Below are 57,671 nucleotides of genomic sequence, written 5' to 3' on the forward strand. Positions count from 1 at the left end.
TTATCTAACCATCTTTTCAGGGTTTATAGTGACAGGTCAGATCAATCCGGTATTGTAGATCTGCAGGGTAATACAGTTATTCCTCAGGAGTATGACTTTATTAAAAATTTTACAGTCTCCGGAAAGGATTTTATTTATCTTAAAAAAGGGAATGAGGAAAAGCTTTTGGATAAGGAGCTCAAAAATATCCTGAATGAAGGCGATGAGATTGTAGGTTTTTATCCTGAGAATATGATAATTAAAAGACAAGATCAGTATTATCGATTTTCGGTAACGAACAGGTCTGCAGTTGTAATTAAGGATATAAAGCAGATAAAGAATCAGGATGTTGAATACTTTAATATTCTGAATGAGTATTCAAAACCATTGGTTTGTATGAATAATAGTAATCTTTATGGTATTCTGGATGCGAAGGGTACGGAAATTGTTCCTTTTGCTTACGAAGATATTATTGCCTTTGACAATTTTGAAAATGAAATCGTTGTTAGGAAACAAGGGAAGTATGGAGTTTTAAATTTTCAGAATGAGCCTTTAACGGAGGTTATTTATGATAAATATACCTGGATGAAAGAAGTCTTGAAACTGAATAGGGATAAGAAAACTGACTTAATTTATTTCACCAGATTTAGAAATGATATGGCGGAACTATAGCAAAATCAGAGAAATTTAACAAAAAAGTTCAGTATTTTGATGTTTTCAATGTGTTGAATAACAATTTATAATATCTTTGCAAACCGTTTAATTCTGAAAAAGAATTATTCTACTAAATGAGTCAGCTTTCACTGGCTGAATGAGTTATAAAAAAATAATCGTCAAGAGATATGAAATTATTAGAAGGAAAGGTAGCACTAATTACCGGAGCTACAAGAGGAATCGGGAAAGGGATTGCTGAAATGTTTGCTCAACAGGGAGCAAAAGTAGCATTTACTTATGCCGGTTCTGTAGACAAAGCTAAAGAATTAGAAGCAGCTTTAAGTTCTGTAACCCAAATTAAAGGATATCAGTCTGACGCATCAGATTATGATGCCGCTCAAACATTGGTAGAGGAAGTAATGGCAGAGTTTGGACAGATTGATATTTTGGTAAACAATGCAGGGATTACAAAAGATAACCTGTTATTGAGAATGTCTAAAGAAGATTGGGATCAGGTAATCAAAGTAAACTTAGATTCAGTTTTCAACCTTACAAAAGCAGTTATCAAGCCGATGATGAAGGCAAGATCAGGATCTATCATTAATATGACTTCTGTAGTAGGAATTCAGGGACATGCAGGACAGGCGAACTATGCAGCTTCTAAAGCTGGTGTTATTGGGTTTACAAAATCTGTGGCATTAGAATTAGGATCAAGAAATATCAGATGTAACGCTATTGCTCCAGGATTCATCGAAACAGAAATGACTGCTATTCTGGATGAAAAAATAGTTCAGGAATGGAGAGACGGAATTCCAATGAAAAAAGGAGGGCAGCCTGCTGATGTAGCCAATGCCTGTGTTTTCTTAGGAAGCGAAATGGCATCATACATTACCGGACAGACACTGAACGTTGACGGTGGAATGTTAACTTAAAATATAAAGAGGCTATACAAAATGTGTAGCCTCTTTTTTTATTTGGTGCAGACTTTTTAAATCTGCATTATCTGTGAGAGAAAATTAATTATCAGTTAAAAACCTGATTTTCCTGTTCCTGAACTCTGATAAACGTAGTTCTTTTAGAAAGTTCCTTAAGTTTGGATGCACCCACATAAGTACAGGTAGAACGCACTCCTCCTAAAATATCCTTCACGGTTTCAGAAACTGGACCTTTATAGGCTACTTTTACAGTTTTCCCTTCTGAAGCACGGTATTCAGCAACCCCTCCTGAGTGTTTATCCATAGCTGTTTTTGAACTCATTCCGTAGAATAAACGGTATTTTTTACCATTTTCTTCCACCATTTCACCCCCACTTTCATCGTGGCCGGCAAACATTCCGCCCAGCATCACAAAATCGGCACCACCACCAAAAGCCTTGGCAACATCTCCCGGGACTTTACAGCCTCCGTCTGCAATGATGTGGCCTCCTAATCCATGAGCTGCATCAGCACATTCAATAATAGCAGACAATTGTGGATAGCCAACTCCTGTCTTTACACGGGTGGTACATACAGAACCAGGTCCGATACCCACTTTAATGATATCTGCTCCTACCAAAAGAAGCTCTTCAACCATTTCTCCGGTTACTACATTCCCGGCAATAATAACCTTGTCAGGAAAATTAGCCCTTGCCGTCTTCACAAACTGAACGAAATGCTCAGAATAACCATTGGCAACATCTATACAGAGAAACTCGATTTTTGGGTGCTTTTCAAGAATGAGCCTGATTTTCTCTTCATCTGCTTTTCCTGTTCCTGTGCTTAAAGCAATATATTGATGAATGCTTTCAGGCTGGCTTTCCAGGAACTGATCCCATTCTTCAGGAGTATAATGTTTATGTATTGCCGTGATGATCTTGTCTTTAGCGAGTTCTACAGCCATTTCAAAAGTCCCTACAGTATCCATATTAGCAGCGATAACAGGAACTCCACTCCATTTTTTTTTGGTATGTTTAAAAATAAATTCCCTTTCCAGCTCTACTTCTGAACGGGACTTCAAGGTGGAACGCTTAGGGCGGAACATTACATCCTTAAACCCTAGTTTTATGTCATATTCTATACGCATTTTGTAATTATTTCTCAGAATAAAGGTAGTAAATAATCTGAAATGGATTATTTTTGAAGCCATGGATTTTCCTGTAACTTTTCATATTTTCGGTCATACAATTCTTGCGCATCCTCTTTTTGAAGCCGTTGGTATGTTTCTGGGGATGAGATATTATTTTTATCTTAAAAGAAAATCAACCGAGAAGCTCTCGTTCAATACTTCTGCTGCAGTTCTGATAGGCGCAACAGCAGGAGCGCTATTGGGATCCAAACTCATCGGAAATCTGGAAAATCCTTACACCATGTTTGAGGACTTTAGTTTTCAGAAGTTCTGGTCCAGCAATACCATTGTGGGAGGGTTAGCCTTTGGTTTACTGGGAGTAGAGCTGGCCAAAAAAATAGTCAGACACAAACAAAGCACGGGAGATCTCATTGTTTTTCCCTTAATGTTGGCGATCATTATTGGAAGGATTGGTTGTTTTCTTACAGGAGTTCACGAGGAAACCTATGGTATTCCTACAGATTCTATTTTTGGAATGAACCTGGGAGATCAGTATCTCAGACATCCTGTTGCCTTATACGAAATAGGGTTTCTTATCAGCCTTTGGATCATTCTTAAATATATTCAGAAACAGAAGACATATCCGTCAGGGTTCCTTTTTCAGATCTTTATGCTGAGCTATTTTATCTTTAGACTTTTATTAGATTTCATTAAGCCAAGAGTTGAAATTGCAGGAAATCTTGGAACTATTCAACTTGTATGTATTTGTGTAATTATTTACTACATTTATACTATTAAAAATATTCAAACCACTTATTTAAAACATTCAATATGAAACTCTTAACATTTTTAGATGGCGGGAGCCTTGCAGGTGTTTTTTTTATGATCGTTGGGATGATGATTATAGGCGCTCTGTTTTTTTCTATTATTGTTACTTTTATTGTGAAACTAATCTATGAAAGTAAGGATAACAGAAAATTCAGCAGAAAACAGTTTATAATGACTTTTATTATCTGTTTATTGGTCTGTGGTCTGATCAGCGGATATATCTGTGGATAAATATTTTAGAAATTAATTATGCCAGTAAGAAACTATACCTATTACGATTATACCATTAGTCTTTGCCCGGAATGCCTGAAAAGGGTAGGGGCGAAGATCATCATAGAAGATGAAGCTGTTTTCATGACCAAAAGATGTCCTGATCATGGCTTTTTCAAAACAAAGATAGCCTCAGATGTTCAGTATTATAAAAATATAAGGAACTATAACAAAGCTTCAGAAATGCCGGTTCATTTCGGAACAGATGTAGAATACGGATGTCCTTATGACTGTGGGCTTTGTGTGGATCATGAGCAGCATAGCTGTCTTTCGATTGTAGAAGTTACGGATCGCTGTAATCTGACCTGCCCAACCTGTTATGCCATGTCTTCCCCACATTATGGAAGCCACAGAAGCCTTGAGGAAATTGAGGCCATGTTTGATATCATTGTTAAAAATGAGGGCGAACCGGATGTTGTTCAGATCAGTGGCGGAGAGCCTACTATTCATCCGGAGTTTTTCAAAATTATGGATATTGCCAAGTCAAAACCCATTAAACATTTAATGTTGAATACCAATGGGATAAGAATTGCCAATGATCCTGGTTTTGCTGAAAAGCTGGCCACCTATGCTCCTGAATTTGAAGTGTATCTTCAGTTTGATTCTTTTAAACCTGAAGTGTTGGAAGATTTCAGAGGAAAAGATCTTACTTCCGTAAGGATGAAAGCTTTGGAGAAACTGAATGAGCTAAACCTTTCCACCACCTTGGTTATTGTCCTTCAGAAAGATAAAAATATTGATGAGATCGGAAAGATCATTGAATTTGCTTTAAAACAGAAGTGTGTAAGAGGAATTACCTTCCAGCCGGTAGAAATTGCAGGGAGAAACAGGGAAGATTCTGCACATGAGAAAATTACCTTAACAGAGGTGAGGCAGGAGATTCTTAACCAGTTTCCACTGTTAAATTCTGATGACATTATTCCTGTTCCTTGTAATCCTGACGCCTTAGCCATGGGATATATTTTAAAACTTCAGGGAGAAATCATTCCCCTAACCCGATATATCAATCCTGCTGATCTTCTGAACAACGAATCCAAAAATACCATCGTTTATGAACAGGATGCTGGGCTTCATATGCAGTTGCTGGATATCTTCAGTACCGGTATTTCTGTCGATAAAGTAAAGCCTAAGGTTAATCAGCTGCTTTGTTGCCTTCCTGAAGTATGTGCTCCGGATCTGGATTATGATAATCTGTTCAGAATTATCATTATGAACTTTATGGATGCTCATGATTTTGATGTAAGAGCAGTGAAGAAGTCCTGTGTTCACATTGTGAATAAAGATCTGAAATTAATTCCGTTTGAAACCATGAACCTTTTCTATAGAGATGATAAGAAAAGTTATCTTGAGGAATTGAGAAAAGAAGACAAAGTATTATTTTAAGCATAATCATCTGTTCCCGATCTGTGGCTAATAGATTCTACCACAGATGGATACGGATTTTCACAGATGATTGCGTATAATTGATAATTTGTAACAAAAATCTGCGGTATCTACTCAATCAGCGAGAGTAAAAATAAAAAGCGTGAAGATCAAATTTCACGCTTTTTCTATATCTTAATAACAGTATTATTTAACTTCCTTTGCGGTATCAAAAACCATTACTTCTTCTAGGGTTTTCATATACTCATACGCAGTAAGGTCAAACTTCACAGGTACGATAGAAATGTATCCGTTAGCCAAAGCTGTTTCATCAGCATCTTCAGAATCATCCATATTGTTGAAGTAACCTGTTAACCAGTAATACTTTTTCCCGTGTGGATTTACCCTTTCATCAAAGCTTTCTTCCCATTTAGCATGAGCCTGCTTACAAACTTTCACTCCCTTTATTTCTGATGCAGGAAGTTTAGGGATGTTCACATTCAGAACAATTCCTTTTGGCATCGGGTTTTCAAGAGTTTTTCTTACAATATTCTGAATAAACTCTTTAGCCTGAGTAAAATCTGCTTCCCAGCTGAAATCCAGTAATGAGAATCCGATGGCAGGAATTCCTTCCACACCTGCTTCCACAGCAGCAGACATTGTTCCTGAATAGATTACATTAATAGATGAATTGGCCCCATGATTAATCCCTGAAACTACAATATCAGGTCTTCTTGTCATAATTTTATCAAGAGCCATTTTTACGCAGTCTACAGGAGTTCCGCTGCAGGAATAATCTGTTTGCGGGCCATCAAGGGTAACCTCTTCGTAGCTTAGTGTAGAGTTAATGGTAATAGCGTGGCCTTTTCCACTTTGGGGAGAGTTGGGGGCTACTACCACTACTTCTCCGATTTCGTTCATAAAACTGATCAAATTTCTGATACCAGGAGCTGTAATTCCATCATCATTAGTCACCAGAATAAGCGGTCTTTCCATATATTATCTTAATTTTTTATACAAATGCAGTACAATCTGTTCATTTTGAGAATTGAACAAAAAGAGTTTCAACACATCAAATGTAGTTAAAAATAAGACGTGATAAAACAGCAGGTTAGCCATTCACTGATTTAATCTCAGTAATAAATACCCTGTATTTTGATAGAGAAAAGGCCCTGAATGCCAAAATAGAGAAATCCTCCAGCTTAAGTTACCGTTGAATTTTAGCGTAAATTTATCATCCTCCCAATACGAATTAACATTGAATGGAGAAGACAGAATACGGTTTTATTTATAATCAATCCAACGGTTTTCTCCCCGTAATAATATTATAAAGAACAACAATTATAGCTATAACCAGCAAAATATGAATCAAATATCCTGTACTGATTCCGGGCACAATTCCCAGTATTCCTAATAGCCATACAACAATGCAGATCACTGCAATTAACCATAATAAACTTCTCATGACATTACATTTTAAAGTTATCTGTTTAAATATCAGCATATTTTATGCCTTTATAGGTTAAATTTTATTTTTGTGGTATCGGATGGTGTATTTTTCTCCTTTGATAATTTTCAATATAGGGACCATCCTAATTTGGCGAGAAAATAATTCTTTTACCTTTTGGATCTAAAATTCACTTAACATTTTATTTAATTCTTATAAAAAAATAAGACACTTACGAAATTATAAATGTCTTATTTACCAAAATTAATTTATGAGAAAAGGTGTTTGTTATTGATTAATAAAAGGATTTGACCATTTTTTGTCTACATATACATTTTTTCCAGAAAGAGTTTTAAGAAATGCTACAATTGCTTTTTTCTCCTTTTCTGTAACTCGTAAGCTTTTGACTCCAGCTAAACGGGTATCCAGGTTAGTATTTTGACTGTTCTTGGGTACATTATTATAGTGATCTACAACTCCTTCCAGGGTGGTAATAACTGCTGAGTGCATCATTGGTCCATTAGATCTTCCATTACTATTGACAAGGTCTCTTAAGGAAGGAGCTCTTGTAACGCTAATATCAATACCATTCCCGTTGATCTTATTGATTATTCCATTATTCCCGGAATTAGGTTCCATGCTGAGTTCAGGAATTTGATGACAAGCAGCACAACCAAGCCCACCAGATATACGGTTACCGGTAACTAAAAAACTTAACACAGGTATTTTCATAAAAAGATTTTTACCCAGGTTTTCTTCTTCTGTAAAATTATCTAATGGTGAAAAATCTGAAAGAGCCTGAGCTCTACCCTGATCGTATTTAGAGTCAAAAGATGTAATACTTAATACAAATTGGGACAATGCGCTTTGAATTTTATCTTCATTAATTTCAGAATTACCATAAGCTTTGGTGAATAATTCTTGATAATAGGGTAAAGCGGTCAATTTAATAATGAGATCATTAAATGAAGGATCTCCATTTGTACCACTGAAGCCCATTTCTATGTGGTCTTTAATAGGGATAGAGGTTTGCTCTTTCAAAGAAGATGCTCTTTTATCCCAGAAAAAGCGAGGCTCATCAGAAAACCTTGTATTGATCAATCTCATTGAATGTCTCTCTGTTTTTCCGTTTACTCCCTGGCTTGCAATATTATCATCACCAAAAGCTAATTCTTGTTTATGGCAACTTGCACATGAAACAGTGTTGTTTGAAGAAAGGTTCTTATCATAAAACAAAACTCTTCCTAGCGTTGCTCCTGCATCTGTTACAGGGTTCATATAAGTGGAATTGCCTCTAATAATGTGGGATGGAATCTCCTGATTTGAGTAATTGGCGAGATTATTCAAATCAATATTATTTCCAAAAAAGGCAGCCAAAGTATTAGACAGTCTAGCCTTGGATAAAGCTGAAACTTCAGGATTCTCCCCGGAGATTGGCTCTAACATATTATCATTTTGACAGGAGACGATACCCAACATAATTAAGGGTAAAAGAAATAATTTTTTATTTTTCATTTTTTAAAGTATTTTAAATTGTGTAGTTTGTTGAGGGTTAAAAACAGGTAAGTAAACATAATGGGCTTTACAGATATGGGTATCACTTGGAAAAGGGCATCCTGTTTTCTATTTTAGAATAACTGTGCTCTTTCTGCATAATCCCTCTATTACTTCAATGGCAATATAGGGAACTCGTGGGTGGATAAAAGTAAAGAGACTCCATAATATTCATTTGATGATTCTTGGGGTTTTAAAATTTCAGCCAATTTTGTACAATCTTTTTCCCCTTTGGAGTAAGAAAGCTCTCAGGATGATATTGCAGTCCCGTAATATCATATTTTTCATGCCTCAGAGACATGATTGTCTCTTGATCATCAGTAGATGTTATGACCAGGTTTTGAGGCAGATTACGATTTTCCACCACCCAGCTGTGATATCTTGCGACTTCTATATGGTCAGGCAATTCTGTATAGATTTTTTCATTTTTGTTAAGTGAAATTATGGAACTGACTCCGTGATAAACTTGAGAAGTATTGATAAGGTGAGCTCCAAAAGCGATTCCTATGGCCTGATGCCCTAAACAGATACCCAATATTTTTTTTGAATGCTTATAAGTCTTTATCAAAGGAATACATAGCCCGGCATCCTGTGGTATTCCGGGGCCCGGAGAGAGAACAATAGCATCATAATCCTGTGCTAGTTCCAGCTGAAAGGTATCATTCCTATAAACATCAATCTTATAGTCACCACATTCGGAAATGAGCTGTTTTAGATTGTAGGTAAATGAATCGTAATTGTCTACAAGCAGTATTTTTTTCATAATGTATACGATCTAAATTCTTTTAACGTGTTTAGAATTAAGGTGATCTTATTGTTTACTTCTTCCAGCTCTTTTTGAGGATCAGAAGATATGACAACGCCGGCTCCGGCACGGTAAGTCATCATTCCGTTTTCGAATAAGGTACTTCTTATAAGAATGCAGGTATTGATATCATTATTAAATCCTATCCAGCCAAGTAGTCCTCCATAATATGAACGACTGCTGCTTTCTATATCATCAATAAGCTGTACTGCCTTGTATTTAGGCGCTCCACTTAATGTTCCTGCGGGTAAAAATTCTTTGATCAGACGGACCGTATTAAGCTCTGTATTTAGTTGGCCTTGTACCTGGCTTACCATATGGATAACATTATTATAATGTTCTATGGTCTTCAGTTTACTGATGTATACATCTTTTGCATATCTGCTGAGATCATTCCTTGCCAAATCAACAAGCATATTGTGCTCTGCATTTTCTTTAGGGTCTGCCAGCAGTTCTTTTTCCAGCAATGCATCCTTTTCTTTATGCATTGTTTTTTTGTAGGTTCCTGCGATGGGTTTTACTATTGCCAAACCATCTGACGAACTGAAATGTGTCTCTGGTGATGCTCCTGCTATTGTATAGTTTTCTTCTTCCAGAAAGAAATAATACTGGGCACTGTTGTTTTTCAGCTTCACAAAAAATGTCCACGGATCGCCTGTATAGTTTCTGGAAAATCTTCGGGAAACGACCAGCTGGAATACATTCCCTATCTGGCAGTGATGTTTTGCTTTGTTCACTTTTTCTAAAAATTCTTCCTCCGTGCAATCTTTTTCTTCTGCGTCAGATACTAGAAATCCTTTTAGTCCTGTATTTAAGGTGTTTTTCAGCTGTTCTTTCATTTCCGTCATCTCCTCAATTTCTCCATCATAATAGTTATTGATGCAGACAACTTGTGAGAGGGTGATATTGAAAACATAAATATATCGGTATAGAGAAAATTTAAAGAGTGGCAACTGGCTGCTTTCTCTTTCTTCAGCGTATTTTTTCAGAGAAATATTTTCTATAAGCTGTATAGAATCATAGCTGCTGAAACCTAAAAGACCATTATATGGATGAGAATTATTTTCAGGGATGTTTTTTTTCTGCCATTCAGCTGTTTTATCCCAAAAATTAAGTTCGTCAGTTTCTATTGTTTCTGTCTTTTCACCTGATCTGTATTGAAGCTTATTCACATTATTTGACTGTAATGAGGCAATAGATTCTGTCGCAATAAAAACCAGCCTGTGGTTGTCATTGTTTACGGTTTCAGAAACTTCAAACCAAATAGAACTTGTGGCTGTCTGCCTCAGGGAGTTATAAAAACTCTTCATATCAAAGTTTTCGGGGTAATCTGAACTTATATGAGAAGAAAAGATCTTAGTTTCTTTCATAGATTTAGTGTGTTAAATCATTTATTATTTTACTTAGTAGGGCAGAGGTCTGCTTCGGATACTGGAACATAAAAAAATGTCCTCCCTCTACAGGAAAATAGCTTGTAGTATTGGACGTATGACGGTTCCAATCTTTATAGCAGTCTTTATTATTATACAGCTCATCATTTTCTGCTATGATTACTGCCAAAGGAGTTTCGATAATAATGGACGGCCAGTCTTCAACAGGATTTTCTTCTAAAAGTGCTGTATCTTTTTCCATAATCTCTATCCGTTTCTGCTGTACTCTCTGAAAAATCGGGGCATTTTTGCTTCTTTCATATTTCGTTGGAAGAATATCAAGCAGCAGGGCATTTCGCTTTTTTCTCGGCATTGGCAGTTCTGCAGACTGAAACAGGGGTGCCTGCATCCCTGAAACAATCAATCCTTTTGGCATATAATCGTTCTGTAGATTAAATAAAACAAGAAGGCCCAAAACAGCTCCCATACTGTGTCCCCACAATATAAAAGGCTGGTCTTTACTTAGCAGTCTGCTTCTGATTTTATCAGAAATATCTTCTATAGTTTCTTCTAATGTTGAATGAAAAGGTTCCGTACTTCTCATTCCCCTTCCCGGCAGTTCTACATAATGTACCTCCACATCTTCCGTATTCAGTACATTGGATACATTAGACATTGAGGAAGATGAGCCACCCGCATAAGGAATACAGAACAATAGTGTTTTGTATTCCATCTAAACAGATAATTTACTTTTATCTATAAACATTACGGTTACTTTTCCTTTTGCACAGACAGAACCTTCTGCCGAGGCTTTTACATGAATAGAGCAGGCAGGCCCTTTTCTCCAGTCTATACTTACCTCCAGCTGCAGCAAGCATCCTGGTAATACCGACTTTAGAAAATTAATCTGGACATTTCCTAAAACGCCTATTATGGGTCTTTCTGTCGGAGGAAGAGGCCCTCCTTTTTCCCATTCCAGATCATCTAAAGCCAGCATGAGCGATGAAGCCTGTGCTAAAGCTTCTGTAATAAGAACTCCGGGCATAATGGGGAAATCGGGAAAATGACCTGCGAAATAGGGCTCACCCATAGAGACAGCTTTTACAGCAGTAAGTTCTTTTCCAGGAATATAACCTGTCACTTTATCTATCAGAAGAAACGGATGTCTGTATTTTAAAATTTGAGTGATCTGATAGGATTCTAACAATGCTTCCATTTATTTTGTTTTTTCTATTATGGTGAGAATTACAGTTCCTGCCTTGTCTGCTGAAAGAACCAGAATGTTTTCCTGATCTGTTTTGTGAATGCTTTTTCCTTCGAATACTGAAACAGCATAGGCTATTCCCAGCATACCTCCGGCGTTGTCATTATCTCCAAAAAGGTTTTCAGGATAAATGACAGATGTGCTCAGCCCATTTTTTCTTAACACTTCTTCAAAAATAGTTTCATCAATTACCGAAATGCCTCCGGAAAAAATAATGGTATCAAAACTGAATAGTGCTGCCATATCTGAAATATTCTGATACAGAAATGCTTCTGTCGGCAGATCCTCTGTATGGGTTTCAGAATGTATCTTTTTTATTGTGGCTAAAGGTTTTCTGCCTGCTTCAGATAAAGTTTCCCTGCGTTCTAAAACCATGGCTATTCCCAGTTCGGTGGAGGCTGGTCTGTGCAGGGCTTCATTTCCCCTGCGGATAGACCCCTGATATTCATTTCGGACTTCTGTAGAGGCAATGACTCCGTAATCTGTGATTCCCTGTTTTAGATGGAGGGAAGCAATATCTAAAGCCTGAAGGCTTCCTGCCATCCCTGCACATACACTGAAATTGGGCCCTTTTATTCCTGCCTGAATGGCCATCTGACTGGCTGCTGCATTGGCAATGGTGCTTGGAGCTTTCATTGGGCTTACACGGTCCGGACCTTGATTTTTTGCAGTTAAATCAAAGATAAAACAGTCTTCAAGGTTGGAAAGTTCAGTGCCGTCATAAAGCCCGATTCTTTCAGGAGCTTCATTGATTATCGAACTTAAACTTCTGTTATGTATGGCATGAAATGCTGCATTACAGTACAACAATGTTGCTTTGTTAAGAAATCTCTGTCCTTTTGGTTTTAAAAAATTCTGGGGATCATGATCTTCAATGATTAAAGCTTTCGTTTCCGATTCTTTTCGGAAGAAATAATTGTCAATCTCCGTTCCGTATGGACTATTGAAGCCTATTACGGAAATTACTATATCTTTATTTGAAGTGTTATTTGCTGTCATATTTACTGAATATTACGCTGCATATATTCCCGCCAAAAGCGAAAGAATTACTAAGAACATGATCTACTTTATTTTCGATTTCTGAGGATGGCTGGATATGAAAATGAGTATTAAAGGCTTCATCAATTTTTTCTGTATTGCGGTTTCTGGGAACTTTTTGATGATGTAGAGAAAGAGTAGCAGTTACTGCTTCCAATGCACTGGCTGCTCCCATACAGTGTCCTAACATGGATTTGATTCCATTGACATATAAAGAATCTATTTCTTCTCCGAAAACATTGCGCATCGCATTTACCTCATGGGAATCATTGGCTTTTGTTCCTGTTCCGTGGGCGCTTACATAAGTGATGTTCTTTCTATCAATATTGCTTGATTTTATTGCATTGTTCATAGACAGGGTAGCACCGGAACCTTCCGGATCAGGGGCTGTAGGATCATAGGCATCACAGGCTAAGCCGTACCCTTTGATTTCGCCATATATTTTAGCTCCTCTTGCCAGTGCATGTTCCAGTTCTTCCAATACTAAAACAGCTGCTCCTTCCCCTACAATCATCCCGTTCCTGTTCTGATCAAAAGGTTTACAGTTGTCTTTTGACATGGCTCCCAATCTGTAAAAAACGGTGTAGCAGGACCGTGTAAAAGGGTCAGCTCCTCCTGCAATAATTAGGGAAGATCTGCCTTCGCGAATCATAGAGTAGGCTGTGCCAATAGCATAATTTCCTGCTGCACAGGCTGTAGGAATTACCATATTGGTTCCGCCGAGATTGTAATATTTTGCTATACTGGCACTTAATTCAACTGGTCTGAAATAAGTAAGTGTCTTTGCTGCTTCAGAGGAAAGGTCTTCATGTTTCATTTCCAGATTCCACTGATCTACAACTCTTTCTACAATATCCTGGTTGCCGTTTGTAGTACCCAGAATAACTCCGTAATTATTTTTTTTGGTGAATTTTTCAAAACCGGCATCTTTCAGACCCATGTCTATCGCGGCGGCGGCATAAGTAACGGCTTTGCCATAAGGCTTAAAATGCTCCAGCAATTCAGTATTCTTATAATCTTTTTCCAAGTCTACTTCAGCAGCGCGGGTAACTCCTTTATAGTTGGAGGGCTCCAGTTTTGTAAGGTCTCCGACTCCTGATTCTCCATTCAGGATTTTTTCCCAAAATGCTTCTTTTTCACAGGCTAAAGGGCTTACTACACCCATTCCTGTAATTACAATTCTTTTCATATGTGTTGTGTTTTTTATAAAGTTAATCCTCCATCGATAATGAATGTCTGCCCGGTGATATAGCTGCTTTTGTCCGAGCACAGAAAGGTTACCAGCTCAGCAACTTCTTCCGTTTTTCCCATCCTTTTCATGGGGATCATCTGATCTATTTTCTTTTTATCCTGTTCATTCATTTTGGCTACCATTTCGGTATCAATAAATCCCGGGGCAACAGCATTTACCTGTAAGTTAAATTTTGCAAATTCCAGAGCCAGTGTTTTGGTTAAAGAGATAACAGCTGCTTTAGTTGCTCCGTAATTGGCCTGTCCCACTGCTCCTCTTACTCCTGAAACAGATGATATATTGATGATTTTTGAATTTTTCTTTCGGATGAAAGATCTTATCACTGCTTTTGTGAGGTAATAAGTCCCATTCAGGTTGGTTTCCAATACATTGGTCCACATATCGGTGGTCATGCTGAAAAAAGGGGCGTCCATTGTGATTCCTGCATTGTTTACCAAGCCGTATAGCGGACCTAATGCAGATTTTTCAATTTCGGCGATTAGAGATTTTGATTGTTCTTCATCTTTTATGTCAGCCTGATAAAGCATCGTCTTACCCGGAAATTCAGCTGAAAGTTTGTCCAAAAAAGCTTCTGCTGTTTCTTTCCCATGATTATAGGTAAATGATACGGATGCTCCCGATGAAAGCAGCTGCTGAACAATGGCTCTGCCGATTCCTCTTCCGCCTCCTGTCACTAAAAAATGTTTGTCTGATAAATCTATTTGCATAATTATTTTTAAATCTTATTGAGTATGGAAAGGTCTCTGCTGCTGGTCTGTATTTTGGAATTAAGGCTGTTCATAAAGTCTTCTGCGCTTCCGAAACTGCCTGCCAGACGGTGACCATAAGCAAGAACTTTACTGTTAAGTTCAAAACGCTGCTCCTGATAGCCTGCCAGTGCTTCTTCCAAAGAAATTTCACTGTTAAAATATTTTGAAAGCCAGATGAACAGTTCTCCTGTATCTTCAATAGCCAGGTTCATTCCCTGTCCCGTAATGGGATGGATGGAATGGGCCGCATTTCCCAAAAGAAGTATCCTTCCTTTAAAGTATTGTTCAGAATGCATTCTGCATAAGGGAAAGGTGAGGAAATTGTCCAGTGAATTGAGCTGGTTTAACATGTCATCACTTTGGGTAACAAATGTTTTCAGTCGGTTGATCAAAGTTTCTTTGTTTCCGGATTCTTTCAGGTTTTTCCCTTCTTCCATATTAAACCCTAAAATACATCGGGCTTCTGTATTGTTGATCGGGTAGAAATAGGCGAGCCCTCCGTTTTTGTCTACATACAATCGGTTGAGCTCTTCTACACTTGATGTAATAGGGTATTTGTTGAAATACATCACATGATCGTAATAGTCGAAATGGGCTTTTATTCCTGCATATTCTCTTACAATGGATTTGGTTCCGTCCGCTCCGATAAGGATATTGCTGAAAATCTCCTCTCCTGAATTAAGGGTTACATAGACCCCATTTTCCACTTCATTAATTTTTGAAACGGATTGATTGACCAATAGTTCTACGGTTTCGATGGCCTGAATTTTATCATAAATCGTTTCCAGTAAAACACTGTATGGACAAACCATAAAATATCCTCTTTCGTTTTCTGCTTTATAATTGATGTGATCGACCTGAATGCCGTTATGAAAAACGCTGAGCTGATCTCTCACTCTGCATTCCTTATTCATAAGTTCCTGTAGCAGTCCGTGTTTTTCAAGGACATTGATTCCGGAAGGCTTCAAAATATCGGCACCATTCATATTGACTTTAGCGTTTTTTTCTAAAATCAGGATTTTTTTGCCTTGTGAACCCAGCAGCCAGGCCAGGAAAATACCGGCAATTCCTGCTCCTACAATGCAAGCGTGATATTCTTTATATTTTGGATTTTGATTCATACGAATGATTCTGTTTTTAAATGAGAGATTAATAGTTCTATACTTTTTCTGTATACTTTATCCGGAATGAAGGAATGATCCATCACTTTATATTTTTTACATACGTGATCCACCAATTCTTCTTCTGATAAATAGTCTTTACGAACGGCTACAAACTCTATCAAGTCGTTACACCCAAGAAGGCTGCAGGCTGGTGCAGATAGGGCCTCCACACTTGTAAGGATACCATTGTGTCCTAAAGCAATGGTCTCAGCACGCAGATCTCCCAATCTATTGATGCTGTTTATAAATTGTTTTACATGATCAAAAGCCAACGGAAACCATTTTTTTGTATTGATAATTTCACCTAAAGCATCCGATACAAACAAAATATCTTTTTCTTTATAATGAATACTCACAGAGCATAGACTATGGCCCGGAGTATAGATTACTTCCCAGATTCCAGATTCCGTTTTTATTTGTTCCTTATCTTTCAGAATGATGAAAGGAATCTGTTGTAAGTCTGCAGGAAATTTTTTAATCTCTTTATCTGATATCAGGGCATTCAGCTGACGAATCCTTTTTACATATTTTTCATTACGAAAGTTTTTCACCGCATGTTCCGAGGCATATAGTTTTATATGCTTCAGATAAGGATAAAGAGATTCTATAGCTCCGCAATGATCATAATGGGAGTGTGTAATAAACCAATGTCTGACTAATGAGAGATCAGAAACATGTTCTTTCAATTGTGCCAGCAGCGCTTTGGCATCCCGGGTTAATCCTCCTTCTATCAGGATGTATTCCTGATCTTCTTTTACCAGATAAACCGGGTTGGAGATTGTTCCCAAGATGGCCAAAGAGCTGTTTATATTTCCTGTTTTATTGATCCACATGGTGTTATTAGAATTTATATAAAACACTTCCCCATGTTGCTCCGGAGCCGTATCCAACTATAAGTCCCAGCTTTCCTTCTCTTTCTTCCGGAGGAGTATTCTCCATATATTCACTCAGAGTGATGGGTAAAGAACCGGAAGCAATATTTCCATATTTATGTACATTGATCTGTACCTTATTTCTTGGAATTCCCAGAGTATTTATCACCGCATCCAAAATTCTCATATTGGGCTGGTGGGGAATAATAACATCTATATCTTCCATGGAAAGATTGTGCTTTTTCAATGTCTGTACTGTTATTTCTGTGAATTTTTCTACCGCATGTTTAAACATGTCTTTGCCATTCATTCGGAAATAGGAACATTTGCTTTCATCTCCGCTGAAGGTTTTGCCTGATGTACCCGGACTTTCTGTCCAAAGCAGTTCAAAATAACTTCCATCAGCGTGTATTGCAGCATCCAGAATTCCTTTGTTCTGATCCTCTGAAGCACTTAGCACAACAGCTCCGGCGCCGTCACCAAGTAATATGGAGAGGTTTCTGCCGTCATCAGAATAATCCATTCTTTTTGATAAAGCTTCTCCGCAGCAGACTAATATATTCTGATGTGTTCCGGTGGCTATAAATTGTTTTGCGATGTCCATCCCATAAATAAGCCCGCTGCACTGTGCTCGGATATCAAATACGGGAATTGTATTTTTCAGAGAAAGCATTGGCTGAATAAGGCAGGCCTGAGATGGATCATGGTAATCCGGACTCAAAGTATTTACAATCAGCATATCGATATCTTCCGGTAAGAGATTGGCTTTTTCAATTGCTTTTTTGGAGGCTTCTACCATTAATACGCCTGTGCTTTCATTTTCAGAAATATGTTGTCTGGTAAGCACGCCTGTACGGGTTTCTATGAATTCTTCCGTGGTATTCATCCATTTAACAATTGTTTTGTTGTCTATAGTTGAAGAGGGGAGAGCATGGCCAAATCCGGATATGACAGTATTCATTAGTCGTAGTTTTTGTTCATTACATTATCTATATCCTCTGTTCCGGCAGATTTTTTTCTGAAATATTCTACAGCATCTTTCACATCTTTTTCAAATCTGTTGTCTCTCCATACTTTCATGTTTTCATCATCATTAGGATCACAGATTCCAAGTTCCAGAAAGTATCTCATCAGAGGAGCCATAATTCTGGAATTGATTTTTTGACGGTTTTCACTTTCCAACACGGCAGGAATCAGTTTTTTATAATCTCTGAATGCGGGATTATGAAAACCGACACGGGAATACACTACAATACTGCAGACCGACATATCAAGCATGCTTCTGAGCATTGGTGCTGTGCTTTCCTGTGCTTCTTTCAAAAATTCAGGAACCATATCTATAAACTCACGGATCATATTTTTGCCCCATTCTATATGTCTTGCTTCTTCTTTATGATGTTCTACGGCTACTGCTCTTGATAAGGGGGAAATTTCCTTGCTGTTGCAGTCTTCCATTGCATTGTTTTCTGCCAGCCATTCGATAAGAATGGTAAGGTAGATGGCCTTTAGGGGAAATTCGGACATTGCCGCATTGTGGCTGTATATTTCTCTAAGGTTTAAAGGGCTGGGGAAAGGGGTAATCTGAAAATGGGCCATTGCCTTTTTGAAGACCATTGCATGCACTATTTCTTCTTTGCAGAAATGGTGTATGTATTTTACGACTTCGGGGAATTTTTTAAGGGAGCCATGATTGACGATTTTCATATAGTATTCTGACACGAGGTTTTCGAATACAATGAAAGTATACCACCATGAACCTGTTTCATAGACGGATAAAAGTCTTCTTTCTTCTTCTGTAGCAAGATCATAATAAGGTGTTCCGTAGATCGCAATATTTTCTCTTTTTTTCAGCCAGGCGTTTTCTATAGGTTCGTCCCAAGGATGATCCAGAAGGAGGCTCATCTGTTTTTTTTCGGAAGCTTTATTCAGCTTTTCTAATAAGAGGGTAAACTTCGGGCTTAGTGTTTTTTTCTTTAGATTGCTCATGTATTCTGTGTTTTTTTCATATTTAATAATTTTCCTTGTGTAAATCCGAAACACATTGCAGTTTCATAACCGGGACCTCCGGACCATGTGCTTACCAGTTTTACTTTGTCATTTGGGAAGTTGCTCAATAGTCCTAAATTGGTTTTTGGAAGCATTTTGTAGGCGAAAGCCGAACCTTTAGTAGCCAGTGTAAATTTGTAATTAGTCTTTGGAGTTGAAGATTCTGTATAAACCAATTTATCTTCTATCTGAGGAAAAGTGTTAAGGACTCTTTTGATCAGTTTTCCCTGAATTTTTTCTTTTCTTTGATTGTATTCGTCTTCGGAAAGGGAGAACCAACGGTCTCCATGATCCAAAATAATGAATTGAAGAATATAGCCTCCTTCTGGGTCTACACGATGATAGTTACTGACACTCAATGTAAAAAGGTCATAATATCTATCCTTTTCAAAATCATCTTCTGTAAAGTTGTCCCCTGTATCGGATACTAAAAGATATTCAGGAGAAGTTATTCCCAATTCTTCAGGTGGTACAGAAAGCACAACGAATACACAAAAATGACCCCATCCTACGGTGAAGTTGTTAAGGACTTGCTTAAATTTCTGTGACTTTTCATCTGATTTCAGCATTTTTACTACATCTTCAGGAGGACAGGTTGCAATGACTCTTTTTGTTTTTACTATATTTTTTCGAGTGGTTACAAGCATATGATCTCCTATATCTTCCATTTCATATACCTTATTTTTCTTTAGCAGTATTCCGCCACGATCTACAAATTCTTTTAATAATAAGTCCGAAATACGTTGTCCGGTTCCTTTCATAAATGCAGGACCACCATAAAACATAGCATAAAGGCAATGAAGAAAATAAAAAGCATTCACTTCATTGGAAATGGAACCTGAATAAATAGCAATAGGGCTGAGTACTTCTATGATATCCTGTCCTTTGAAAAGGGTATTGAAATATTCACGGGCAGTTATTTTGGACAGGCTTCTGCTTTCTTTCAAGATATCCCTGTTGATGGTGTATTCATTCATTAGCTTTCTGAAAAACATATAATGCTGATACCCATGGGATTCTATATCATGGAAAAGCTTTTCTATCCCTATTATTTCTTCAGGAAAGTAATTAATAAGGGTTTCTTTAATGTCTTCCGGTTCAGATGGGAGTTTGATGAATTGGTTTTTATAAACTACGGTTCCTATTTCTTCATGCAGCTCAAATTCATCCAGCAATGATTGCAGGCCTAATCTTTTAAGGGAAATCCAAAGGTTTCCAACATTTTCTTTGAGCCCGCTCACTTTATGCTGGCTACAATCAAAAACAAATTTTCTTTTATTCCGGTAAAAATTGGTAGCATAACCTCCTACTTTATGATGGGCTTCGCTGATGGCAACTGAGCTTCCTTCAGAAACTGCTGAAAGTCCATACATAAGCCCACAAAGTCCTGCTCCTATTACTAATTCGTCGACTTCTAAATTTTCAATCATTACTGGATTATTTTATTTGTTTTTTAAAAAAAGAGATCACCCTCACTTTTTTGAAAGCAAGTATTTTTAATTACGGATGTCTGTTATAAACCAATATTAACAGGCTTTGTTAATATCGGTGGAAAGTCAAAATCTATTAAAGTCTTGGGTTCCCAAACTCTTTTGTAACCTCCAAAGACTTTGCTTTTAGACTTTAAATGGCCAGTTCTTCTTCCAGAACTTCTACGATGTCTTTTGGTGTTTTCATTTTGATAAGAATTCCTTCGTCTAAACTGATATTGAATTCTCTTTCCAATTCCACTAAAACTTCTAATCCCATAAGAGAAGTGACTCCTATTTCATTTAATAAGTCTGTGTCAGGCTTAATAATATTAATTTCGCATTCTGCAATATCTGCTAAAACTGCGTATACTTTGTTAAATAATTCTTGATTTTCCATTCTGTTGTATTTTTTAATAGTTAATATTTTCTGTATTCCATACCTGTGCTCCAAACCCCCATCCGATTCCTGCACCGGCGAATACAATTTTATTATTGGGTTTTATTTTTTCATCTTTTAATGCAAAGTATAGGGTTACCGGAATTGAGGCAGAGCTGAGACAACTGTATTTTTCTACGGTAGTTGTATATTTGTCTTTCTTTATTCCTATTCCCATTGCCCACATTCTGATGAGCATTTTTGAGGGCTGATGAAAGACAAAGTGGTGGATGTCCTCAAGCGTAGCATTTGCTTTTTCTAAGGCTTTAAAGGTAACCTCAGGGACATTGTGAGGGACGAATGTCTGCATTTGAGTGGGTGCATCTTGTCCTAATGTAAAATAAGGACGGGTAAATTCTTTCCCGGGCTTATCTGGAGGAGATTTCCATTGCAATGTTGCAATATCATTATAGATGGGAATGCTTTTATAATGAGAAGAAACTAATTTTCCTTCTTTTTCTGATCTTCCTACGACTACCGCTGCAGCGCCGTCTCCAAAAAGGGTAGAAGAGGGTAAGGAAAAATCAGCAATTTGTGTAAAAGTTTCTGCAGAGCAGATCAATACGTTTTTGTACTTTCCTGTTTTTATGTAATCAGAGGCCATTTGTAGTGCTACGAGAAAAGAGATGCATGCCTGATTGACTTCTATAGTCATCGCTGAATGTTTACATTGCAACTCGGTTTTTAAATATTCTGAAATTCCGGGAAAGATCCTGTCATTTTCTTTATCAGACCAGCCTGTAATGGTGCATGTTGTTCCTATGATAAGGTCTATGTCATGCGCTAAAAGACCGGCTTTTTTTATTGCTCCCAAAGACGCTTTCTTAGCAAGCTGGGAACAAGATTCGCCTTTCTCTTTGTCTACCATATATCTCCCTTCCATTCCCCAGTTTCTCCACCAGTTTTTAGGAAGATTGGGGATGCTGGAAAATGGAGGCATATCATTGGTGTAATATTTCTCTGGAAATCCTACTGCCACGCTTTTTATAGAGGAATTATATCTCATTTGTAATTTTTAAAACCGAATAATGTGAAAGGAATGGGTTATACGCTATCATTGTTAACGGCAGTTTCTTCATTTCTGTGTTTTCTTGTAAATGCCAAGGAATACTGTTCATTGCCAATGTATCTTCTGTTTCTTGGGGTGACAGATGTTCTGAAAACCATTTTTCTGTAATAATCGGAGTCTGTTGGCCTTCCAGCTTTAATAATATATTTTCAAATTCAGAATTTATAGTTTTTACAAAAGAGGGACTATAATTCCAGTTGAGTCTAAAAATGTTTTCTTCTATCAGAGCTTCTTCATTTCCTTCATTGAAACTTAGGCTTGCTTTTGGTGCTTCAGGAGAAGAAATATGGATGTTTTCTAATTCTATTTTGTTGTTGCTGGCCTTAAGTAATAATGCATTAACTCCATCAGGAATACAAAACCCATTCTCATTATCCTTAAGAAAGGCAGAAAATTTATTTGACTGAATCACCAATGCATATTTGGACTCTGAAGTCAATAAAAAAGAAGATGCAATTTTGATCATATTTCCTAGGTCGCTATGAAACATTTCAAATACGAATGCGTTTTTTGCTTCTAAATGTTTTTGTACTTCGTGGCCTACTCCGGGAGCTGAAGTATTTCTCAGAGAGGTTGTATCATATAATGAAATAGAAGCATTGATAATTATACCTAATTCATGAGGCATAATACCATTTTGATCTAATAATTGCCTGCATGTATCCACAGACCAAGTGGATAAAGATTTTTCTTTTTCAACTTCGTATATCTGACATTGAAAACCTTTCTCCATTTTCCCGCGATTACCAGAGATATTTAACCCCGGGATCTGGCTAATTGCATCTATTATCTGCATAATGTATTCATAATTATTTTTTTTAACAGTGATTTACCAACCCCTTCCTGTATATTTTTCCATTACTGTTTCTTGGTAATTCTTTTATAAAATGAATTTTGGAAGGACGCTTATAGGAGGGAAAAATTTCTGATAACTTCTTTTGAATTTCATCAGAAAGAAAAACCATATTGCAGCCCTCTTTTCCCACGACATACAGTACTGGCTTGGTAAGGGCGTCATCATCTAAATAATAGGTTACTGCACATTCATCTACTTCATGGAAACTCCGTAATATGATATTTTCTATTTCCAAAGGGTTTACCCAGCGTCCGTTTACTTTAAATAAATCATCTTTTCTTCCATGATAAGTATAAGTGCCATCTTCTGCTTGGGAACATAGATCCCCTGAAAAGTACCAGCCCTCTTTATACTTTACTTTATTGGCTTCTTCTTTTTCCCAATATGAGCTGAGTGTACTTTCAGGAGGGGAGACACATAATTCTCCTATTTCGTTATGGTTTTTTATGCTTACGTCAGGGTTATCTATTTTGCATATTTTTATCTGATAGCCGGAAACAGGAATTCCCAAAGATGAATTCTTATTTTGTTTTTTTAAATGACGGTTACACATGAAAATATGACCTATTTCTGTTGAGCCTATCCCATTAATAATTGTTTTCTCAAATTTTGAGTCCCATTCTCTGGCAATAGATTCAGGAAGTGAAGAGCCTGCTGATACAAATAATCTTATACTGTTGAAATCGTTTTGCGAAAAACTTTTGTAGTGATGCAGTATATCTAAGTATACTTTTGGAGTACCAAAGAAAACAGAAGGTTTGTAGAGCCGGATATTTTTTTTCAATTGATCAATAGAAAACCATTTTTCATCAATTACTACGGATGAACCTATAATTAATGGAAAAAATAAGCTGTTTCCCAATCCGTATCCAAAGAACATTTTAGAGACAGACATAATAATATCTTCTTTACGAATTCCCAATGTCTTTTGTGCAAACAGATTCGTATTTAAAAGCATGGTGGCATGAGTGTGCTGAACCGCTTTGGGTTTTCCTGTGGTTCCTGAAGTATATTGCCAAAAGGCAATCGGGTTATTTTGTTCATATGCAAAATCCATATCAGAAAAGCTATTATCAGTCTTTAGTACCATATACTTATGCAGATAATTATCCGAATGATATTCGTCTTTTAAAGGAGAGTTCACGATAATACATTCATTTACAATGTAAATTGAATTATGTACAGCCTTATGTAAACGGAGGTATTGTTGACTGTCTATAATGATCCCCTGTGCTTTAGAATCTTGTAGAATATATTCTAATTCAGAATCCTGAATCATCGGATTTACAGGAACTGGAATGCATCCTATAGATATTAAAGATAAGAATGAATAAATAAATTCTGGGGAATCCTTCATGCTCAGGATGACTCTATCTCCACAGCTGAGTTTTCCTGTGGATTTTAAATTAACGGCTAGGGTTAATGTTTTTTCAGCTATTTCTTTTCCAGATAAGCTATTCAGATTATAAAGTATTTGGTTTCCATTGTCTGATAACAATAGATTTTTAATGATATTTTCTGATAAATTCATAAGGTATATATTTTAGCGCTTCTGACACTTACTAATAATGTCAGATGATATCGAAAAGGCTAATTTCTATTAATCTATCAGAAAAGATTATTATATGAATACAGAAATAGGAGAGCGGGTTTATACAAAAGTTTTTTCATATTCGTGTGTTTTTTCAAAATTTGTGTGTTTTTCAAAAGTAATATTATTTTTTTATATTATCACATGTTTGTGATATATTTTATAAGTGTAATGGACGTTGATTTTTTTTTATTAGTAAAAATAAAATATTATGAATTTGAATAAAGTTTATATGCATGATTATTTGTTCATAAATATTAAACATATAATGGATATTAAAAAGACAGTTTTTTTTAACATTTATTATGTTTCGAATAATATACATGCGCTATAACAGCTCAAATATTACCTAAAATAATGGCACTGACTGTTATACAATGGATTAATAAATTAAACAATAGAAATATTAACAACTTAAAAACTCAAATTGCTTAAATGCACCACAGGTTTCTTTTAATAAAAATCTTCAAAACTATACGATATTTGTAAATAAGGTATTAAATTTGATCGTTTGTAACAGTCCGCAAATTATTGCTACTTATTACAATACTTATTTTTCAAAAATTAATAAATAAAGACAGTTTATGTGGAAAAATTTCAAACTGAATAAATTTTTACTACTGATTCCATTAACCAGTCTAATGTTTTGCTTCAATTCGCCGAAAAACGATGATGAAAAGATGCAGACAATAATGGTGAGCGTAAAAAACACTCTTTCTTACCTGCATTATAGTCCGAAGCCTATCAATGATGCTTATTCAAAGGATGTTTATAAGCATTATTTCGAATTGGTGGATCCTGCCAAAAGATATTTCCTGCAGTCTGACATGGATGAATTCAGCAAGCATGAAACAAAGCTTGATGATTATATCAACCAGGGAGATTTGAGTTTCTATAAACTTACAATCGACAGATTGTACCAAAGAGTAGATGAGATCGATAAGATTACTCAGGATATTTTTAGTAAGCCCATTAACCTTCAGGAAGATGAAACACTTACCCTGGAGCCAAAGCTTAAAAAAGTACCGGCCAATAAGCAGGAACAGTACAACGAATGGAAAAAATTCATCAAGTATAATATTCTTCAGGAAATTGAATCGATGAACAGTAAAGAAGAAGCTCAGAAAGAGAAGAAAGATTCTGTTCAGAAGTATAAATTAAATGATACGATCAAGTTTAAGGTTCTTACTCAGGATGAAAAGATCAAAAAAGCAACGGATGAAGTAAAAGACCTTGTAAAAGATACCTTCACAAGATTCAAAAAGAGAAAGAAAATGGATTGGTTTACGGTATATATGAATGCTTATACTGAAGTATTCGATCCGCATACCAACTACTATTCTCCAAAAGATAAAGAAGATTTTGATACTCAGTTTACCGGTAAAGTAATCGGTATCGGAGCATTGATCCAGGAGAAAAAAGGAAATCTTTATCTGGGTGCTCTTACCATTGGTGCTCCGGCATGGAAATCCAAGCAGCTTTCAGAAGGAGATAAGATCCTGAAAGTAAAATCAAAACCAAAAGATGATGCTGTAAATGTGGTAGGAATGCTTTCCGACGAAGCTGTAAGGCTGATCAGAGGAGAAAAGGGAACACCTGTTACCTTAACCGTTCAGAAAAAAGACGGGACTATTAAAGATGTAACAATGATCCGTGAAGAGGTAGCTATTGAAGATACTTTCGCAAGAAGTATTGTAGTGAATACTCCTAACGGTAAGAAATATGGGTTTATCAACCTTCCGAGCTTTAACGCAGATTTTGAAAATTCAAAAGGAAGAAATGCTTCTGATGATATCAAAAATGAGATTGTTAAGCTTAAATCTCAGAATATTGAAGGAATTATCCTTGACCTTAGAAACAACGGTGGTGGATCACTGACGGAAGTAGGCGATATTATGGGGCTTTTCATGGATGCTGGACCATATGTTCAGGTGAAAGATGGAAACGGGAAAATACAGACTCTAAAGAATAAAAATGAAACTCCGATCTGGACCGGTCCGCTTGTTATTATGCAAAACGAACTTTCGGCTTCAGCTTCTGAGATTTTAGCAGGCGTAATGCAGGATTACGGAAGAGCTATGGTTGTTGGATCTCCGCAATCTTTTGGAAAAGGAACCGTTCAGACTTTTGTTGATCTGAACAGATTCCTGAATACAGAAGATGATTTCGGATCTTTAAAACTGACGATCCAGAAATTCTACAGAATTACAGGAGAGTCTACACAGAGAAAAGGAATTGTTTCTGATATTCAGATGAAAGATTTCTTTACCTATGCAGAAGTAGGAGAGCGTTATGATGACTTTGCTTTGGCTTGGGATAAAATTCCGGCTACAAAGTTCCAGAAACTGAACTTTTTCAATATCCAGGCTCTTGAAAAAGCAAGTGCAGACAGAATGGCTAAGAATAAAAACTATCAGCTACTGTTAGAATCCGCACAATGGAGAGAAAAACTGGATAAAGAGGAAAACATTACATTGAACATCAATAAATTCAATGAAGTGATGAAGCACAGAAAATCTCAGATTGAAAAATTCAAAGTACTTACTAAATTTGAGAACGGCCTACAGTTCATCATGTATCCTAGTGAGATTGAAAGAGAGAAAAAAGACGAAGCTTTCAAAAAGAAATCTGAAATGTGGATCAAGAATCTGAAAAAAGATCTTTACCTGCAGGAAGCAATGAATATTGTATCCGATATGGGAGTAAAATCATAAACATAAAAAGCCCGATAATGAAAATTATCGGGCTTTTTATTGTGTAAAATAAATGATTACTTAATCTCTACACATCCTACTCTTCCGCCGGCATTTCCGGTAGGCTGAGTATGGAAATCATCTGCTGCAGCGTGTACAATAAGACCTTTTCCAATGATGTTTTTAGATTCATCTGTACATCCAAGACACCATTTATCTGTCTTGAAGGTTAAAACTGCAATTCCGCTCTGATCAGCTACCAGATTTCCAATATCTCCCATGTGGAAATGCTCAGCACCCCATTTTCCGTGATCGTTCTTGGAAGGATTCCAGTGTCCGCCTGTAGAAGTTCCGTCCGCCGCAGAACAGTCTCCTTTTTCATGAATATGTACTGCATGAATTCCGGGAGTAAGGTTCGTTACATTCAGGTTCATAATGACTTCATTCCCCTGTTGGGTAAACTTAGCCGTTCCGCCGGTCTGCGTTCCGCTTTTGGCATTTACAGCGTACGTTTTTGTAGTTCCGCATGAAACAGCCAACAATGCACACCCTGCCAATAATGATAGTGTTTGTACTTTCATTTTTAAATGATTTAAAGTGATTTTATGCTAAATTTAAAAAAGATTTTCCAAAGCGCTTTATGATTCCAGTCTTTTTTTCTGAAAGAATATCTGATACGAGGCTTTAATCTATGTTGTTTTAGTCTCAGAATGTGTAAGTTTAACCTTGGGTATCATTGCGTAAGAAAATACAGATAAAAATGTTATTTTTAACTTTTTGATGGCTAACCCTTTTATATTTAAAAATCATTATAACACATTTGAAGCGCATCAGCAATGGTTATTCTATATACATTTATCAGTGAAGAAAAGCATCGGTATTTTTTAGACCGGTATTTAAACTCTTTTCCGGAAGATTTTAAGCAGGATATTCTGAAATACAGAAGATGGCAGGATGCTCAGCTTTCCCTGTTAGGGAGAGTGCTTTTGTTCCAGGGATTAAAGTCCCGGTATCATATTGATGAGGTATATATTGAGCGTACTCCAGATAATAAACCTTACCTGAAAGGGCAGCCTCTTCATTTCAATATTTCTCATTCCAAAGAACTTGTTGTTTGCGCAATTGCAGAATTTCCTATTGGAATTGATGTTGAATTTATAGACCCTAAAATCAATTATCTGGACTTTCAGTTTCAAATGACAGAACAGGAATTTCTTAAAATTGATCGTTCTGAAGATCAAATTGGGGATTTCTTTTCATACTGGACCCGAAAAGAATCAGTAATGAAAGCGCATGGAGGAGGAATGATGATTCCTTTGGATTCTTTTGAAATTGTAAATGATGAATGCGTAATTGAGAGTAAAAAATTCTTTACCAAGAATATTTTTATTGATGAAAGTTATCAGAGTTGCATAGCTTCAGACAATAAAAATCTTAAAAATGTGGTACCTTTTTTTATAGCCTCTGAAATTTGAGTTAATCATTTTTTACATCCTTTCAACCCTTATATTTTGGTGAATTTCAATTATTTAAATTGAAATAGGAAATCATTAATTAGTGATAAACTTTCCAAATTTTAATGTTTTTTTTTTGCAAATTCATTTTTAACATATATCTTTACTGAGAGAAAAAAATTATTTAAACACTAAGACCCTATACAAATGAAAAAAAATGTATTACTGCTGATTACCTTCAGTTTCAGTGTGCTTTCCTTCGCACAGGTAGGTATCAAGCAAGAAAATCCCAATCTCAGCTCAGATCTTGAACTGGGGTCTAACAACAAAACGTTACTTCTAAACAGAGTTCCCAACACTGCTGCAGTCGCAAATCCAGTTAATGGCATGATGATCTATGACATATCCGAAGAATGCGTAAAAGCATTTCAGGCAGATAAATGGTCTAAATGTCTTGGAAAAGGATTGATTGGAAAAAAAGCATTGATGAATCCCGTTTCCTTGTCATGTACTTCAGCTACCGTTTCTCCCAGTCCTATTGCAGGACAGGCTTATAAAGGTGTGTTGACAGTTCCCTATACAGGAGGAAATGGTGGTGTTTATGATGCAGTATCCATTCAAACAAATGGATTAACTGCTGCTTTACCTGCCGGACAATTTGCTATTGGGAATGGACGTTTACAGTATTCTATCACAGGAACTCCGGATCGGACCGGCAATATTACATTGAATGTAAATGTTGCAGGAAATACCTGCTCCGTTGCTTTAAAATAATGTAATTGTATTTCAGTAAACAGTTCCGGATCATTATCATGTATCTAAGTAATTTCTGCAGTTCACAAGATGCAGAAATGATAATCGTTTGTTGATCAGTAATTAAAATGCTTATAAACAATTATTATCTTCAGTAGTATACAGTTTACTATACTTTTTAGCTATACAGATATTGAAAGGATCTGCTTACAAGATTTTTTATTCCCTATTTCATTGCAACTTCAATGAAAAATATTTATATAGACAAATTTTATTAAACCACAACAAAAATTCAACATGAAAAAAAAGTTATTATTACCTATTTACATTAGTATTAGCTCTTTTTCCCTTGCACAGGTTGGGATTAATCAACCTAACCCTAATTTAAGTGCAGATCTTGAATTAGGATCTACAAACAAGAGTTTACTACTGAACAGAATACCTAATACAGGGGTGATTAACAGCCCTGTAAACGGAATGCTTATCTATGATGTCTCTGAGCAATGTGTAAAAGCTTTTCAGGGAGGTGCATGGTCGCAATGTTTCTGGAAAGAAAGCCCATTTGCTTTAGTATGTGCTTCTGCAGTATTTAATCCTAGTTCTGCAACTCAAAATGTAGCTTACAGCGGTACTTTAACAATCCCTTACACGGGAGGTAATGGAAGTGCTTATGCTGCGCAGACTTTTCAGTCTAATGGGTTAACTGCTACATTGAATGCCGGGAATTTTGCGACGGGAAATGGTTCTTTACAGCTTAATGTGTTGGGAACCCCAGTGACTACAAGCCCTGCAGTATTTAGTATTACTGTAAATGGAAGTACCTGTTCTGCAATTTCACTTCCGGTCAATAATGGAACCCCGGTAGTTCCTTCTACTATTACCATCAATGAGGGAATATATTTTATAGGCTCGGTGCTTGATAGTGATTATTCTCCTTATACAGAGCCTACAGGCCCTGCAACAACTGCCAGACCTGTGGCAGCAGATGGTGTTCCAGATAAACTGGCAGATTATCAAGGGTTCATTTCTACATCAGGACTGGATATCTTTATTCCTGTCACCACAACAGGAAGTGGTTCCCTTACTGGATGGAGCTCAATAACAACGGTTCCTGCCAATCTTACAGAAGATGGAATTTCCAGACAGCTTATGCTTTCATGGTCAACACAATCATATGATTCTAATACCAGATCAATCAAAGCAAAACTTACGGCTATAGGAGGTACTTTGAATGCCAGAAAACTTGACATAAATGCCGGAATAGGAAATGATTATCTTGGAGTATTAATGGCAAGGTTCCAATTCCCATCTAATAATTCCGGGACATCCAAAAATTATGATGTTCGTATATTGCCTGGTATTCCTGATAGAAAATTTGGTGAAACAGACAATTCAGGATTGCGTGAGCATAATTTCCTTTATCTGCCGGTTCAGGCTGAAGATGGTTACACATGGTTGAATAATAACCTGGGTGCAGATTATACTAATATAGACGGGACAAACTTCAGTATTGCACAGCAAGCAACCTCAGCACAGGATTATAAGGCATATGGATCATTATTCCAATGGGGAAGAAAGCCAGATGGGCATGAACTGGTTAAATGGACTGGTCCTTCAAGTGGAACTCCGGTTTACCCAACTGTAACTTCTACTGCTAATGATAACCCTACTGATACAAGATTTATTGGAACAGGAGGTGGATGGAGAATAAATAATGACCCAACTTTATGGCAAACCAGTATTAAACCGAACAACCCATGTCCTAGAGGATTTACGGTTCCTAGTAAATCACAGCTTGATAACTATTTACTGGCTGCTAAACTGGGCAGTGGAATTAATGCTGCCGCTGCAAGTAAATTAAAATTGCCAGCAGCTGGTAATCGAGATTCATCATTTGGAACCATATCATCATCTTATGCAGGAAGCAGTGGGTTCTATTGGAGTGGTGAAGCAGGCGGTTCAAGTCCTTCAGCATATATCTTCCAAGTCTCACAATTTGGAACACATGGTGTATCAAGTTCTGGAACAGCACAAGGAAGCTCAGTTCGTTGTATAAAAGAATAAATAAAATTTAAAATAAATGATTATTTGATGGCTGCCAGCATTTTTGTTGGTGGCTATCGGGTAATTATTGAAGTACCATTAAAAAAAACGTTTCTATATCAGCTTACTTCATCTGAAGTGTATGATGAAAATTCTGATAAAAATTACACATCTACCTAAACAAAGGCTGGTGTTCTTTTAGTAAAAATAAAAGGATACCTAATAAATACATTAAGATTATTCTGCTCTTGGTAACTCAATATTTCTTTAGATCTTATTCCCGAAAGGATAGATCGCTGATGTCCGGAAGTATTTGAATGAGAGTTTTTCAGAATAATTGAATGATGAAAAAAGTACCTAAATCTAACCTACCTAATATCCCTATCTTATGGAAGCATCCCTTATGAAGCTAACCCCATACCAGTCCATTTTTTTCAACGAATGGATGCTGAACCCTTCCCGAAGTGATTATAATATTATATTTGACCAGTCAATGTCTGGTATCATAGACATTCAGAGACTCAATATAAGCTTAGTAAGATTTGTTAATAATCAATTGCTGCTCAACAGCAATGTAATCAGTCAATCAGGAGATCTATTCTGGAAAAGAAGACCGTTACTGTTGGAAAGCGATCAGATATTGACATTTATTTCCCAGGAGCCAAGCCCCGAAGAAATTCTGCAACTGGCATTACAGCCTTTTGATCTGGAAAATGATCAGCTTGCCAGATTCTATGCCATCCAACTAAAAAATGGTGGATATAGAATTATCCATATCTTTTCCCATATCCTTGTAGATGGATTGAGTGCTAACAGTATTTATACGGAACTGAGTACATATTATAACCATCCTGACTATGAGAATCCAATTAATCTTACAGAGCAGGAAAAACTATATGAAAATCTACGAATCCAACTCGAAGAAACACTGGAAAAAGGAAAATCTGAAATGTCAGATTTCTGGAAAACCAATCTGAAAGAGGTAGAAAATATTGGATTTAAATTTTTAAAAAATAAATCTTCAGAGTCAATCTCAGAAAACAATTCAGAATATCCCAAGAACCCGATAAGTGAACTTCGCTTCAGCTTTCCCGAATCTACTTTTTCAAAAGTAAGACAATTAACATCAAAATATAAACTTACACCTTATACGTACGGACAATTGGTGTTAGCTGTCTTATTGCACAAAATTTCAGGAGTAGATAATCTAGTGATTAACTATCCGGTTGGGATTACGGAAGGCCAGGATTTTATCTTTGGAGCCCATATCAATACGGTTTTAAAAGGGTATAGATTCAATAAAGATACTTCACTTCAGGATCTTATTGATCAGAATATAGAATATACCAATCAGTTAAAAATAAGCAAAGCCCGATACTTTCCGGTTGAAGATTTAATCAGCTATGCCCCTACTTCTGATATTCTAGAATATGGATTTGTACAAACCAGTCTTAAAGATGTGGTGATTCATTATGAGGGCGCAAATGATGTCATTATCAATAGCGATCTGAATGTGGATCTTGTAGGAAAGCTGTCATTCGAACAGGAGGTAAGAAACGGGCAACTCAACTATAAAGTCCGGTATGCTAATCAGGTACTCAGCCAGGAGCTGGTATTTAATTTTACTGAAATTTATCAAAAACTGTTTATCGATATCCTTGAAGAGTTACTGGAAGGAAAAACAGAAAGTTTAATAACCCATTATCAGCTTTTAAAAGATGAAGCATTCCAGGCAGTAATCAAAGACTGGAATAACACAGGTTCTGATCACGTTGTAAAGGGGACAATTCATCAATTATTTGAAGAGCAGGCAGCCAGAACGCCGGATAATACCGCACTTGTATTCCATCAAACTAGGCTTACTTACAAAGATCTGAATGAAAGGGCAAACCGGCTGGCAAATTACCTTGTTAAGACTTATGATCTTAAGTCTGAAGATTTGATTCCTTTATGCCTGGAACGTTCAGAAAATATGCTGGTTGCTATTCTTGCCGTTTTAAAGGCTGGAGCAGCCTATGTTCCGATGGATCCGTCATATCCTTCAGACAGAGTTGAGCATATTCTTAGTGATACCGGAGCTAAAATAGTATTGGCCCAATATTCAACACAAGAAAAAGTTCAACCAGTTGATACTGATGTTGTTATATTAGATGATTCTACCTTCCAGAATGTAATGGCGGAAATGAATTCCGATAATCTTTCTATGGATGTAAGTCCGGATAATATGGCCTATGTGATCTACACCAGCGGAACCACAGGAGTTCCTAAAGGAGTAATGGTAGAGCATAAAAATGTAGTTAATCTGGTAGATCAGGTACAGGAGGCTTATGGTTACAGTAAAGGAGAAAAGATAACAGCCTATACTTCTTATGTATTTGATGTATCCGTCTCCGAATTTTTCAATGCTTTATTCTATGGAAATGAGCTGCACATATTAGGAGAAGATATCAAGAAAGATGCAGATTCTATCAGCAGATATTTACTCTTCAATGAAATAACATATGCTTATCTGCCTCCGGTAATGCTTTCCGTATTACCACGAGTGGAATATCCATCTTTAAAAGGGTTGCTGTATGCAGGTGAACCCTGTGATTATGAAACAGGAAAATATTGGTCAGAATATACCAGCCTATATAATCTTTATGGTCCTACCGAAGCTACTATTTATGCTGTTTATAAAAAGGTACACCATGGAGATGTGCATCTTATCGGGCGACCGGTAGGAAATACAACGACTTATGTTTTGGACAAATATCTTCAGCCAGTGCCTGTAGGAGCTGTTGGAGAGCTTTATCTTGGCGGAGCAGGTATTACAAGGGGGTATCTTAACAGACCAGATCTGACTGCGGAACGTTTTATAGAAAATCCTCTTCAGGATGAAGATGACAAGCTTTATAAAACCGGTGACCTTGTACGCTGGCTTCCTGATGGAAATATTGAATATATCGGACGTAATGACTTCCAGGTAAAAATCAGAGGATACAGAATTGAGCTGGAAGAAATAGAAAATAAACTTCATCAGTTTCCCGGAGTAAAACAATCGGTGGTTCTGGTGAAAGAAAACAAAACAGGAATGAAATATCTTGCCGGATATTATGTTTCTGATAATGAATTGAATACTGAAGATCTTGCAGTATTTCTTTCCGGGGTTCTTCCGGAATATATGATTCCCGGAGCTTTTGTACATCTTACGGAGCTTCCGCTTACTGTAAACGGAAAACTGGACAGAAAGCAGCTTCCGGAGCCTGAATTTACAGGGAACAGAGAATATACTGCCCCACAGAATGAATTACAGGACAGGCTTTGCCGGATCTATGGTGAAATACTTGGATTGAATAGTGAAACCATCAGTATTTATGATGATTTCTTCCGTCTGGGAGGAAACAGTATCATGGCAATAAAGCTCATCAGTAAAATACAGTATGAATTGAAACTACAGTCTAATGTGGCCATGGTTTTCAGTCATAAAACGGTTGTTTCCCTTGCTGAGGTATTAAGTGGAGAAAATAATATTGCTCAACAGGAAAAAATTACACCTGTACTGGTGGGTTCCGTGGAAGAACAGCGTTTATCTTTTGCTCAGGAAAGACTTTGGTTTATTGAAAAATATGAGGAAGGAAGTAATGCTTACAATATTCCGATGGTATTTCAGCTTGGAAATCATGTGCAGGCAGAACTTCTTCAACAGTCTTTTGAACTATTGATTCATCGTCATGAAGTATTGCGCAGTATAATCCGATCCACAGAAGATGGAATAGGATATCAGATGGTTACTGAGCAAAATATTCAGCTTTCTATACAGGATGTTCAGACAAAAGAGGAATTGGATGAGAAGATCAATATAGCTAATAATACCATCTTCCGGTTAGAAGAAGAACTCCCATTAAATGTCTCCCTTTTCACTCTGAAAGATCAGAAATACTTATCCGTTGTAGTTCATCATATTGCTTTTGATGGCTGGTCTACGGATATTTTCATCAAAGAATTTAACAATATTTATCATAGTCTTGCAGAAGGGAAAACACCACAACTTAAGGCTTTACCTATTCAATACAGAGACTTTGCTTTATGGCAGAGAAATTATCTTGCAGGAGAAACTCTCGATCAGCAGATACATTACTGGAAAGATAAACTTGAAGGCTTCCAGACTCTGGATCTTCCCTTGGATCTTAAAAGACCAACACAAACCTCCTATAAAGGAGCTACGGAATATTTCAATTTGCCAACAGATCTTGTAACAGACCTGAGAGAGCTTTCAAAAGATTTAGGCGTAAGTTTATACAGTGTGATGCTGAGTGGGTATTCGCTGATGTTGTCAGCTTACTCGGGGCAGAATGATATTATTGTGGGAAGTCCTGTTGCCAATCGTCACCATGCTGGCTTGGAAGATATCATTGGGTTCTTTGTTAACACGCTGGCATTAAGAGAAAAAATAGATCCCGAACAGGAAATTAAAGACTTTATTTTACAGGTTTCTCAATCGGTAATGGAAGCACAGTCTCATCAGGATCTTCCGTTTGAAAAACTGGTAGAAGAGCTGAATATAGATCAGGATATGTCCCGTCACCCGATTTTCCAGGTGATGTTTGGGCTTCAGAGCTTTGATGGCGGAATATATACAGCCAATGCTGATGAAGCCATACTGCTTCCTTTTGATGGTGATATTGATTATCAGACAGCGAAGTTTGATCTGACTATGATGATCGATGATAATGGAGAAACAGTACGTGGAATATTTAATTATGCAGTATCCCTTTTCAACAGAGATACGATTCTGCGTATGAAAGAGACTTATGTGATTCTTCTAGAGCAACTTGTGAGCCTTAGCCTTAGAAGTCAAAAAGAAGAAAGCTTTAAGATCAGTGGTCTTCATTTGATGACTAATAAAGATCATAAAAAGATTATAGAAGATCAGAATACAATAGAAATAGCCTATCCGGAATCACATACCCTTCACAGGCTATTTGAAGATCAGGTACAAAGAACTCCGGATCGTACAGCATTGGTATACCAGAATGTACAGTTGTCTTATCATGAGCTGAATACCAAAGCGAACCGACTTGCCCATTATCTTATTGAAACCTATAATCCTCAGCCTGAGGATATGATTCCTTTATTTCTGGAACGCTCAGAAGATATGATTGTGGCCATTCTTGCTGTCCTGAAAACCGGGGCGGCTTATGTTCCGATGGATCCATCCTATCCGGCAGACAGAATAAGACACATTCTGGATGATACCAATACAGAAATCATTCTTACCCAGGAAGAAATAGCTGAAAAAATCCAGAATATAGACCTTACGAAGAGCATTATTGCCTTGGATGAGGTCTCTTTCAGAGAACTTATTGAAAAAAGTAATGCTGAAAATCCGGAGACTGAAACGAAGTCACACCATCTTGCTTATGTAATTTATACCAGTGGGACTACAGGTGTTCCTAAAGGCGTAATGATAGAGCACAAAAGTGTGGTGAATGTAGTGACCCAGATAAGAGATGCTTATGGGTTCAGTGAAAATGAAAAGATAACGGCTTATACATCTTACGTATTTGATGTTTCGGTATCAGAATTTTTTAATGCTTTATTATATGGAAATGAGCTGCATGTATTGGATGAAACCATTAAAAAAGATGCAGACTCAATAAGCAGATATTTACTTGATCATCAGATAGCGTATGCCTATTTACCACCGGTAATGTTATCCGTATTGCCCCGTATACAATACCCCAACCTCAAAGGATTACTGTATGCCGGAGAACCATGTGATTACGAAACAGGAAAATACTGGTCAGAATATACAACCCTTTATAACCTTTACGGGCCAACAGAAGCTACAATTTATGCAACCTACAAAAAAGTAGAACATGGAGATGTGCATTTGATCGGACATGCTGTGGGAAATACTTCAGTGTATGTATTGGATGCCCTTCACCGTCCGGTTCCGTTAGGTGCTGTTGGAGAACTTTATCTTGGTGGAGCTGGCATTGCACGAGGCTATCTGAACAGGCCGGAGCTGACTTCGGAACGCTTTATTTCAAATCCTTTTCAGACAGAAGAGCAGAAAAAACAAGGTAAAAACGGAAAACTTTATAAAACAGGGGATTTAGTAAAATACCATGCTGATGGAGAGTTAGAATACATCGGACGTAACGACTTCCAGGTAAAGATCCGTGGTTATAGGATTGAGTTAGGAGAGATTGAAAACAAGCTACAGGGAAATCCGGCAATCCGACAGTCAGTAGTTCTTGCAAAAACCAATAAAGCAGGATTGAAATATCTTGCCGGATATTACGTATCAGATTCAGTGATAGAATCTCATGTGATTTCAGAATTTTTGGCAGAAACTCTACCAGAATATATGATTCCGAGTGTGTATGTATATCTTGAACAGCTTCCGTTAACGATCAATGGAAAACTGGACAGAAAACAATTACCAGAACCAGAATTTACAATCAGCAGAGGCTATACAGCTCCTGAGAATAAGTTACAGGAAAGACTATGTCAGATCTATGCAGACGTTTTGGGTCTGGAAGCCTCAGTCATTGGAATTCATGAAGATTTCTTCCGTTTGGGAGGAAACAGTATCATGGCCATAAGATTGATCAGCAGCATCAAAAAAACGTTAGATATATCAATAGGAGTAGCAGTTGTGTTTACTCATAAAACAGTAGCTTCCCTTTCCAACATTATTGGAAGTAATGCTGTTACGGATATTCAGGAAACTATTGTTCCGGTAGAGGTTTCTTCTCCTGAAGAGCAGAGACTGTCTTTTGCACAGGAAAGATTATGGTTTATAGAAAACTTTGAAGGCGGAAGTAACGCTTACAATGTTCCAATGGCTTTCAGATTAGGCAAAGGAATAGAACTGGATATTCTTCAGAGATCATTAGAGACTGTAGTAATGCGCCACGAAGTACTTCGTTCCGTAATCCGTACTGCGGAAAATGGAGTGGGCTATCAGGTGGTTACAGATTTTGTTCCTGAACTTCATTATAGAGAAGTTGAATCCAAAGAAGAACTGGAGAACAGCATAGATCAGTGTGCCCATAAAATATTCCGTCTTGAAGAAGAAATTCCGGTGGAAACTACCATTTTCAGATGGGAGAAAGATCATTACCTGTCTGTTGTGGTTCATCACATTGCATTTGACGGATGGTCTGCCGATCTGTTCTTAAAAGAAGTACAAATTATATACAATGCTTTTGCTAAAGGAGAAAGTCCTCAGCTTCCGGCATTAAATATTCAGTATAAAGACTTTGCTTTATGGCAGAGAAATTATCTTACAGGAGAGACACTGAAGAAACAGATCAACTACTGGAAAAATAATCTTGAAGACTTTGAGGCACTTAGTTTGCCTTTAGATTTCAAACGACCAGCCAATATCTCTTATGACGGAGCAAGCGTTCATTTTAGCCTTTCTCCGGAAGTAGGTCTAGGATTGAGAGCTATTTCCAGAGAATGGGGAGTAAGCTTATACAGCGTGATGTTAGGTGGATATTACATGATGCTTTCTGCTTATTCAGGGCAGGAAGATATTGTGGTGGGAAGTCCGATTGCAAACCGTCATCATGAAGGTCTTGAAGATATGATCGGTTTCTTTGTAAATACGCTGGCACTGAGAGAGAAGATCAATGCAGAGCAGGAGCTTAAAGACTTTATTCTTCAGATTTCAAAATCAATAACAGAAGCGCAGTCTTATCAGGAGTTGCCATTTGAAAAGCTGGTAGAAGAACTAGATATAGAACAGGACACTTCAAAACATCCTGTTTTCCAAGTGATGTTTGGGGTTCAGAGCTTCGGAATGAATGCTGATAGTGAAGCTGTATTTACCCCTTTACATCATGAGATCAATTATCAGGCTGCAAAGTTCGATCTGACGACGATGATTGATGACGGCGAAGAAACAATCAGAGGAATATTCAATTATGCGACCTCTCTTTTCAAAAAAGAAACGATTCTGAGAATGCAGAATACTTACGTTCTTCTTCTGGATCAATTAGCTAAAATAGGAGAGAGTAGCGATAAGAATATAAAAATCAATGAATTCCGTCTTCTGGAAGATTCAAATTACAGCCAGATCACAGAAGATTGGAATGAAATAATTTCTGACTATGCTTCTGATAAAACAATCCATCAATTGTTTGAAGATCAGGTGGCAAAAACACCTGATGCTACAGCTTTAGTGTATCAGGACATTGAATGGTCTTATCAGGAACTGAATGAGAAATCAAACCGCCTGGCAAATTATCTGATCAATACGTATGATATTCAGCCGGATGATCTGATTCCTTTATGTCTGGAACGTTCCGAGAATATGCTGATGACCATACTGGCTGTATTGAAAGCTGGTGCTGGTTATGTTCCAATGGACCCTTCTTATCCGTCAGAAAGAATTGAACATATCCTTCAGGATACGAAAGCCAGGGTTATTTTAGGGCAGGAAAGTACAATGAAACAGCTGGAAAATCAAGCTGCTGATGCCATTGCATTGGATGAGGTTACCTTTAAAGCAATACTTGAAACCTTTGATTCTAATAGTCCTGTTACCAACGTTAAGAGTAATAATTTAGCGTATGTAATTTACACCAGTGGAACAACAGGTATGCCTAAGGGAGTACTGATAGAGCATAAAGGAGTAGCCAATTTGATACAGCAGCATGCTAAAGAATATGGATTTATCTCTGAACAGCCTGTTCTGCAGAAAAACTGTCTTTGGTATGCCAACTATGTATTTGATGCCCATGTTGCTGAATTATACCCGGCGCTTGTACATGGACAGTCTGTACATCTTCTGAATAAAGAAACCCAAACAGACCTGGTTGGATTACAACAATATATAATAGAAAAAGATATTAAAGTTGCTACCATCCCACCGGTTCTATTAACTAAAGAATACATCCTTCCTTTAGAAACGCTTTTGGTTGCCGGTGATATCACCAATCCACAGGTCATGGCTCTGTATAAAAAACATGGAGTAGATTTGGTCAATGCTTATGGACCAACAGAAAGTACCGTATGTGCAACCTTGCATCATTATAACGAGGATGAAAATCCGTTAAATATAGGAGGTCCGATCGGGAATGTAAAAGTTTATGTTTTAGACCAACACTTAAGACCTGTTCCTGTAGGAGGAGTGGGAGAGCTCTATGTAGGAGGAGCAGGAATCGCAAGAGGCTATCTGAACAGACCTGACCTTACAGAGGAACGTTTTATCAAAAACCCTTTCCAGACTTTAGATCAGAAGACAAAAGAAGAAAATGGACGTCTGTATAAAACAGGTGACCTTGTGCGTTGGTTATCGAATGGTGAGCTGGAATATATCGGAAGGAATGACTTCCAGGTAAAGATCCGCGGCTATAGAATCGAATTAGGTGAGATTGAGGATAAACTGTTAACCTATCCGGGAATCCGTCAGTCAGCAGTATTGGCTAAGGAAAATAATGCAGGCTTAAAATATCTTGCAGGGTATTATGTTTCTGAAAACCCTATAGATTCAGCAATCCTTTCAGAGTATTTATCTCAATCCTTACCGGAATATATGGTACCGGGGGCATTTGTTCATTTAACCTCTTTTCCATTGACAATCAATGGTAAACTGGACAGAAGAGCATTGCCGGAACCCAATTTTACCGGAAATAAAGAATATACAGCTCCGGAAACAGAGCTGCAGAAAAAATTATGTCAGATCTATAGTGAGGTTTTAGGTCTTTCTTCAGGCAGTATCGGCATTCATGATGATTTCTTCAGATTGGGTGGAGACAGTATTATCAGCATTCAGTTGGTAGGAAGAATCCGTCAGCAGATGGAAATAAGACTGAGTGTTAAAGAAGTTTTTGCTGCCCGTACTACAGCTTCTCTGGCATTACTGATAGAGAATAAAAAGAAAGAAGAGGAAAACCACATCGTTTCAGAACAGGGATTATTACAGGGCGAAGTTCCACTTTTACCGATTCAGGAATGGTTTTTCAATCAGATAAAATCAGGATATTTAGAAGATTTCAACCACTGGAATCAGGCCTTCCTCATTAATGTTCCAAAACTTGATAAGGAGCTGTTGGAACAGTCTGTACAATATCTGATTGAAAGACATGATGGCCTCAGACTTCAGTATCAGCATAAGAACGGAAAATATATCCAACAGTATAGTGAAGCGAAAACACTCTCAATCAATTATCTCAATATTTCAGGCCTGAATCAGGAAGAAATATCAGGGGTTTTTACTGATTGGCAGTCTCATTTTGATATTGAAAGCAGTCCGTTATATAGTATTGGATATATTGATGGTTATCAGGATGGTAGTGCAAGGATTTATTTTGCATTCCATCACCTGATTATTGATGCTGTAAGTTGGAGAATTATCACAGAAGATTTAAAGAATATTTATCAGTCTCTTGAAAAAGGAGATATAAAAACAATTACATCCTATACCAAAGGAACCAGCTATCGTCAGTGGGTAGAAGCTGTAAAAACATACAGATCAGAATCTCAGGAACAGGAGCATTCTCGTTGGAATACTATTGCAGATACTGTTGCAGAGAATAATAGAAATCTGGAACTTTTCATAGGTGAAGATTACCAGCAGAGTCAATTGATGGTATCTGAAGAAACAACGCAAAAGCTAATCAGAGGAGTTCATCAGGTCTACAATACACAAATCAATGATCTATTACTTTCTGCATTATCTCTTGCGCTTTCAGAATTAACCGGACAGGAAAATCATTCTGTTGTTCTGGAAAGCCATGGCCGCGAAGAAATATCCAATCATCTTGATATTACAGAAACAGTAGGTTGGTTTACTTCTATGTATCCGATGCTTTTAACCAAAAGAGAGGATTGGGCAGATACTGTAATTGGAACTAAAGAATCACTGAGAAGTATTCCTTACAACGGAATCGGCTATGGAAGCCTGATAGGCTATACAGAGCACGAGTTGCCTAAAATCAGCTTTAATTATCTGGGACAACTGGATCAGGAAACGGGAGAAAAAAACTGGTTTATTGCTGCTGAAGACAGTGGGCTGAGCATTGGAAATAAAAATAAAGACAGTTATTATATCAGTATCAATGGTGCTGTCATAGGCGGTAAGCTTCAGTTTAAAATTTCCGGTCATCTGAAGGATAAGCAGATTAGTCAGTTCTCAGAATCTTTTAAAACAAAAATAGAGGAAGTTATTGACTGGCTTTCACAGACAAACAGAAGCTTTTTGACTCCATCCGATGTAGATTATGTAGTTGAAGAAAGTCAGCTTGCAGATATTCAGAAAGAAGGTGAAATAGAAGGAATTTATCTGGCTAACAGTTTACAGGAAGGATTTGTATACCACGCTCTAAATCAGGGTGAAACAGATGATGCCTATCGTGTACAGCTGATTTGGGATTATTTTGCCGAAATCATACCTGAAAATCTGAAAAAGTCGTGGGAATTTACCCAAAAACGATATCCTGCATTAAGAATAAAATTTAACTGGAATGGAGAAATCGTTCAGGTTATCGATAAAAAAGGAAATCTGGATTGGAGGTATCAGGATATCAGCAGCATCAATGAAGAGGATCAGAATAGCCTGATTGAAGAAATAACACAAAATGACCGCTTTGAGGTTTATGATTTATCCAAAGGAAACCTTTTCAGAGTTTACCTTTTCAAACGAGGAGAAAACCATTATAGTTGCTTGCTAAGTAACCATCATGCAATTCTGGATGGATGGAGCTTACCTGTTATTCTGAACAGTGTTCATGAATCTTATCTTCAACTGAACAAAAATCATCAGCCTGAGCTTGTAGCTGATACAGCCTATACAGATACCCAAAAATATCTGCAGCAAAATAAAGAGATCAGCAGCAGTTTCTGGAAAAGTTATATGGATCAGATTGAAGATCAGGAAGATCTGACTAATCTGTTGAAAGAAAGTCAAAGGCATACAGATCTGGGTATTTATAAGCATATCAAAGACCATCAGGATGTAGAACTTTTGATAGAAGGTGAGCAATATCAGCAATTAAAAGAATTTACCCAGGCAAATGGCTTTACTGTAAATGCTGTCTTGCAGTATTTGTGGCATAACCAATTGAAGATCTACAGCAACTCGGAAGTTACTGTAGTGGGAACCACCATATCCGGAAGAAACCTTCCTGTTGACGGAATAGAATCTTCTGCAGGACTTTACATCAATACTTTACCACTTATTGTAACCCATGAAGAAGGTAAAGTCAAAGATCATATTATAAAAATACAGGAGAATATCAGTGAGCTTAATAGTCATAGTGATGTTAACCTGGCCGCCCTTCAGCGTGACGGACGCAGAATTTTCAGCAGCTTATTTGTGTATGAAAACTATCCTGTTCCTCAGGGAGAAAATAACAACGAATTAGGATTTGTATTCAGAGATGCAGTAGAAAGACTGGATTATCCGCTGGGAGTAACAGCTTTTGAGCGTGACGAGAGGGTTTCACTGGTGATAAGCTATGAAGGACATCTGTTTGATAATGGAATGATGAATCAGCTGCTCAAAGGCATGAAAACAATTCTGAATCAGCTATTGGAAGATCCTGAAATGAATTCCAAAGATCTGTCTTATATCACTTCCGAAGATGAGAAAAAAATAATCCTGGACTGGAACAATACTTGGACTGAATTTCCAACCGGAAAAACCATCCAAAGTATGTTTGAAGCGCAGACAGCTAAAACACCGGATCGCATAGCTTTGGTATATCAGGATGTAACCTTATCTTATAGAGAGCTTAATGAACGTGCAAACAATCTTGCCAACTATCTGAACAATACTTACGATCTCCAGCCGGATGATCTTGTTCCTTTATGTCTTGAGCGTTCAGAAAACATGCTGATTGCTATTTTAGCCGTATTAAAATCCGGAGCAGCTTACGTTCCGATGGATCCTACCTATCCAACAGACAGAATGGAACACATTCTTCAGGATACACAGGCAAAAATAGTTATCACCCAGAATAGTGTTGAGGCAAAATTCAATGAAATTCAGTCAGCAAAAGCAGAAATTCTGTTGTTAGATGATGAAAAACTGATAGAAAAGCTTAAAAACAGCAGTATTGATAATCCGGTTACTCAAACTCAGGCAGACGACCTGGCTTATGTGATCTACACCAGTGGAACAACAGGAATGCCTAAAGGAGTAATGATTGAGCATACAGGAGTGATAAACCTGGTTAGCGATCTTTATACCCGCTATAACCTGAATGAATCCGAAATTATTCTTCAGTTTGCCAACTATGTATTTGATGCCTCGGTAGAGCAGATTTTCTTAGGATTATTGAATGGCTGTCAATTACTGTTCATAGACAATCAGGAAATGCTGAATGAAGAGGAATATATCAGAAAATTAAAAGAGCATAAAGTAACCTATCTGCCTTTTACACCTTCTGTATTACAAAATATAGATGTTACAACGGTGGAAACTGTACGAACATTAGATTCCGGAGGGGAAGCTTTGCCGGCAGATCTGTATAACAAATTGAAGAAAGGAGACTTCCTGTTTGTCAATTCTTATGGGCCTACAGAAGTTACCATTACTTCCCTTGTAAATACCAACCGTGATATCAACTGTATTGGTCGCCCACTCAATAATACAAGTATATACGTTCTGGATCAGTTTTACCGTCCGGTTCCGGTAGGTGCTGTAGGTGAGCTCTATATTGGAGGAATCGGAGTAGCCCGTGGATATTTGAACAGACCTGATCTTACCGAAGAACGATTTGTTCATAATCCTTTCCAAACAGAAGAGCAGAAAATCAAAGGTGAAAACAGCAGGATTTATAAAACCGGAGACCTTGTACGTTGGCTTCCGGACGGAAATATTGATTATATCGGAAGAAACGATTTCCAGGTAAAAATAAGAGGATTCCGTATAGAGCTGGGAGAAATAGAAAACAGATTACTGCAGTATCCGGGAATTCGCCAGGGAACAGTTCTGGTGAAAGAGAACAATGCCGGACTGAAATATCTTGTAGGGTACTATGTTGCTGATACAGGAATAGACACTCGTCTGATTTCAGAATTTATGTCAGAGACACTCCCTGAGTACATGATACCCGCTGCATTTATGCATCTGACCACGTTACCACTGACGATCAATGGTAAGCTTGACAGAAAGCAGCTTCCTGAACCTGAATTTACCGTAAATAAAGAATACACAGCACCTCAAAATGACCTGCAGAAAAAGCTTGTAGAGATTTATGGAGAAGTGCTGGGATTGAATGCAGAAAATATTAGTATCCATGATGATTTCTTCAGATTAGGAGGGAATAGTATCATGGCGATCAAACTAATCAGCAAGATCAAACAGAGTGTAGAATTACAAGTAAATGTTGCTAAAGTCTTCAGTAATAAAACAGTAGCTACCTTAGAAAAAGCTCTGATGGAAGACAATAATCCAACAGAGCAGATAAGCTTAAAACCTGTTAAAATAAATACCCCGGAAGAGCAGAGATTATCCTTTGCTCAGGAAAGGCTTTGGTTTATAGAAGCTTATGAAAAAGGCAGCAATGCCTACAACATTCCGATGGCCGCTGTTCTGGATGAAAAAACAGATATTGATGCTTTAAGTATGGCCTTAAAGACTGTTGTAAACCGCCATGAAGTACTTCGTTCAGTTATTAGAACAACTGAAGAAGGAATAGGATATCAGGTGGTTACAGACTTACTTCCGGAAATTAAAACAACAGAAGTACATACCAGAAAAGATCTCGATCAGTGTATCAATCAATGCGCCAATAGGGTATTTAACCTTGATGAAGAAATTCCGGTACATATAGAATTATTTACATTTGAAAATCAGACTTATATATCCATTGTCATCCACCACATTGCTTTTGACGGATGGTCTACCGATATATTCCTGAACGAAGTGCAGACGATTTACAATAACCTGATTAAAGGAGAGGTTGCTGAACTTTCAGCATTGAAAATTCAATATAAGGATTTTGCTTTATGGCAGAGAGATTACCTTACAGGAGACCGTCTGGAACAACAGATCGGCTATTGGAAAAATCAGCTTGAAGACTTCCAGAATCTTGATCTTCCGACAGACTTCAGAAGACCTTCTCAAATATCATATGAAGGAGAGAACCTGTACTTCAATCTGACTGCAGAACAGGGTGAAAAACTTAGAAAATTATCCAAAGATCTTGGAGTAAGTCTTTATAGTGTAATGCTTGGAGGATATTACCTTATGCTTTCTGCTTATTCAGGACAGGATGATATTGTAGTAGGAAGCCCGATTGCTAACCGTCACCATGCCGGATTAGAGGATATCATCGGATTTTTTGTGAATACACTCGCTTTAAGAGAAAAAATAGATCCGAAACAAAGTCTTAAAGACTTTATTCTTCAGGTATCAAAATCCGTGACAGAAGCTCAGTCACATCAGGATCTTCCATTTGAAAAACTAGTAGACGAACTGGGAATCGAACAGGATACTTCAAGACATCCGGTCTTCCAGGTAATGTTCGGATTACAGAATGAAACGGAACTTATTCAAAATGAAGAGGCTCTGTTTTATCCATTTGATGGAGAACTTGGCTATCAGGTAGCGAAGTTTGACCTGACTACCATGATTGATGACAATGGAGAAAACATCCATGGAATGTTCAATTATGCTAAAGCAATATTTTCAAGGGAAACGATTCAGAATATGATCGATTCTTATCTGTTTTTGCTTAATCAGATTGCAGAAACTGATGAATATGAAAAAACAGAGCTTTCAGGATTACAGCTTGTTCCACAGGAAAACTATAAAAAGATTACTGAAAACTGGAATGCTACCCGTAAGGAATATCCATCAGAAATGACTATTCATGGGCTGCTTGAAAATCAGGTTGAAAAAACTCCGGATCAGACAGCAATAGTATATCAGAATGTCAAACTGTCTTACAAAGAATTAAACGAAAGAGCTAACCGTCTTGCCAACCATCTTATTGAAGCTTATCATCTTCAACCGGGTGATCTCGTTCCTTTATGTCTTGAGCGTTCAGAAAATATGCTGATTGCTATTCTGGCCGTATTAAAGACTGGTGCGGCTTATGTACCAATGGATCCTTCATATCCATCAGACAGAATTCATCATATTCTGAAAGATACAGGGGCAAAAATAATATTGGCAGAAGAAAAAACGGCTGATAAAACAGAACATTCAAATGTAATCGCATTGGATGAGGTTAGTTTTAAAGCAATACTTGAAACAGCTGATTCTAATAATCCTGCAACCAGTACAAAATCTACAGATCTGGCGTATGTTATTTACACCAGTGGAACAACAGGATTGCCAAAAGGAGTAATGATTGAACATCGTGGAGTGATAAACCTCATTGGATCAATGATAAAAGCCCATCAGCTTGAAGAATTTCAGGAAGTAGGATGCTATTCCAATTATGTATTTGATGCCTTTGTTTATGAAGTGTTCCCGGTGCTTTGTAACGGAAATACCTTATGGTTGTACAGCAATGATCTCAGAACTTCAGTAGGAGAGCTTAATGACTATATCAATGAAAATAAAATAGAAGTTTCATTTATACCTCCGGTTCTGTTGAGAGAAATCGTTGAAAATGGAACAAGTCTGAAACTGATTTTTGCAGGAGGAGAAAGCTTCCCGTCTTTAGATCAGAATATTGATGATATTATCCTTATTAATGAGTATGGCCCGACAGAAGGAACTGTTTGTTCTACTTTACACCATTATAAAGACGATTACAATCCATTAAACATTGGAGGACCAATCGATAATATGAGCGCTTATGTACTGGATCAGCACCATCGTGTTGTTCCGGAAGGAGCTATAGGAGAATTGTATATCAGTGGAGCCGGAATTGCCAGAGGATATCTGAACAGACCAGAGCTTACTGAAGAACTTTTCATTGCCAATCCTTTCCAGACCAAGGAACAGAAAGAAAGAGGAGAAAATGAGCGTCTGTATAAAACAGGAGACTTGGTACGTTGGCTAGGAAATGGTGAATTGGAATATATCGGAAGAAATGACTTCCAGGTTAAAATAAGAGGACACAGAATTGAGTTGGGGGAAATTGAAAATACCCTGCAGCAATATCCTGAAATCAAACAAACCGTAGTTTTAGCTAAAGAAAATCAGGCAGGACTGAAATACCTTGCAGGATATTATGTGTCTGATAATGTGATAGACTCTGATGTGATTTCAGACCATTTATCAGCATCATTACCAGAGTATATGATTCCGGCAGTGTTTGTTCATTTAACCTCTTTACCATTAACAATCAATGGAAAACTGGATAGGAGAGCGTTGCCGGAACCGGAATTTACAGGCGGAAAAGAATATACAGCTCCTGAAACTGATCTACAGAGAAAATTATCCACAGTTTATGGTGAAGTATTGGGAATTCCATCTGAGGCAATCAGCATTCATGATGACTTCTTCAGACTGGGGGGAAACAGTATCATGGCTATTAAACTCATCAGTAAGATTAAGCAGGTCTTAGGAACACAAATTGCTGTAGCAACTGTTTTCAGTCATAAAACGATAGCTTCACTTTCTCTTGTGTTGGCAGATGAAAATAATGCAGCAGAACAGATCGTTATTACTCCTGTCACGGTAAATTCTCCGGAAGAACAAAGATTATCCTTTGCTCAGGAAAGGCTTTGGTTTATCGAAAATTATGAAGGCGGAAGCAGTGCTTATAACATCCCAATGGTTTTCCGTTTAGATGAAAAAACTGATCTGCAGGCATTATGTAATGCTTTGGATGCCGTTATAATGCGTCATGAAGTACTTCATTCCGTGATCCGTATGACAGATGATGGTTTAGGCTGGCAGGCTGTGATAAACGATCTTCCGGTAATCCATCAGGAGGAAGTAAAAACGATGGCTGAACTGGAAGAAAAAGTAAGCCTTATTGCCAATAAAGTCTTCAATCTGGAACAGGAACTGCCTGTTAATATCCATATTTTCAAACTTGAAAATGAGTATTATCTGTCTGTGGTTATTCACCATATTGCATTTGACGGATGGTCTGCAGGAGTATTCCTGAAAGAAGTCATTCATATTTATGAAGCCATTAAAGAAGAAAAAACTCATGATCTTCCGGCTTTAAAAATTCAGTACAAAGACTTTGCTTTATGGCAGAGAAATTATCTGACAGGTGAACGCTTGGATACTCAGGTTAATTACTGGAAAAATAAACTTGGTGGTTTCCAGAATCTAGATCTGCCATCAGACTTCAAGAGACCGGCTCAGATGTCTTATGACGGAGACAGTATTTATTTCCGTATCAATGAAGAGCAGAGCCAAAAACTACGGGAATTGTCAAAAGATCTTGGTGTAAGCTTATTCAGCATCCTTTTAGGAGGATATTATCTGATGCTTTCTGCTTATTCTGGACAGGATGATATTGTGGTAGGAAGTCCTATTGCCAACCGTCATCATCCAGGTTTGGAAGACCTCATAGGTTTCTTTGTCAATACCTTAGCGTTAAGAGAAACCATTAATCAGGAGCAAAATACTAAAGATTTTATCCTGCAGGTAGCCCATTCAGTAACAGAAGCACAGTCTTATCAGGACCTTCCGTTTGAAAAATTAGTAGAAGAATTGGGTGTGGAGAAAGATACATCCCGTCATCCAGTATTCCAGGTGATGTTTGGTCTTCAAAGCTTTGGCGAAAACCTTTCCGATAATCAGTCAATCCTTTATCCGTTTGCAGGAAAGGTAGATTATGAAGTCGCTAAATTTGATATTACCACTATGATTGATGATAGTGATGAAAGCATTCATGGAATGTTCAACTATGCTCAATCGGTATTCTCCAGAGAAACAGTTAATAACATGATGAACTCCTATCTGTTTATGCTTGAGCAGATAGCGGATACTAAAGAACAAAAAGATCTTAAGTTATCTCAATTAACTCTTATTTCTCAGGAACAACAACAATCCGTATCAAAATTATGGGCCTCAGAAACTCATTATTCAGATCAGAATACCATTCACGGCTTATTTGAAGCACAGGTTGAAAAAACTCCGGATCACACAGCTATTGTCTATCAGGATATAAGATTATCCTATAAAGAGCTTAATGAACGTTCCAATCGTTTGGCAAACTATCTGATCGCAACTTATGATCTTCAGCCGGATAATCTGGTTCCGTTATGCCTTGAACGTTCTGAAGATATGCTTGTCGCTATTCTGGCTGTTTTAAAAGCCGGAGCAGCCTATGTTCCGATGGATACCTCATATCCGGTAGAAAGAATTAAGCATATTCTTGAAGATACAGGTGCAAAAATAGTACTGACCCACAACAGTTCAGCGCTAACCGTTAAAGAAGCTTGCGGTGAAACGGCTGCTATGCTTATTCTGGATAGCCATGAACTAACGGAAACTCTTGAAAACAGCAGTATTTCCAACCCTGTAACTCAGGCAGAACCACATCACATGGCTTATGTGATCTATACCAGTGGAACAACAGGAATGCCTAAAGGAGTAATGCAGGAACATCGGAATGTAGCACGTCTTTTCAGTGCAACCGATCATTGGTATCAGTTTAACGATCAGGATGTGTGGAGTTTATTCCATTCCTATGTATTTGATTTCAGTGTATGGGAGATCTGGGGAGCGTTACTGTATGGAGGAAAACTTTTAGTACCATCTTCAGAACAGACAAAGGATACCAATTTATTCTTCAGCCTGTGTCTGAAAGAAGGGCTTACTGTTTTAAATCAGACGCCAACCGCTTTCTATCAGTTTATTGATACAGCCCTTCAGCGTGAAGAACTGCTGACAGAGCTGCGCTATGTGATATTCGGAGGAGAAGCATTAAACCTTGCCTCTTTAAAACCATGGTATGAACGTTACCGTTCAAAACCTGAATTGATTAACATGTACGGAATTACTGAAACAACTGTCCATGTTACCTATAAAAAATTAAGTGTAGAAGACCTGAACAAGGCCTCTCTGATTGGAGAAAATATCCCTGACCAGGCGATGTATATCCTTGATGCCCATCTTCGTACCGTTCCTGTAGGAGCTGTAGGAGAATTATATGTGGGCGGAGCGGGAATTGCAAGAGGTTATCTGAACAGACCGGAACTTACAGCTGAACGTTTTATACAGAACACTTACCAGACTTTAGAACAAAAAGAATCCGGGAAAAACGGAATTCTGTATAAAACAGGAGATTTAGTTCGCTATCTGCCTGACGGAGAACTTGAATACATCGGAAGAAATGACTTCCAGGTGAAGATCCGTGGTTACAGAATCGAATTGGGAGAAATAGAAAACAGATTACTGGAATATCCGGAAATAAGACAGGCTGTAGTTCTTGCCAAAGAAAATAAGGCAGGAATGAAATATCTGGTTGGCTATTACGTTTCCGATGCTGCTTTGGAAGTTGAGAAGATCACCGAATTTTTATCCGAAGTTCTACCGGAATACATGGTACCGGCAGCTTTTGTTCATTTAACTTCATTACCGTTAACGATCAATGGAAAGCTGGACAGAAGGCAGCTTCCTGAACCAGAATTTACAGGTGGAAAAGAATACACCGCTCCACAAACTGAGCTACAGAAAAAATTATGTCAGATTTACGGTGAAGTTCTTGGGCTGGATGCTTCAGGAATAGGTATTCAGGATGATTTCTTCAGACTCGGTGGTGACAGTATCATCAGTATTCAGCTGGTCAGCAGAATAAGACAGCGTTTAGAAACAAGAATAAGCGTTAAAGATGTATTTGCTTCAAAATCAGTAAAAAATATTTCCGAACTGATCGAAAATAAAGCAAAAGAAGAACAAACCCGTATTCTGACAGAGCAGGGACCGCTTACAGGACCTTTATCATTCCTTCCGATCCAGGAATGGTTCTTCCAATTGGTAGAAGAGGAATATATAGGTGATCTGAATCACTGGAATCAATCCTTTTTGATTAAAGTTCCTGAGCTGAACAGAGATTTGCTGGAGCAAAGTGTTAAACTGCTTATTGAAAAACATGATGCCTTCAGAATTCATTATCCGAAAGAAAACGGAAAATATACCCAGCAATACGGAATCAACACCATACCGGAAATAAAATATCTGAATGTTTCAGAAACACAGCCGAAAGCACTTTCAGGTGTCCTTACAGAATGGCAGTCGCAGTTTGATATTGAACTGGGGCCGCTATTCCAGATTGGATATATGGAAGGTTATGAAGATAGAAGCGCAAGGGTTTTCTTTGGACTTCATCACCTGATCATCGATGCTGTAAGCTGGAGAATTATTACCGAAGACTTAAAAAATATATATCAGACCCTTGAAAAAGGAAATACCGTTGAGGTTCCGGTAAAAGGAAGCAGCTACCGTCAATGGATTGATGCTATAAAATCCTATAAGAGCGATGATTCTGAATCAAGAGAAACAGAACATGCTTATTGGAATACAATAACGGATACAGTAGCAGAGAGCAATGATATACTGAAAGGAATATCCTCTCCGGAATATCATTATTCCAGTGTTATGCTGGAAGCAGGATATACAGAAAAGCTGATCAGAGAAGTACATCATGTATATCATACTCAGATCAACGATTTGTTGTTATCTGCATTGGCTTCTGCACTTTCAGACCTTACAGGTGCGTCTGCTCATGCCGTTCTGCTTGAAGGGCACGGGCGTGAAGATGTATTTGGAAATATGGATATTACAGAGACCGTTGGTTGGTTTACCTCTATGTACCCACTTCTTCTGAAAGCTGGAAACGATATAAAAGATACCGTGGTTTTGACCAAAGAATCTCTGAGAAGCATTCCGAATAACGGAATTGGCTACGGAAGTCTTGTTGGTTACACAGAAAGAGAGCTTCCAAAGATCAGCTTCAACTATCTCGGACAGCTTGATCAGGAAGAAAGTACAGGAGAGAAAACCTGGTATATTGCCGGAGAAGACAGCGGGAAATCTATGGGAGATAAGAACCGTGATAACGATATTATTACGGTAAACGGAGCTATTGCAGACGGGCAGCTTCGCTTCGGAATCTCAGGATATCTTTCACAGGATCAGGTTGATCTTCTGACAGAAAAATTCAAAGAATATATTCAACGAACAGTTGATGAGTTAGTAACTGAAAAAAGAAACTGGCTTACCCCTTCAGATACAGGAAATATTGTTGGAAGAGAGCAACTGATGCAGATCCAGGAACCGGGAGAAGTTGAAGGCGTTTATCTGGCCAACAGTTTACATGAAGGATTTGTTTACCATGCCTTAAGCCAGGGAGATAAAGATGATGCCTACAGAGTACAGATCCTATGGGATTATCTTGCTGAAATCAACCCTGAAATGCTTAAAAAAGCATGGTCATATACCCAGGAACAGCTTCCAACACTGAGACTTAGATTTGAATGGAGCGAAGAGATTGTACAGGTTATTGATAAAAAAGGAATACTGGACTGGCGTTATCAGGATATTCAGGATATGACCGAAGAGGATCAGGAATCTTTAATTACAGAAACGACTCAAAAAGACCGTTTTGAAGTATATGATCTGTCTAAAGGAAGCCTGTTCAGAGTCTATCTGTTCAAACGTGCAGACCAACGTTATACTTGCCTTTTCAGCAATCACCACGCTATACTTGATGGCTGGAGTATGCCTGTATTCCTGACCATGATTCATGAAGCATACTTAGCACTAATAAAAGGAAAAGCCCTTTCTCCCGATCCGGATAAAGCGTATGCTGAAGCTCAGAAGTTCCTTCAGGAAAATAAAAACAGGAACGGCAGCTTCTGGAAAAACTATATGGGGCTTCTTGAAGATCAGGAAAATCTGAATTGCCTGGTTAAAGAATCCCAGAAACATATTGATCTCGCTGAATATAAACATATTGTAGATCATCAGGCAGTAAAAATGCTGATTGTAGGGGAGCAGTATCAGAAACTGAAAAAATTCACATCTGATAATGGATTGACAGTCAATGCTGTACTTCAGTTCTTATGGCATAGACAGCTTAGCTTATATAGCAATAGTGCAACAACCGTTGTAGGAACAACCGTATCCGGGCGAAGTATTCCGGTAGATGGAATAGAATCTTCAGTGGGACTTTATATCAATACATTACCATTGATTGTGAACCACGAAGATGGTAAAGCAGTAGATATTATAACAGAAATTCAGCGCAGAATCAGTGAGTTGAATACACACAGCAGCGTTAACCTGGCAAGCCTTCAACACGATGGACGAAGAATTTTCAGCAGTTTATTTGTGTATGAAAACTATCCGGTACCTAACGGAGAGGAAGATAACGAGCTGGGAACATTAGGATTTGTATTGAAAGAATCCGTAGAACGTCTGGATTATCCACTAGGAATTGTTGCTTATGAAAATGAAGATGAGGTACTGTTAAAGATCAAATATGACAGTTTCTTATTTGAAAATGAAACGATGCAGCAATTGCTTCAGGGAATGGAAACAGTCCTTGAGCAGCTCTTAAAAACTTCAGATATTAAATCGGAAGACCTGTTCTATCTTACTTCAGAGCAATATCAGAAGATAACAATAGACTGGAATGCTACAGAAATAGCTTATCCTGAGCAATATACCATTCATAAGCTGTTTGAAGAGCAGGTGGAAAAAACTCCGGATAATATTGCTTTGATATTTGAGGATATACAGCTTTCCTATCAGGAGCTGAATCAAAGAGCAAACCGTCTGGCTCATTATCTTATTGAAAATTACGGTCTTCAGCCTGATGATCTGGTTCCGCTATGTATTGAACGTTCAGAGCATATGCTGATCGCTATTCTCGCTGTTTTAAAAGCCGGAGCAGCTTATGTTCCGATGGATCCAACTTATCCGATTGACAGAATTGAACATATTCTGCAGGATACCGGAGCAAAAATTATTCTTACTCAGGAAGAGGTAGAAGAAAAGCAGGGCATGTCCCAAACGGCAGAAACAATTCTGCTTGATAGCAAAGAAATACTTGAAAAAGTTGAAAATTCAAAGGCTGAAAATCCTGTCACTCAGGTTACATCAAATGACCTTGCCTATCTCATCTATACCAGTGGTACCACAGGGCTTCCAAAAGGGGTAATGGTAGAGCACAAAGGAGTGATCAACCTGATTGAGGACCTGTTTGTCCGCTATCAGTTAGGAAATACAGAAGTGATCCTTCAGTTTGCCAATTACATATTTGATGCATCCATCCAACAGATGTTGCTTGCAATATTGAAAGGAAGCAGCTTATTATTTATTAAAAACCAAAAGATACTCAACGAAGAAACGTTTATAGAAACCCTTAATAATCATAATGTTTCTTATATACATCTTACGCCAACGGTATTACAGAGCATAGATTTTACTCAGGTTAAGAACCTGCGTACACTGATTTCCGGAGGAGAAGCAATGCCGGCAGATTTGTTTAAAAAATTAAGTGGAAGAGACTTTAGGCTGGTAAATTCCTATGGGCCTACAGAAGTGACCATCACCTCCATTGTCAACCCGGAAGGAAAGAATACCAACATTGGGCGACCACTGAACAATACTACAGTATATGTATTGAATAATCATCTTCGTCCGGTACCTGCAGGAGCTATCGGAGAGCTTTATATTGGCGGAGAAGGAATGACCAGAGGATACCTGAACAGACCGGAGCTTACAGCAGAACGTTTCATCAGCAATCCTTTCCAGACCTTAGAACAAAAAGGAAAAGGTAAAAATGGTATCCTTTACAAAACAGGAGATTTGGTACGCTACCATGTCAACGGAGAGCTGGAATATATCGGAAGAAATGACTTCCAGGTGAAGATCCGTGGTTATAGAATAGAGCTTGGCGAAATAGAAAATACTTTATTGCAATATTCCGGTGTAAAACAGTCCGTAGTATTGGCCAGAGAAAATAATACAGGAATGAAATACCTGGTAGGCTATTATGTTTCAGAAACGGCTATAGACCCGGATCAGTTTACTGCATTCCTGTCTGAGGCTCTGCCTGAATATATGATTCCTGCCGCTTTTGTACATTTAACATCACTTCCGGTAACCATCAACGGTAAATTAGACAGAAGAGCTCTTCCGGAACCGGATTTCACAGGCGAAAAAACCTATACAGCTCCGGAAAATGAACTGCAGGAAAAACTATGTCAGATCTATGGAGATGTTCTGGGATTAAATACTTCAGATATTGGTATCTATGATGATTTCTTCCGCCTTGGAGGAAACAGTATCATGGCCATCAAGCTGATCAGTAATATCAAAAGAGTGCTGGATATAAGAGTAAGTGTAACCGTTGTATTTGCTCACAAAACAGTTGCTTCTCTTTCTGAAGCTTTAGCAGGTGAAAATATTAACGAACAGGATGTTATAGCTCCTGTAAAAGTCTCCTCACCAGAAGAACAGCGACTTTCATTTGCTCAGGAAAGGCTGTGGTTTATTGAAAACTACGAAGGCGGAAGCAATGCGTACAATATTCCTATGGCTGTCCGTCTTGATGCAAAAGTCAATATTCCGAAGCTATGCAAAGCGCTTGAGACGATTGTAATGCGTCATGAAGTGCTACGAAGTATTATCCGTTCTACAGACGAAGGAAAAGGGTATCAGATTGTAATGGATAAAGCTCCTGAGATTCATACCCGCCACGTTTATGCAAGAGAAGAACTGAATGAGGCAATAAACATTGCTTCAGCTAAGATTTTCCGTCTGGATGAAGAATATCCTATAGCCATCAATCTTTTCAGATTAGAAAGTGATCATTATCTCACCGTTGTCATTCATCATATTGCATTTGACGGATGGTCTACCGATATATTCCTGAGAGAGCTGCAAACAGTTTATGATGCTTTGGTTAATAGTCAGCATTATGAACTTCCGGAATTAAAAATTCAGTACAAAGACTTTGCTTTATGGCAGAGAAGCTATCTTTCAGGAGAACGCCTTGATAACCAGGTTGGATATTGGAAAAGAAAGCTGGATGATTTCCAGACTCTGAACCTTCCAACAGATTATAAAAGACCTGCTCAGGTTTCTTACGAAGGAGATACCATTGATTTTATTATCGACCCTAAAGTAGCTGCAAACCTTAGAAATACCTCTAAAGAACTGGGAATAAGTCTCTACAGTGTAATGCTGAGCGGATATTACCTGATGCTGTCAGCGTATTCCGGTCAGGATGATATTCTGGTAGGTAGCCCTATTGCGAACCGTCATCATGAAGGACTTGAAGATATTATCGGATTCTTTGTGAATACCTTTGCTTTAAGAGAAAAAATAGATCCGGAACAGAGTCTTAAAGATTTTATTATTCAGGTATCGACCTCCGTTATAGAAGCACAGTCTCATCAGGATCTTCCGTTTGAAAAGCTTGTAGAAGAGCTGGGAGTGGAAAAAGATATGTCCCGTCATCCTGTTTTCCAGGTGATGTTCGGACTGCAGAGCTCTGGAGGAAATTCTGATAACAGAGAAGAATTATTCCATCCTTTTGAGGGACAGACAGACTATCAGGTAGCTAAATTTGACCTGACAGCGATGATTGATGATGGAGAGGAAACCATAAAAGGCTTCTTCAATTATGCAAAAACCATCTTCTCCAAAGAAACGATCACTAGCATGATCAATTCTTATGTATACCTTCTCGATCAGGTGTTTGGTGCTGATAAAGTTATCAATCTG

The 57,671-nt window shown here is 37.7% G+C and carries 32 protein-coding genes (2 of these 32 running past the window's edge); 11 read left to right on the forward strand and 21 right to left on the reverse strand.

Annotation, left to right across the window (positions count from 1 at the left end; translation table 11 throughout):
- Both M2372_RS18785 and fabG (M2372_RS18790) read left to right on the forward strand, forming a co-directional pair.
- On the forward strand, nucleotides 1-651 hold the 3' end of the coding sequence (locus tag M2372_RS18785; protein ID WP_148060788.1) for a WG repeat-containing protein. It extends 861 nt beyond the left edge of the window; only the last 651 of its 1,512 coding nucleotides appear in the window; the start codon falls outside the window, past its left edge; it ends in the stop codon at nucleotides 649-651.
- Nucleotides 652-821: 170 nt separating this feature from the next.
- Nucleotides 822-1,565 carry a 3-oxoacyl-[acyl-carrier-protein] reductase gene (gene fabG / locus M2372_RS18790; RefSeq protein WP_115973118.1) on the forward strand — a complete coding sequence of 248 codons (744 nt, stop codon included), beginning with the start codon at nucleotides 822-824 and terminating at the stop codon, nucleotides 1,563-1,565.
- Between the two features lie 91 nt (nucleotides 1,566-1,656).
- Here the strand turns inward: fabG (M2372_RS18790) and M2372_RS18795 are convergent, their stop codons facing one another.
- Nucleotides 1,657-2,694: a GMP reductase gene (locus M2372_RS18795; RefSeq protein ID WP_123320607.1), complete on the reverse strand. Its 1,038-nt coding sequence runs from the start codon at nucleotides 2,692-2,694 to the stop codon at nucleotides 1,657-1,659.
- Nucleotides 2,695-2,755: 61 nt separating this feature from the next.
- On the opposite strand from M2372_RS18795, the gene M2372_RS18800 reads away from it, so the two are divergent.
- From M2372_RS18800 to M2372_RS18810, 3 genes are read left to right on the forward strand one after another with little or no spacing between them, the layout of a single operon-like run.
- Nucleotides 2,756-3,511 carry a prolipoprotein diacylglyceryl transferase gene (locus M2372_RS18800; protein WP_123320246.1) on the forward strand — a complete coding sequence of 252 codons (756 nt, stop codon included), beginning with the start codon at nucleotides 2,756-2,758 and terminating at the stop codon, nucleotides 3,509-3,511.
- Nucleotides 3,508-3,735: a hypothetical protein gene (locus M2372_RS18805; protein WP_123320247.1), complete on the forward strand. Its 228-nt coding sequence runs from the start codon at nucleotides 3,508-3,510 to the stop codon at nucleotides 3,733-3,735. Before M2372_RS18800 ends, M2372_RS18805 begins: the two co-directional genes overlap by 4 nt.
- A gap of 18 nt (nucleotides 3,736-3,753) precedes the next feature.
- Nucleotides 3,754-5,157 carry a radical SAM protein gene (locus tag M2372_RS18810; protein ID WP_115973115.1) on the forward strand — a complete coding sequence of 468 codons (1,404 nt, stop codon included), beginning with the start codon at nucleotides 3,754-3,756 and terminating at the stop codon, nucleotides 5,155-5,157.
- Nucleotides 5,158-5,343: 186 nt separating this feature from the next.
- Here the strand turns inward: M2372_RS18810 and surE are convergent, their stop codons facing one another.
- From surE to M2372_RS18905, 19 genes are all read right to left on the reverse strand, one after another.
- Nucleotides 5,344-6,132 carry a 5'/3'-nucleotidase SurE gene (surE, locus tag M2372_RS18815; protein ID WP_123320248.1) on the reverse strand — a complete coding sequence of 263 codons (789 nt, stop codon included), beginning with the start codon at nucleotides 6,130-6,132 and terminating at the stop codon, nucleotides 5,344-5,346.
- Nucleotides 6,133-6,430: 298 nt separating this feature from the next.
- A complete protein-coding gene (locus tag M2372_RS18820) occupies nucleotides 6,431-6,601 on the reverse strand; it encodes a lmo0937 family membrane protein (protein ID WP_123320249.1) in 171 nt (56 codons plus the stop codon).
- 270 nt (nucleotides 6,602-6,871) lie between these two features.
- Nucleotides 6,872-8,029 carry a cytochrome-c peroxidase gene (locus M2372_RS18825; protein WP_123320608.1) on the reverse strand — a complete coding sequence of 386 codons (1,158 nt, stop codon included), beginning with the start codon at nucleotides 8,027-8,029 and terminating at the stop codon, nucleotides 6,872-6,874.
- Nucleotides 8,030-8,330: 301 nt separating this feature from the next.
- Complete coding sequence (locus M2372_RS18830) at nucleotides 8,331-8,900, reverse strand: aminodeoxychorismate/anthranilate synthase component II (protein WP_123320250.1); 570 nt, start codon at nucleotides 8,898-8,900, stop codon at nucleotides 8,331-8,333.
- Nucleotides 8,897-10,312: an anthranilate synthase component I family protein gene (locus M2372_RS18835; RefSeq protein ID WP_123320251.1), complete on the reverse strand. Its 1,416-nt coding sequence runs from the start codon at nucleotides 10,310-10,312 to the stop codon at nucleotides 8,897-8,899. Before M2372_RS18835 ends, M2372_RS18830 begins: the two co-directional genes overlap by 4 nt.
- A gap of 4 nt (nucleotides 10,313-10,316) precedes the next feature.
- Nucleotides 10,317-11,045 (reverse strand): thioesterase II family protein, encoded by a 729-nt coding sequence (locus M2372_RS18840; protein ID WP_123320252.1) that lies wholly within the window; start codon nucleotides 11,043-11,045, stop codon nucleotides 10,317-10,319.
- A complete protein-coding gene (locus M2372_RS18845; RefSeq protein ID WP_123320253.1) occupies nucleotides 11,046-11,528 on the reverse strand; it encodes a 3-hydroxyacyl-ACP dehydratase FabZ family protein in 483 nt (160 codons plus the stop codon).
- Nucleotides 11,529-12,575: a beta-ketoacyl synthase N-terminal-like domain-containing protein gene (locus M2372_RS18850; protein WP_123320254.1), complete on the reverse strand. Its 1,047-nt coding sequence runs from the start codon at nucleotides 12,573-12,575 to the stop codon at nucleotides 11,529-11,531. It lies immediately after the preceding gene.
- Complete coding sequence (locus M2372_RS18855; protein WP_123320255.1) at nucleotides 12,562-13,803, reverse strand: beta-ketoacyl-[acyl-carrier-protein] synthase family protein; 1,242 nt, start codon at nucleotides 13,801-13,803, stop codon at nucleotides 12,562-12,564. The genes M2372_RS18850 and M2372_RS18855 overlap by 14 nt, the downstream gene beginning before the upstream one ends.
- Nucleotides 13,804-13,817: 14 nt before the next feature.
- Entirely contained in the window at nucleotides 13,818-14,573 is a 756-nt protein-coding gene (gene fabG / locus M2372_RS18860) for a 3-oxoacyl-ACP reductase FabG (protein WP_123320256.1), read from the reverse strand.
- A gap of 8 nt (nucleotides 14,574-14,581) precedes the next feature.
- Nucleotides 14,582-15,736: an FAD-dependent monooxygenase gene (locus M2372_RS18865; protein ID WP_123320257.1), complete on the reverse strand. Its 1,155-nt coding sequence runs from the start codon at nucleotides 15,734-15,736 to the stop codon at nucleotides 14,582-14,584.
- On the reverse strand, nucleotides 15,733-16,611 hold the full coding sequence (locus tag M2372_RS18870; protein WP_123320258.1) for an MBL fold metallo-hydrolase: 879 nt from the start codon (nucleotides 16,609-16,611) through the stop codon (nucleotides 15,733-15,735). Before M2372_RS18870 ends, M2372_RS18865 begins: the two co-directional genes overlap by 4 nt.
- A gap of 7 nt (nucleotides 16,612-16,618) precedes the next feature.
- Nucleotides 16,619-17,611, reverse strand: coding sequence for a 3-oxoacyl-ACP synthase III family protein (locus M2372_RS18875; protein WP_123320259.1), 993 nt, complete (start codon nucleotides 17,609-17,611; stop codon nucleotides 16,619-16,621).
- Nucleotides 17,611-18,636, reverse strand: a complete 1,026-nt coding sequence (locus M2372_RS18880; RefSeq protein WP_123320260.1) for a diiron oxygenase — start codon at nucleotides 18,634-18,636, stop codon at nucleotides 17,611-17,613. Before M2372_RS18880 ends, M2372_RS18875 begins: the two co-directional genes overlap by 1 nt.
- The gene (locus M2372_RS18885; RefSeq protein ID WP_123320261.1) at nucleotides 18,633-20,126 is read right to left on the reverse strand and encodes an NAD(P)/FAD-dependent oxidoreductase; all 1,494 of its coding nucleotides are present in this window, start codon (nucleotides 20,124-20,126) and stop codon (nucleotides 18,633-18,635) included. The genes M2372_RS18880 and M2372_RS18885 overlap by 4 nt, the downstream gene beginning before the upstream one ends.
- Before the next feature lie 193 nt (nucleotides 20,127-20,319).
- The gene (locus tag M2372_RS18890) at nucleotides 20,320-20,565 is read right to left on the reverse strand and encodes an acyl carrier protein (protein ID WP_123320262.1); all 246 of its coding nucleotides are present in this window, start codon (nucleotides 20,563-20,565) and stop codon (nucleotides 20,320-20,322) included.
- Nucleotides 20,566-20,578: 13 nt separating this feature from the next.
- Nucleotides 20,579-21,610 carry a 3-oxoacyl-ACP synthase III family protein gene (locus M2372_RS18895; protein ID WP_123320263.1) on the reverse strand — a complete coding sequence of 344 codons (1,032 nt, stop codon included), beginning with the start codon at nucleotides 21,608-21,610 and terminating at the stop codon, nucleotides 20,579-20,581.
- Nucleotides 21,600-22,469, reverse strand: a complete 870-nt coding sequence (locus M2372_RS18900; RefSeq protein ID WP_123320264.1) for a hypothetical protein — start codon at nucleotides 22,467-22,469, stop codon at nucleotides 21,600-21,602. Before M2372_RS18900 ends, M2372_RS18895 begins: the two co-directional genes overlap by 11 nt.
- A gap of 22 nt (nucleotides 22,470-22,491) precedes the next feature.
- Complete coding sequence (locus M2372_RS18905) at nucleotides 22,492-24,060, reverse strand: AMP-binding protein (RefSeq protein WP_123320265.1); 1,569 nt, start codon at nucleotides 24,058-24,060, stop codon at nucleotides 22,492-22,494.
- A gap of 644 nt (nucleotides 24,061-24,704) precedes the next feature.
- Here M2372_RS18905 and M2372_RS18910 point away from each other — a divergent pair.
- Nucleotides 24,705-26,834, forward strand: coding sequence for a carboxy terminal-processing peptidase (locus M2372_RS18910; protein WP_123320266.1), 2,130 nt, complete (start codon nucleotides 24,705-24,707; stop codon nucleotides 26,832-26,834).
- A gap of 56 nt (nucleotides 26,835-26,890) precedes the next feature.
- Here the strand turns inward: M2372_RS18910 and M2372_RS18915 are convergent, their stop codons facing one another.
- Nucleotides 26,891-27,394, reverse strand: a complete 504-nt coding sequence (locus M2372_RS18915) for a superoxide dismutase family protein (RefSeq protein WP_123320267.1) — start codon at nucleotides 27,392-27,394, stop codon at nucleotides 26,891-26,893.
- A gap of 255 nt (nucleotides 27,395-27,649) precedes the next feature.
- On the opposite strand from M2372_RS18915, the gene M2372_RS18920 reads away from it, so the two are divergent.
- The 5 genes from M2372_RS18920 to M2372_RS18940 form a co-directional block, all read left to right on the forward strand.
- Nucleotides 27,650-28,288 (forward strand): 4'-phosphopantetheinyl transferase superfamily protein, encoded by a 639-nt coding sequence (locus M2372_RS18920; protein ID WP_123320268.1) that lies wholly within the window; start codon nucleotides 27,650-27,652, stop codon nucleotides 28,286-28,288.
- Nucleotides 28,289-28,474: 186 nt separating this feature from the next.
- On the forward strand, nucleotides 28,475-29,041 hold the full coding sequence (locus M2372_RS18925; protein ID WP_123320269.1) for a hypothetical protein: 567 nt from the start codon (nucleotides 28,475-28,477) through the stop codon (nucleotides 29,039-29,041).
- Between the two features lie 276 nt (nucleotides 29,042-29,317).
- A complete protein-coding gene (locus tag M2372_RS18930; protein WP_123320270.1) occupies nucleotides 29,318-31,084 on the forward strand; it encodes an FISUMP domain-containing protein in 1,767 nt (588 codons plus the stop codon).
- A 27-nt stretch (nucleotides 31,085-31,111) separates the two neighbouring features.
- Complete coding sequence (locus M2372_RS18935; protein ID WP_259081173.1) at nucleotides 31,112-31,243, forward strand: hypothetical protein; 132 nt, start codon at nucleotides 31,112-31,114, stop codon at nucleotides 31,241-31,243.
- A gap of 208 nt (nucleotides 31,244-31,451) precedes the next feature.
- The coding region annotated (locus M2372_RS18940; protein WP_259081174.1) for a non-ribosomal peptide synthase/polyketide synthase crosses the window boundary (this coding region is incomplete at its 3' end): on the forward strand, nucleotides 31,452-57,671 show 26,220 of its 26,954 nt. 734 nt of the annotated region lie beyond the right edge of the window.

The sequence above is a fragment of the Chryseobacterium sp. BIGb0232 genome (assembly GCF_024810195.1).
Lineage (GTDB): Bacteria > Bacteroidota > Bacteroidia > Flavobacteriales > Weeksellaceae > Chryseobacterium > Chryseobacterium pennae.

Excerpts from the sequence above, each read along its gene's own strand:
- fabG (WP_115973118.1), top strand. The coding sequence starts at position 822 with ATGAAATTATTAGAAGGAAAGGTAGCACTAATTACCGGAGCTACAAGA.
- M2372_RS18795 (WP_123320607.1), bottom strand. The coding sequence starts at position 2,694 with ATGCGTATAGAATATGACATAAAACTAGGGTTTAAGGATGTAATGTTC.
- M2372_RS18800 (WP_123320246.1), top strand. The coding sequence starts at position 2,756 with ATGGATTTTCCTGTAACTTTTCATATTTTCGGTCATACAATTCTTGCG.
- M2372_RS18805 (WP_123320247.1), top strand. The coding sequence starts at position 3,508 with ATGAAACTCTTAACATTTTTAGATGGCGGGAGCCTTGCAGGTGTTTTT.
- M2372_RS18810 (WP_115973115.1), top strand. The coding sequence starts at position 3,754 with ATGCCAGTAAGAAACTATACCTATTACGATTATACCATTAGTCTTTGC.
- surE (WP_123320248.1), bottom strand. The coding sequence starts at position 6,132 with ATGGAAAGACCGCTTATTCTGGTGACTAATGATGATGGAATTACAGCT.
- M2372_RS18820 (WP_123320249.1), bottom strand. The coding sequence starts at position 6,601 with ATGAGAAGTTTATTATGGTTAATTGCAGTGATCTGCATTGTTGTATGG.
- M2372_RS18825 (WP_123320608.1), bottom strand. The coding sequence starts at position 8,029 with ATGTTAGAGCCAATCTCCGGGGAGAATCCTGAAGTTTCAGCTTTATCC.
- M2372_RS18830 (WP_123320250.1), bottom strand. The coding sequence starts at position 8,900 with ATGAAAAAAATACTGCTTGTAGACAATTACGATTCATTTACCTACAAT.
- M2372_RS18835 (WP_123320251.1), bottom strand. The coding sequence starts at position 10,312 with ATGAAAGAAACTAAGATCTTTTCTTCTCATATAAGTTCAGATTACCCC.
- M2372_RS18840 (WP_123320252.1), bottom strand. The coding sequence starts at position 11,045 with ATGGAATACAAAACACTATTGTTCTGTATTCCTTATGCGGGTGGCTCA.
- M2372_RS18845 (WP_123320253.1), bottom strand. The coding sequence starts at position 11,528 with ATGGAAGCATTGTTAGAATCCTATCAGATCACTCAAATTTTAAAATAC.
- M2372_RS18850 (WP_123320254.1), bottom strand. The coding sequence starts at position 12,575 with ATGACAGCAAATAACACTTCAAATAAAGATATAGTAATTTCCGTAATA.
- M2372_RS18855 (WP_123320255.1), bottom strand. The coding sequence starts at position 13,803 with ATGAAAAGAATTGTAATTACAGGAATGGGTGTAGTAAGCCCTTTAGCC.
- fabG (WP_123320256.1), bottom strand. The coding sequence starts at position 14,573 with ATGCAAATAGATTTATCAGACAAACATTTTTTAGTGACAGGAGGCGGA.
- M2372_RS18865 (WP_123320257.1), bottom strand. The coding sequence starts at position 15,736 with ATGAATCAAAATCCAAAATATAAAGAATATCACGCTTGCATTGTAGGA.
- M2372_RS18870 (WP_123320258.1), bottom strand. The coding sequence starts at position 16,611 with ATGTGGATCAATAAAACAGGAAATATAAACAGCTCTTTGGCCATCTTG.
- M2372_RS18875 (WP_123320259.1), bottom strand. The coding sequence starts at position 17,611 with ATGAATACTGTCATATCCGGATTTGGCCATGCTCTCCCCTCTTCAACT.
- M2372_RS18880 (WP_123320260.1), bottom strand. The coding sequence starts at position 18,636 with ATGAGCAATCTAAAGAAAAAAACACTAAGCCCGAAGTTTACCCTCTTA.
- M2372_RS18885 (WP_123320261.1), bottom strand. The coding sequence starts at position 20,126 with ATGATTGAAAATTTAGAAGTCGACGAATTAGTAATAGGAGCAGGACTT.
- M2372_RS18890 (WP_123320262.1), bottom strand. The coding sequence starts at position 20,565 with ATGGAAAATCAAGAATTATTTAACAAAGTATACGCAGTTTTAGCAGAT.
- M2372_RS18895 (WP_123320263.1), bottom strand. The coding sequence starts at position 21,610 with ATGAGATATAATTCCTCTATAAAAAGCGTGGCAGTAGGATTTCCAGAG.
- M2372_RS18900 (WP_123320264.1), bottom strand. The coding sequence starts at position 22,469 with ATGCAGATAATAGATGCAATTAGCCAGATCCCGGGGTTAAATATCTCT.
- M2372_RS18905 (WP_123320265.1), bottom strand. The coding sequence starts at position 24,060 with ATGAATTTATCAGAAAATATCATTAAAAATCTATTGTTATCAGACAAT.
- M2372_RS18910 (WP_123320266.1), top strand. The coding sequence starts at position 24,705 with ATGTGGAAAAATTTCAAACTGAATAAATTTTTACTACTGATTCCATTA.
- M2372_RS18915 (WP_123320267.1), bottom strand. The coding sequence starts at position 27,394 with ATGAAAGTACAAACACTATCATTATTGGCAGGGTGTGCATTGTTGGCT.
- M2372_RS18920 (WP_123320268.1), top strand. The coding sequence starts at position 27,650 with ATGGTTATTCTATATACATTTATCAGTGAAGAAAAGCATCGGTATTTT.
- M2372_RS18925 (WP_123320269.1), top strand. The coding sequence starts at position 28,475 with ATGAAAAAAAATGTATTACTGCTGATTACCTTCAGTTTCAGTGTGCTT.
- M2372_RS18930 (WP_123320270.1), top strand. The coding sequence starts at position 29,318 with ATGAAAAAAAAGTTATTATTACCTATTTACATTAGTATTAGCTCTTTT.
- M2372_RS18935 (WP_259081173.1), top strand. The coding sequence starts at position 31,112 with ATGGCTGCCAGCATTTTTGTTGGTGGCTATCGGGTAATTATTGAAGTA.